This window comes from Micromonospora sp. NPDC023644 (genome assembly GCF_040640115.1).
Classification (GTDB): Bacteria; Actinomycetota; Actinomycetes; order Mycobacteriales; family Micromonosporaceae; genus Micromonospora.
On the sequence record NZ_JBFABA010000003.1, the window covers coordinates 54,775 to 112,445 of the forward strand.

49 protein-coding genes, 2 tRNA genes and 2 pseudogenes (2 of these 53 only partly in view) are annotated in these 57,671 nt (G+C 72.1%); 28 read left to right on the forward strand and 25 right to left on the reverse strand.

Going from position 1 to position 57,671, the window contains the following annotated elements; translation table 11 throughout:
* Both AB0G08_RS03240 and AB0G08_RS03245 read left to right on the forward strand, forming a co-directional pair.
* Positions 1–472, forward strand: partial view of a deoxyribonuclease IV gene (locus AB0G08_RS03240; protein ID WP_358082380.1) — the 3' portion only. The gene continues 320 nt to the left of window position 1, outside the view; only the last 472 of its 792 coding nucleotides appear in the window; its start codon lies off the left edge, out of view; it ends in the stop codon at positions 470–472.
* A complete protein-coding gene (locus tag AB0G08_RS03245; RefSeq protein WP_358082383.1) occupies positions 469–2,811 on the forward strand; it encodes a hypothetical protein in 2,343 nt (780 codons plus the stop codon). Before AB0G08_RS03240 ends, AB0G08_RS03245 begins: the two co-directional genes overlap by 4 nt.
* 49 nt (positions 2,812–2,860) lie before the next feature.
* Here AB0G08_RS03245 and AB0G08_RS03250 read toward each other — a convergent pair whose 3' ends face one another.
* The 3 genes and pseudogenes from AB0G08_RS03250 to AB0G08_RS03260 all read right to left on the reverse strand — a co-directional run bounded on the left by AB0G08_RS03250 (position 2,861) and on the right by AB0G08_RS03260 (position 8,022).
* Positions 2,861–4,366 carry a glycosyltransferase 87 family protein gene (locus AB0G08_RS03250; protein WP_358082386.1) on the reverse strand — a complete coding sequence of 502 codons (1,506 nt, stop codon included), beginning with the start codon at positions 4,364–4,366 and terminating at the stop codon, positions 2,861–2,863.
* A gap of 321 nt (positions 4,367–4,687) precedes the next feature.
* Positions 4,688–7,357, reverse strand: a pseudogene (locus AB0G08_RS03255) (transglycosylase domain-containing protein); the annotation flags it as partial.
* 197 nt (positions 7,358–7,554) lie between these two features.
* Entirely contained in the window at positions 7,555–8,022 is a 468-nt protein-coding gene (locus AB0G08_RS03260) for a DUF5318 domain-containing protein (protein ID WP_358082389.1), read from the reverse strand.
* A gap of 174 nt (positions 8,023–8,196) precedes the next feature.
* On the opposite strand from AB0G08_RS03260, the gene AB0G08_RS03265 reads away from it, so the two are divergent.
* The 3 genes from AB0G08_RS03265 to AB0G08_RS03275 all read left to right on the forward strand — a co-directional run bounded on the left by AB0G08_RS03265 (position 8,197) and on the right by AB0G08_RS03275 (position 10,771).
* Positions 8,197–8,835, forward strand: coding sequence for a PadR family transcriptional regulator (locus AB0G08_RS03265; protein WP_358082392.1), 639 nt, complete (start codon positions 8,197–8,199; stop codon positions 8,833–8,835).
* 23 nt (positions 8,836–8,858) lie between these two features.
* Positions 8,859–9,938, forward strand: a complete 1,080-nt coding sequence (locus AB0G08_RS03270) for an inositol-3-phosphate synthase (RefSeq protein WP_357866909.1) — start codon at positions 8,859–8,861, stop codon at positions 9,936–9,938.
* Positions 9,939–10,234: 296 nt separating this feature from the next.
* On the forward strand, positions 10,235–10,771 hold the full coding sequence (locus tag AB0G08_RS03275) for a hypothetical protein (RefSeq protein ID WP_358082395.1): 537 nt from the start codon (positions 10,235–10,237) through the stop codon (positions 10,769–10,771).
* Between the two features lie 74 nt (positions 10,772–10,845).
* On the opposite strand, the gene AB0G08_RS03280 is transcribed toward AB0G08_RS03275, so the two are convergent.
* On the reverse strand, positions 10,846–11,325 hold the full coding sequence (locus tag AB0G08_RS03280; protein WP_358082398.1) for a methylated-DNA--[protein]-cysteine S-methyltransferase: 480 nt from the start codon (positions 11,323–11,325) through the stop codon (positions 10,846–10,848).
* Between the two features lie 190 nt (positions 11,326–11,515).
* Complete coding sequence (locus tag AB0G08_RS03285; RefSeq protein WP_358082401.1) at positions 11,516–11,920, reverse strand: hypothetical protein; 405 nt, start codon at positions 11,918–11,920, stop codon at positions 11,516–11,518.
* Between the two features lie 147 nt (positions 11,921–12,067).
* On the opposite strand from AB0G08_RS03285, the gene AB0G08_RS03290 reads away from it, so the two are divergent.
* Both AB0G08_RS03290 and AB0G08_RS03295 read left to right on the forward strand, forming a co-directional pair.
* Entirely contained in the window at positions 12,068–12,589 is a 522-nt protein-coding gene (locus AB0G08_RS03290; RefSeq protein WP_358082909.1) for a hypothetical protein, read from the forward strand.
* 31 nt (positions 12,590–12,620) lie between these two features.
* Complete coding sequence (locus tag AB0G08_RS03295; RefSeq protein ID WP_358082404.1) at positions 12,621–14,138, forward strand: SPFH domain-containing protein; 1,518 nt, start codon at positions 12,621–12,623, stop codon at positions 14,136–14,138.
* Positions 14,139–14,331: 193 nt separating this feature from the next.
* Here AB0G08_RS03295 and AB0G08_RS03300 read toward each other — a convergent pair whose 3' ends face one another.
* Positions 14,332–16,347: a S8 family serine peptidase gene (locus AB0G08_RS03300; protein ID WP_358082407.1), complete on the reverse strand. Its 2,016-nt coding sequence runs from the start codon at positions 16,345–16,347 to the stop codon at positions 14,332–14,334.
* Between the two features lie 261 nt (positions 16,348–16,608).
* Positions 16,609–18,063 carry a CCA tRNA nucleotidyltransferase gene (locus AB0G08_RS03305; RefSeq protein ID WP_358082410.1) on the reverse strand — a complete coding sequence of 485 codons (1,455 nt, stop codon included), beginning with the start codon at positions 18,061–18,063 and terminating at the stop codon, positions 16,609–16,611.
* 133 nt (positions 18,064–18,196) lie between these two features.
* Here AB0G08_RS03305 and murJ point away from each other — a divergent pair, with 133 nt between their 5' ends.
* The 7 genes from murJ to AB0G08_RS03340 all read left to right on the forward strand — a co-directional run bounded on the left by murJ (position 18,197) and on the right by AB0G08_RS03340 (position 26,779).
* Positions 18,197–19,948: a murein biosynthesis integral membrane protein MurJ gene (gene murJ, locus AB0G08_RS03310; protein ID WP_358082412.1), complete on the forward strand. Its 1,752-nt coding sequence runs from the start codon at positions 18,197–18,199 to the stop codon at positions 19,946–19,948.
* A 497-nt stretch (positions 19,949–20,445) separates the two neighbouring features.
* The gene (locus AB0G08_RS03315) at positions 20,446–22,050 is read left to right on the forward strand and encodes a protein kinase family protein (RefSeq protein WP_358082414.1); all 1,605 of its coding nucleotides are present in this window, start codon (positions 20,446–20,448) and stop codon (positions 22,048–22,050) included.
* 43 nt (positions 22,051–22,093) lie between these two features.
* Entirely contained in the window at positions 22,094–22,885 is a 792-nt protein-coding gene (gene sigM / locus AB0G08_RS03320) for an RNA polymerase sigma factor SigM (protein WP_358082417.1), read from the forward strand.
* A complete protein-coding gene (locus AB0G08_RS03325; protein ID WP_358082420.1) occupies positions 22,882–23,976 on the forward strand; it encodes a hypothetical protein in 1,095 nt (364 codons plus the stop codon). The genes sigM and AB0G08_RS03325 overlap by 4 nt, the downstream gene beginning before the upstream one ends.
* Positions 23,977–24,154: 178 nt before the next feature.
* Entirely contained in the window at positions 24,155–25,108 is a 954-nt protein-coding gene (trxB, locus tag AB0G08_RS03330) for a thioredoxin-disulfide reductase (protein ID WP_358082422.1), read from the forward strand.
* A 33-nt stretch (positions 25,109–25,141) separates the two neighbouring features.
* On the forward strand, positions 25,142–25,465 hold the full coding sequence (gene trxA / locus AB0G08_RS03335; RefSeq protein WP_088996685.1) for a thioredoxin: 324 nt from the start codon (positions 25,142–25,144) through the stop codon (positions 25,463–25,465).
* A gap of 150 nt (positions 25,466–25,615) precedes the next feature.
* Complete coding sequence (locus tag AB0G08_RS03340) at positions 25,616–26,779, forward strand: N-acetylmuramoyl-L-alanine amidase (protein WP_358082425.1); 1,164 nt, start codon at positions 25,616–25,618, stop codon at positions 26,777–26,779.
* A 104-nt stretch (positions 26,780–26,883) separates the two neighbouring features.
* Here the strand turns inward: AB0G08_RS03340 and AB0G08_RS03345 are convergent, their stop codons facing one another.
* On the reverse strand, positions 26,884–27,549 hold the full coding sequence (locus tag AB0G08_RS03345) for a GNAT family N-acetyltransferase (protein WP_210834776.1): 666 nt from the start codon (positions 27,547–27,549) through the stop codon (positions 26,884–26,886).
* A 292-nt stretch (positions 27,550–27,841) separates the two neighbouring features.
* Between AB0G08_RS03345 and AB0G08_RS03350 the strand changes: the two genes are divergently transcribed.
* Positions 27,842–29,155 carry a PLP-dependent aminotransferase family protein gene (locus tag AB0G08_RS03350; protein WP_358082428.1) on the forward strand — a complete coding sequence of 438 codons (1,314 nt, stop codon included), beginning with the start codon at positions 27,842–27,844 and terminating at the stop codon, positions 29,153–29,155.
* Between the two features lie 7 nt (positions 29,156–29,162).
* Entirely contained in the window at positions 29,163–30,161 is a 999-nt protein-coding gene (locus AB0G08_RS03355) for a D-alanine--D-alanine ligase (protein ID WP_358082431.1), read from the forward strand.
* 141 nt (positions 30,162–30,302) lie between these two features.
* Here AB0G08_RS03355 and AB0G08_RS03360 read toward each other — a convergent pair whose 3' ends face one another.
* From AB0G08_RS03360 to rpmH, 11 genes and pseudogenes are all read right to left on the reverse strand, one after another.
* The gene (locus AB0G08_RS03360; protein WP_358082435.1) at positions 30,303–31,040 is read right to left on the reverse strand and encodes a VOC family protein; all 738 of its coding nucleotides are present in this window, start codon (positions 31,038–31,040) and stop codon (positions 30,303–30,305) included.
* A gap of 140 nt (positions 31,041–31,180) precedes the next feature.
* Positions 31,181–31,576 (reverse strand): hypothetical protein, encoded by a 396-nt coding sequence (locus tag AB0G08_RS03365; protein WP_358082438.1) that lies wholly within the window; start codon positions 31,574–31,576, stop codon positions 31,181–31,183.
* A 246-nt stretch (positions 31,577–31,822) separates the two neighbouring features.
* Positions 31,823–32,416, reverse strand: a pseudogene (locus AB0G08_RS03370) (hypothetical protein); the annotation flags it as partial.
* 1,164 nt (positions 32,417–33,580) lie between these two features.
* Positions 33,581–34,630, reverse strand: a complete 1,050-nt coding sequence (locus AB0G08_RS03375) for a ParB/RepB/Spo0J family partition protein (RefSeq protein ID WP_358082441.1) — start codon at positions 34,628–34,630, stop codon at positions 33,581–33,583.
* Between the two features lie 27 nt (positions 34,631–34,657).
* Positions 34,658–36,022: an AAA family ATPase gene (locus AB0G08_RS03380; RefSeq protein ID WP_358082444.1), complete on the reverse strand. Its 1,365-nt coding sequence runs from the start codon at positions 36,020–36,022 to the stop codon at positions 34,658–34,660.
* A 278-nt stretch (positions 36,023–36,300) separates the two neighbouring features.
* Positions 36,301–37,050 carry a 16S rRNA (guanine(527)-N(7))-methyltransferase RsmG gene (gene rsmG / locus AB0G08_RS03385; RefSeq protein WP_358082448.1) on the reverse strand — a complete coding sequence of 250 codons (750 nt, stop codon included), beginning with the start codon at positions 37,048–37,050 and terminating at the stop codon, positions 36,301–36,303.
* A 211-nt stretch (positions 37,051–37,261) separates the two neighbouring features.
* Positions 37,262–37,852, reverse strand: a complete 591-nt coding sequence (locus tag AB0G08_RS03390) for a R3H domain-containing nucleic acid-binding protein (protein WP_358082451.1) — start codon at positions 37,850–37,852, stop codon at positions 37,262–37,264.
* Positions 37,853–38,067: 215 nt separating this feature from the next.
* Positions 38,068–39,048 carry a membrane protein insertase YidC gene (gene yidC, locus AB0G08_RS03395; protein WP_358082453.1) on the reverse strand — a complete coding sequence of 327 codons (981 nt, stop codon included), beginning with the start codon at positions 39,046–39,048 and terminating at the stop codon, positions 38,068–38,070.
* Between the two features lie 3 nt (positions 39,049–39,051).
* Positions 39,052–39,291: a membrane protein insertion efficiency factor YidD gene (gene yidD, locus AB0G08_RS03400; protein ID WP_358082912.1), complete on the reverse strand. Its 240-nt coding sequence runs from the start codon at positions 39,289–39,291 to the stop codon at positions 39,052–39,054.
* A 44-nt stretch (positions 39,292–39,335) separates the two neighbouring features.
* A complete protein-coding gene (gene rnpA, locus AB0G08_RS03405) occupies positions 39,336–39,752 on the reverse strand; it encodes a ribonuclease P protein component (RefSeq protein WP_358082456.1) in 417 nt (138 codons plus the stop codon).
* A 36-nt stretch (positions 39,753–39,788) separates the two neighbouring features.
* Positions 39,789–39,926 (reverse strand): 50S ribosomal protein L34, encoded by a 138-nt coding sequence (gene rpmH, locus AB0G08_RS03410; RefSeq protein ID WP_089002791.1) that lies wholly within the window; start codon positions 39,924–39,926, stop codon positions 39,789–39,791.
* Positions 39,927–40,560: 634 nt separating this feature from the next.
* On the opposite strand from rpmH, the gene dnaA reads away from it, so the two are divergent.
* The 5 genes from dnaA to AB0G08_RS03435 all read left to right on the forward strand — a co-directional run bounded on the left by dnaA (position 40,561) and on the right by AB0G08_RS03435 (position 47,040).
* Complete coding sequence (dnaA, locus tag AB0G08_RS03415) at positions 40,561–42,399, forward strand: chromosomal replication initiator protein DnaA (RefSeq protein WP_358082459.1); 1,839 nt, start codon at positions 40,561–40,563, stop codon at positions 42,397–42,399.
* 841 nt (positions 42,400–43,240) lie between these two features.
* The gene (dnaN, locus tag AB0G08_RS03420) at positions 43,241–44,374 is read left to right on the forward strand and encodes a DNA polymerase III subunit beta (RefSeq protein ID WP_358082461.1); all 1,134 of its coding nucleotides are present in this window, start codon (positions 43,241–43,243) and stop codon (positions 44,372–44,374) included.
* Positions 44,375–44,415: 41 nt separating this feature from the next.
* The gene (gene gnd / locus AB0G08_RS03425; protein ID WP_357866804.1) at positions 44,416–45,288 is read left to right on the forward strand and encodes a phosphogluconate dehydrogenase (NAD(+)-dependent, decarboxylating); all 873 of its coding nucleotides are present in this window, start codon (positions 44,416–44,418) and stop codon (positions 45,286–45,288) included.
* Between the two features lie 17 nt (positions 45,289–45,305).
* Positions 45,306–46,439: a DNA replication/repair protein RecF gene (recF, locus tag AB0G08_RS03430; protein ID WP_358082464.1), complete on the forward strand. Its 1,134-nt coding sequence runs from the start codon at positions 45,306–45,308 to the stop codon at positions 46,437–46,439.
* On the forward strand, positions 46,429–47,040 hold the full coding sequence (locus AB0G08_RS03435; RefSeq protein ID WP_358082466.1) for a DciA family protein: 612 nt from the start codon (positions 46,429–46,431) through the stop codon (positions 47,038–47,040). The genes recF and AB0G08_RS03435 overlap by 11 nt, the downstream gene beginning before the upstream one ends.
* Before the next feature lie 3 nt (positions 47,041–47,043).
* On the opposite strand, the gene AB0G08_RS03440 is transcribed toward AB0G08_RS03435, so the two are convergent.
* Positions 47,044–47,271, reverse strand: a complete 228-nt coding sequence (locus AB0G08_RS03440; RefSeq protein ID WP_358082468.1) for a hypothetical protein — start codon at positions 47,269–47,271, stop codon at positions 47,044–47,046.
* 94 nt (positions 47,272–47,365) lie between these two features.
* On the opposite strand from AB0G08_RS03440, the gene AB0G08_RS03445 reads away from it, so the two are divergent.
* Positions 47,366–47,845, forward strand: coding sequence for a MarR family transcriptional regulator (locus AB0G08_RS03445; protein ID WP_358082471.1), 480 nt, complete (start codon positions 47,366–47,368; stop codon positions 47,843–47,845).
* Here the strand turns inward: AB0G08_RS03445 and AB0G08_RS03450 are convergent.
* A complete protein-coding gene (locus AB0G08_RS03450; RefSeq protein ID WP_357866789.1) occupies positions 47,830–48,384 on the reverse strand; it encodes a hypothetical protein in 555 nt (184 codons plus the stop codon). The two genes, AB0G08_RS03445 and AB0G08_RS03450, sit on opposite strands and share 16 nt — an antisense overlap.
* 507 nt (positions 48,385–48,891) lie before the next feature.
* Here AB0G08_RS03450 and gyrB point away from each other — a divergent pair.
* The 6 genes from gyrB to AB0G08_RS03480 all read left to right on the forward strand — a co-directional run bounded on the left by gyrB (position 48,892) and on the right by AB0G08_RS03480 (position 54,989).
* Entirely contained in the window at positions 48,892–50,838 is a 1,947-nt protein-coding gene (gene gyrB, locus AB0G08_RS03455; RefSeq protein WP_358082474.1) for a DNA topoisomerase (ATP-hydrolyzing) subunit B, read from the forward strand.
* 130 nt (positions 50,839–50,968) lie between these two features.
* Entirely contained in the window at positions 50,969–53,488 is a 2,520-nt protein-coding gene (gene gyrA / locus AB0G08_RS03460; RefSeq protein WP_358082477.1) for a DNA gyrase subunit A, read from the forward strand.
* 4 nt (positions 53,489–53,492) lie between these two features.
* On the forward strand, positions 53,493–54,404 hold the full coding sequence (locus AB0G08_RS03465) for a DUF3566 domain-containing protein (protein ID WP_358082479.1): 912 nt from the start codon (positions 53,493–53,495) through the stop codon (positions 54,402–54,404).
* Between the two features lie 221 nt (positions 54,405–54,625).
* Positions 54,626–54,699, forward strand: a tRNA-Ile gene (locus AB0G08_RS03470).
* A 44-nt stretch (positions 54,700–54,743) separates the two neighbouring features.
* Complete coding sequence (locus AB0G08_RS03475; RefSeq protein ID WP_231920970.1) at positions 54,744–54,872, forward strand: DLW-39 family protein; 129 nt, start codon at positions 54,744–54,746, stop codon at positions 54,870–54,872.
* A 41-nt stretch (positions 54,873–54,913) separates the two neighbouring features.
* Positions 54,914–54,989: transfer RNA gene (locus AB0G08_RS03480), tRNA-Ala, on the forward strand.
* 63 nt (positions 54,990–55,052) lie between these two features.
* Here the strand turns inward: AB0G08_RS03480 and AB0G08_RS03485 are convergent.
* From AB0G08_RS03485 to AB0G08_RS03500, 4 genes are all read right to left on the reverse strand, one after another.
* Complete coding sequence (locus tag AB0G08_RS03485) at positions 55,053–55,787, reverse strand: VOC family protein (RefSeq protein WP_358082481.1); 735 nt, start codon at positions 55,785–55,787, stop codon at positions 55,053–55,055.
* Between the two features lie 256 nt (positions 55,788–56,043).
* On the reverse strand, positions 56,044–56,682 hold the full coding sequence (locus AB0G08_RS03490) for an SAM-dependent methyltransferase (protein ID WP_358082483.1): 639 nt from the start codon (positions 56,680–56,682) through the stop codon (positions 56,044–56,046).
* Complete coding sequence (locus AB0G08_RS03495; RefSeq protein ID WP_358082486.1) at positions 56,679–57,434, reverse strand: HAD family hydrolase; 756 nt, start codon at positions 57,432–57,434, stop codon at positions 56,679–56,681. The genes AB0G08_RS03490 and AB0G08_RS03495 overlap by 4 nt, the downstream gene beginning before the upstream one ends.
* A gap of 107 nt (positions 57,435–57,541) precedes the next feature.
* Positions 57,542–57,671, reverse strand: partial view of an FAD-dependent oxidoreductase gene (locus AB0G08_RS03500; protein ID WP_358082490.1) — the end only. Its footprint extends 1,067 nt past the window's final position; the window shows 130 of its 1,197 coding nt (coding positions 1,068–1,197); its start codon lies beyond the right edge, outside the window; its stop codon occupies positions 57,542–57,544.

Here is a 57,671-nt window from a genome sequence, read left to right on the forward strand (position 1 = left end):
GGTCGGCTTCGACAACTGGCGCAAGACCTTCGCGTACGCGGCGGACTCCGGCGGCTTCGGCGTGCCGGTCCTGATCGAGAACACCGCCGGCGGTGACAACGCGTGCGCCCGGCGGCTCGACGCGCTCGCCCGGCTCTGGGACGCCGTGGGTGACCACGAGGTGGGTTTCTGCCTCGACACCTGCCACGCCCACGCCGGCGGCGAGGAGTTGCTCGGCCTGGTCGACCGGGTCAAGGCGATCACCGGGCGGATCGACCTGGTGCACGCCAACAACTCCAAGGGCGCGTTCAACTCGGGCCAGGACCGGCACGACAACCTCGACGGCGGCACGATCGACCCGGAGCTGGTGGTGGCGGTGATCCGCGCCGCGGGCGCACCGGTCATCGTAGAGACCCCGGGCGGGGTCGACGGTCAGGTTGCCGACATCGCCTTCCTGCGTGACCGACTGGGCACGGGGAGCCCGACGGCATGACGACCGAGCAGTCCGCCGCCGGCGGCTCCCGGCCCGACGTCGCTGCCGCGCCCACCGGAGGCCCGTCCGACGCGACCGGCGCGGCCACGAAAGCCGACGCGGGCGAGAAGACGGACCGCGCCGGAGAAGCCGACACGACGGGTGCCACGCCCGACGCGGCCGCCAGGACCGGCACAGCGCAACCCGATGCTCCCGCGGCCCAGCCCGATGCCGACGGGCCCCGGGCCAAGGCAGGCGGGGCCGAAGCCAGGGCCGGCGCGGCCGAGACAGCCGACGCGGCCGCGGCCGGGAACGGGAAGGCCGGCACCAAGGCCGGCGGGGCCGACGAGGTCGGAACCAGGACTGGCACGGCCGACACCAAGGTCGGTGCGGCCGGTAAGACCGACGGCAAGGGCGACGCGGCCGGCAAGGACGAGTCCAAGGCCGGCAAGGACGGTGCCGCCGGCACCAAGGTCGGTGCGGCGGACGAGGCCGGCACGGCCGGGACCGGCGCCCAGGGCGCGGGCACCGGCGGCGACAAGCCCGCCGACGGCAAGGACGCGGACGGGGGCGACAAGGGCAAACCGGACCGGTGGGAGGCCTTCGCGTCCGCCCCCGAACCGGTGCCCTCCCGGATCGGGCGCGCCGCACGGGCGGTCGGCCGCCTGCTGATCCACGAGTGGACGCTGGCGGCGCTCGCCTCGCTGGCACTGGCCGTGCTGCTGACCTGGCCCACGCTGCGCTACCCGCGGCACACCCTGCCGCAGGACTACTGGGACCCGAGCCTCCAGGCGTGGCAGATGGCCTGGTCGGGGCACATCCTGCTGACCAACCCGGCGCAGCTGTGGCAGTCGAACACGTTCTTCCCGGAGCCGTGGAGCTTCGCCTTCTCCGACACCCTGCTCGGCTACGCCCCGGCGGGCATGATCGGCACTGGCCCCGAGGCCGCCGTACTCCGCTACAACATCATGTTCGTGCTGGCCCACGCGCTCGCCACGCTCGGGGCGTACGCGCTGGCCCGGCAGCTCGGCGCGGGCCGGATCGGCTCCGCGGTGGCCGGGGCGAGCTTCGCCTACGCGCCCTGGCTGCTGGCCCAGGCCGGGCACCTACACGTGATCTCCAACGGCGGCATCCCGCTGGCGTTGGCCATGCTCGCCCGGGGCCACGGCTGGTCGCTGCGGCACGGGTACCGTCCCGAGCGCCGGCACGACGGCTGGGTCTACGCCGGCTGGTTGGTCGCGGCCTGGCAACTCAGTCTCGGCTTCGGCATCGGGCTGCCGTTCGCGTACTTCCTCGCCGGGACCGTGCTGGTCGCGGCCGTCACCTGGTTCCTGCGGCGGTGGGTGGTCCGGCCGGTCAAGCGGCCGTTCGGCCGCCGGCTGCTGGTCGCGGACCTGGTCGGCGGCCTGCTCTTCGCCGGCGTCGGCGCGCTGCTGGCCATCCCGTTCTTCACCGTGGCCGAGGCGCACCCGAACGCGAAGCGCTCCATCGGCGACATCGGCATCTTCTCGCCGCCGGCGAGCGGTTTCTTCACCGCGCCCGCCGAGTCGCGGGTCTGGGGTGGGCTGCACGAGGGGGCGCGGGCGCTGCTGCCCTGGCACCCGGAGATGACCCTGCTGCCCGGTTTCGTGCTCTACGCGCTCGCCGCCGGCGGGCTCTTCTTCTCGGTGTGGAAGCTGCGCCACCGGCTGCTGCTGCTCGCCGGGGTGGTGGTGACGATGGTGCTCGCCATGGGCACCCGGTTCTTCGACGGCACCTTCACCTACGTGCCGCTGTTCGAGCACCTGCCCGGCTGGAACGGCCTGCGTACGCCGGGTCGGCTGATGCTCTGGACGACGCTGCTGCTCGGGCTGCTCGCGGCGGGCGCGGTGAGCGCGTTCGCCACCCGGGTCCGGGAGATCTCCGCCGAGCGGATCCCCTCCTGGCCGAGCCCGTGGCTGCGGCTGGCCACCCTCCTGCCGCTGGTGCTGGTGATCGGCGAGGGGTTGAACTCCACGCCGCACCCGATCGTGCCGCCCCAGCCGGCCGCGATGCGGACCGTGGACGGGCCGCTGCTGGTGCTGCCGAGCAACCAGAGCCTCGACCAGCCGGTGATGCTCTGGTCCACCACCCGGTTCCAGGACGTGGTGAACGGAGGGAGCGGCTTCACGCCGCGGCAGCTCGACGACGTACGCCGCGTGACGCTCTCCTTCCCCGACCAGGTCAGCGTCGACTACCTGCGCGTCCTCGGGGTCCGCAACGTGCTGCTGATGCGGGACCACATCGCCGGCACGCCGTGGGAGGTCACCGTCGACGCACCGGTCGACGGGCTCGGCATCACCCGCGAGGAGATCGGCGACGTGGTCGTCTACCGCCTCTGACCGGCGTTCGCCCGGCCGTCGGGGGGGCGCCTCCGACGGCCGGAACCGGTCAGACGGCGGCCGGTGTCGGCTTGGCCGGCACCTCGGGCCGGCGTCGCCAGCGGTCGAGCCAGGGCGCGTCCGGCGCGCCGTCGAGCAGCCCGCCGTCCGGGTCGTCGGCGTAGGTCCGCCGGACCGGGTCGAGTTCCGGCCGCAGTACCTCCCGGACGACCAGAACACAGAGCACCACCACGGTGGTCAGGCGCAGCGTCGCCGCCAGCACGAAGACCCCCTCCGGGAAGACCGGCTTGCTGGTCGCCGCGCCGAGCAGCTCGCCGTAGAAGGCCACGAAGTAGCAGACCTCGGCCAGCTGCCAGGCCAGGAAGGCGCCCCACTTCGGGCGGGCGAGCACCACCAGCGGCAGCAGCCAGAGCACGAACTGCTGCGACCACACCTTGCTGAAGATCAGGAAGGCGGCGACCACCAGGAACGCGAGCTGGGCGAGCCGGGGCCGGCGCGGGGCCAGCAGCCCCAGCGCGGCCACCCCGAGGCAGGCCAACCCGAAGAGGGCGTACGACAGGGTGTTCAGCGTGGGGATGTTGACGTTCAGCCACTCGAAGGGCCCGAGGTCGGCGGGGTTGCCGCTGCCGACCTTGCCGTCCAGGTAGCGCCCGATGTACCAGAGGGTGCCCCAGTCGATGGGCCGGGTCGAGTTCAGCTCGAAGAAGCGGTCCCAGTTCTCCCGGTAGGGAATGGCGACCGGCAGGTTCACGAGGACCAGGGACACCAGGGCGGCGCCGAAGGCGGTGAGGGCGGCGCGGAGCCGCCCGGCGCGCAGCGCCAGCACCAGGATGGGGCCGAGGATGAACAGCGGCCACATCTTGGCCGCCCCGGCGAGACCGAGCAGGACGCCGGCAGCCAACGGGCGGCTGCGGGCCCAGGCGAAGAGGCCGAACGCGGCCAGGCCGATGGCGAGCAGGTCCCAGTTGACCGTGGCGGTGAGCATCAGCGCGGGGGCGAGCGCGAAGAGCGCGGCGTCCCAGGGTCGGCGCCGGCGCAGGGCGAGGATGACCGCCACCGTGGCGACCGCCAGCGCGCCGAGCACCAGCGCGTTGAGGTTGTAGAACCACATGCCCTGGTTGAGGCCCGGGTCGTTCTGGCCGAGGGCGTGCACGGGCAGGCCGAGCGCGCCCATGAAGTACCCGGTGAGCACCGGATACTCGACGGGATGGTCCTGGTAGGGGACCGCACCCTCGTTGAGCCGCTCGGCGTAGTAGAGCGCCAGCACGTCGGTGTAGCAGAACCGGGTGTACTGCACGTTGTTCTGCCAGGCGCCGTCCTGGCAGGGCGACTTCTGCACCCAGTGCAACGCCAGGGTCAGGCAGACCAGGGCCAGGACGATGCGGGTCGCCGTCCAGAACCGGCTCTCCCGCCCGGCGGGCCGGTCCAGCGCGACGGCGTGGTCGCCCAGCGGACCGCCGATCGCGCCGGAGACGCCCCGGACGAAGCCGTCGGAGCGGGACGGGTGGTCAGGGGCACCGGCGTCGTCGATGCCTCGCGTCGACTGCGTGCTCATGAGGGTGCATCCTGCCGTACATCTGGCCTCCGCGTCCCCTCTCTCTCACGACACGTCGGTACGCGAAACGCCGCCGGCGGCCGGAGAGGTGCTCCGGCCGCCGGCGGCGTTCGTCGATCAGTCGTCGTCTGGTCGGGGTGTCAGGGTCGGTAGCAGCCCGCCGCCGCCGTTCCCGCCCGGCCTCGGATCGGTCGGGGTGGTGGGCGCGGTGGGGCCGCCCGGAGGATTGCCGCCACCGTTGTTCCCACCGCCGTTGTTCCCGTCGGCCGGGCAGAAGGGGTTCAACGGGTTCGGGCAACCCGGCGGGTTCGCCGGGGGCGTCGGGGCCGGGGGCTCCACGCCGTTGCCGGCCTTGTCGTCACCAATGCCGGTGACGCTCGGCAGATTCGACGCCTCCTTGCCCTTCAGCGCGTCGTCCATGTACCGCTTCCAGAGCTCGGCGGGGAAGCTGTTACCGCCGATGTCGTTCTTGTTCTTGTCCACGATCGTCGGCTTCCTGTGGTCCCGGCTGCCGATCCACACCGCAGTGGCGAGGTTGTCGTCGTAGCCCACCATCCAGGCGTGGGCGTTACGGGGAGTGCCGTTGTGCTCCCAGGTGCCGGTCTTGCCGGCCGCGTCCCGCCCGTTGGCAAGATTGGCGTTGTTGTTCTCCGGGATCTCCTTCAGCACCGCGGTCACCTCCTGGGCGACCTCCTTCTTGATGCGCGGCTGCGGCTTGAGCCTTTCGCCCGTCCCGGGGACCTGCTCCCACTTTCCGGTGGACTTGTTCTGCCTCTCCACCTTGAGAACGAAGTGCGCCTTGTTGTACACGCCGTCGTTGGCGAGGGTGGCGAGCCCGTTGGCGTGGTCGAGCACGGTGATCGGGTACTGGCCGTAGCCGACGACCCGGTCGAACTTGCGCGGCGCGAGGTCCTCCGGCTTCTCCTTGAACAGGTCGAACGGCTGGGGCGGGTCGACCGTCCACATCGTGCTGACGCCCGCCTGCCGCGCCATGCCGACCACCTTGTCGGGACCGATCTTCTCCGTGAGGTGGAAGAACGGCACGTTGTACGACCGGATGGTCGACTCCTCCAGCGTGCAGTTCTTGCCGCAGACCGCTTTGCGGCCTGCGTTCTGCACCTCGTCCTTGAAGCCATCCGGCTTGAACGGGGTGGCGTCCCAGGTCGACTTGACCGAGATGCCGGCGTCGACGGCGGCCGCCAGGGTGTAGACCTTGAACGACGAGCCCGGCGGGTGACCACCGACGAGGTCGCCGTTGGCGTCAACGTTCTTGCCCGCGTAGTCGAAGTCTGCGCCGCTGTCACCGCCGTAGTAGGCGAGCACCCGGCCGGTCTTCGGCTCGACGGAGACCGCCGCCGCCATCAGGTTCCTCGGCTGCCCGTAGAGCACCGACCCCTTCCGATCCGGCGGGGCGGCCTCCTCCAGCGCCGCCTGCATCTTGGCGTTGATGGTGGTCGTGATCCGGTAACCGCCGGAACGCAGCTCGTCGACGCAGGTCGGCTTGCCCGGCGCGCCGGAGTCGGAGCAGATCCCCCACTGCTCCATCTCCTGGCGGACGTAGTTGACGACGTTGCCCCGGGGGCTCTTCACGCCGAACCCGTTGCCGTCCTTCTTCGGCGCCAGCACCTTCGGGTACGCGGTCGGTCGATCCGCGGCGTTCAGCCAGCCCTCCTCGACCATGCCCCCGACCACGTAGTTCCACCGGTCCTTGGCCTGCTCGAGGTTGACGGCGGGGTCGTAGCCCTTGTGGGTGGCGCTGGACTGGGGTTGCTTGATCAGGGCCGCGAGCACCGCCCCCTCGGCGACCGTGAGCTTGCCGACCGGCTTGCCGAAGTACGTCTGCGCGGCCGCCTCGATGCCGTACGCACCGCGCCCGAAGTAGATCACGTTCAGGTAGTGCTGCATGATCTCCGGCTTGGTGTACTTTTCGTTGAGCTTGGAGGCGAAGATCGCCTCCTTCACCTTCCGGGCGTAGCTGTCGTCCTTGAGGTTCTCGATCGCGTTGCGGGCGTACTGCTGGGTGATCGTCGAGGCGCCCTGCTTGTCGCCGCCGCTGACGTTGTTCCAGGCCGCCCGCGCGATGCCCTTGTAGTCCACGCCCGAGTGCTTGTAGAAGTTGCGGTCCTCGGCCGCCGCGACGGCGCGCTGGACGTGCTCGGGGATCTGCTGGATCGTGACGAAGGTGCGGTTCTCGTTGCCGAGCCGGGCCACCTGGGTCTTCTTGTCGCTGGCCAGGATCGTGGTGGAGAGCGGCAGCGGAACCTCGTCCGGGAGGACGACGTTGGTCGAGTAGTAGGTGAAGCCGACCACGCCGAGCCCGGCGAGCATGATGAAGACGGCGAAGCTGGCGATCAGCAGGTTCGCCCGCTTGCGCTTCTTCGACCGTCCTGCGCCAGCAGGACCACCCGCACCGCGGCCGCCGCGGCCGGGGCCCGTCGGCCCGCCGGGACCACCAGGCCCACCCGGACCGCCCGAGACCGGCGAGACACTCGCTCGCGCCGAGGCCCGGCCGCTGACGCCGCCGACGGCCGCCGACCCGACGCTGGCCCGTCCGGCCGGGGCGGCGCCGACGGCGGCGGAACCCACCGAGGCGCGACCGGCCGACCCGCCGGCCGCAGGGGAGACCGGCACCGACGCGCGACCCGCGCCCGCACGGCCCGCGCCAGGTGCCGGCGAGACCGGCACCGAGGCCCGGCCCGGCACCGCCCGACCGACGGGGGCGGAACCCACCGGGGCCGAACCGGCACGCGGCGGGACGGCCGCCGACGCCGAGCCGGAGACGGACCCACCGCGCGGCGGCACGGCCGCCGAACCGCCGACCGAGGCCCGCCCGCCGGCAGCGCGGGGCGCGACCGAGGCGCGACCTGCCGGTCCCGTGCCCTCCTGTGCAGCCGACCAGCCGCCCCCGGCGGCGTCACCGCCGGGATCGCCGTGCTGGCCCGGGATCTGGGCCCGCCCGCGCGGGGAACTGGAATCGCCGTACGAGTTCATTCCTCACACCCTGCCGTCGCGGTGGGGCGCTGCTGCACCGCCACCGGTTTGCCGTGAGATGGGACACCCGTCGAGGGCGGCACGTGCGTGCCGGTCGACTGGTGCCACTTGCGAATCAATCGGGCCAATCAGACCAACGATCCGTTGGTGCCCCCGGGCGTGTGCGCGCTGGCCGGGGTCGGCCGATCGAGCGAAGATCACCGTTGCGCCTCTCGCCTCCGTCGGCCGTCCGCACCGCTGCCCGAGGCGGACGTGCCGCCCATCGCGCCCTGGTCCGGGCCGCCCTCCGGGCTCCCGGCCAGCCCGTCCCGGCCGAGCAGGTACTGCTCGACGAGATGGTTCCAGTCACAGCCGAGGCACACCTCCACCACGAAGACCTGGAACTCACGCACCGTCATCGCCAGCACCGGCAACTCGGCCAGCGTCCGGGCCTGACCCGCGGACTGCCTGAGTTCGTCGCCGTAAATGTAGTGGACGTGGGTCAGGTTCTCGCTCCGGCAGATCGGACACCGCTCGTCGGTCGGCTCGCCGTGGAAGCGGGCCGCGTTCTTCAGGTAGGGCGAGGCGTCGCAGACGTCGTACGTGCCGACCCGTCCGGCGAGGAGCTCACGCAGCACCGCCCGCTTCCGGAGCGAGTAGTCGACCACCTGGCGCTGCGTACGCATGCGGAGAAGGGTACGCGGTCTGGTCGGGCTGGGCGACCACCGTGACGATGCGTGACCGGGGAACCCCGGAGCGGGGGTTTGCCCTGATCACGGCGATCCGCTAGCGTGCGATGTATCGGTCCGATACATCGCGGCGGTTACCGCTCCGCGTAGAGGGTACAGAGAGGATGGCCCGTGCTCGAGCTCGCCATCCTCGGCCTCCTGCAGGAGTCTCCGATGCACGGCTACGAGCTGCGCAAGGAGCTGACCGCCAAGCTCGGCGCGATCAGGGCGGCGATCAGCTACGGCTCGCTCTATCCCACCCTGCGCCGGTTGCAGGCGGCGGGGTGGATCACCGAGGCCGCCGACCCACCCGCCACCGCCGAGGAGGTTCCCGCGTTGACCAGCCGACGAGGTCGGGTGGTCTACGAAATCACCGCGGAGGGCAAGGAACGCTTCGCCCAACTGATCGCACAGACCGGGCCCGAGACGTACGACGACACGGGGTTCGGCGTGCACTTCGCGTTCTTCGCCCGGACCGACCAGGCGACCCGACTCCGCATCCTCGAGGGTCGCCGGCGAAAGATCGAGGAACGCCGCGAGGGGCTTCGTGACGTGCTCGGCCGGGCGGCCGAACGGCTCGACGCCTACACGCTGGAACTGCAGCGCCACGGTCTGGACGCCTGTGAGCGCGAGGTCCGCTGGCTGGAGGAGCTCATCGCCAACGAGCGCTCCGGCCGTGCCCCGACGGTCCCGTCAACCGGGACGGCCGGCGGTCGACGAGAAGACAACAGCCCGCCTGCCCCTGGAGAGTCCAGGAATGAGCGGCCGTGATGAAGAAGAAGGAGGCAGACGCTATGGGCTCCGTCCGCGTCGCCATCGTCGGTGTGGGTAACTGCGCCTCGTCCCTCGTGCAGGGCGTGGAGTACTACCGGAACGCCGACCCGAACGACCGCGTCCCGGGTCTCATGCACGTCACCTTCGGCGACTACCACGTTTCGGACGTGCAGTTCGTCGCGGCGTTCGACGTGGACGCCAAGAAGGTGGGCATGGACCTCGCCGAGGCGATCGTCGCCAGCGAGAACAACACCATCAAGCTCTGCGACGTGCCGCCGACCGGCGTCACGGTGCAGCGCGGTCCGACCTTCGACGGTCTGGGCCAGTACTACCGCGAGATCGTCGAGGAGTCCGACGCCCAGCCGGTCGACGTCGCCCAGGCGCTGCGCGACGCGCAGGTCGACGTCGTGGTCTCGTACCTGCCGGTCGGCTCCGAGCAGGCAGACAAGTTCTACGCCCAGGCCGCGATCGACGCGGGCTGCGCGTTCGTCAACGCGCTGCCGGTCTTCATCGCCTCCGACCCGGAGTGGGCCAAGAAGTTCGAGGACGCGGGCCTGCCGATCGTCGGCGACGACATCAAGAGCCAGGTCGGCGCCACCATCGTGCACCGCGCGCTGGCGAAGCTGTTCGAGGACCGGGGCGTCGAGCTGCTGCGCACGTACCAGCTCAACTTCGGCGGCAACATGGACTTCATGAACATGCTGGAGCGCAACCGCCTGGTCTCGAAGAAGATCTCGAAGACCCAGTCGGTCACCTCGCAGATCCCGCACGAGATGAGCAAGAGCGACGTGCACATCGGCCCGTCGGACCACGTGCCGTGGCTGGACGACCGCAAGTGGGCGTACATCCGCCTGGAGGGCCGCTCCTTCGGCGACACCCCGCTCAACGCCGAGCTCAAGCTCGAGGTGTGGGACTCGCCGAACTCGGCCGGTGTCATCATCGACGCCGTCCGCGCCGCGAAGATCGCGCTGGACCGGAAGATCGGCGGCCCGATCCTGTCGGCCTCGTCGTACTTCATGAAGTCCCCGCCGGTGCAGTACGCCGACCACGACGCGCACGCCGCCGTCGAGGCATTCATCGCCGGCGACGTCGAGCGCTGACGCGCCGACACCAGCACATCGAGGGCCGGGTCCGTGTGGACCCGGCCCTCGCCGCGTCCGGCCCTCGCAGCCGTACGCGCGACGACCATCGACGTCACACGGGGTCGAGCGGTCGGCCACCTGCCGTTAGGCTGACCGACGTGACATCCCTCGCTCGCCGCGGCTCGCGCGGCGCGGCGCGACGGGTCATCGGGGCGGTCGCCAGCGCGGTGTTCCTTCCGGTCCTCGTCGGCTGCGCGGCGCCGGGCACCGATCCGGCCACCACACCGGCAGGCGGCGCGGCTTCGCATGGCGGCGTGGCATCGGCCCGCCCGACCACCTCTGCGGCGCCGGCCGAGGCCGACTGCGTCAGGGCGGGGACTCCGGTCGCGCACCCCGGGGACGACGCCCGGCCCGGTGGCAGTGCCCCGGCCGCCACGTCGCGTCCACCCGGCACCCGACATCCGCTGACCGACGAGCAGCGTCGCGCGGAGGAGTTCCGCCGCCAGCAGGCGGCCAACGACGCCTTCCGGCAGCGCGGCACGCTCGCCGAGGAGGCGGCCAGCGGTGCCCGGGCCTGCGCGGCGGACGTCAGGAGGAGCCTCAACCTGCTGACCGCCGGCGACCGGGACGAGCCCGGGCAGGAGGCCGTCCGGCGGGCGATCGTGGCGACGGGGCTGACCGAGGTCACCGTGCGGCCACCGGGTCGACTCGACCTCGGCCCCGCCGACGGGCTGGTCTTCGCGGGTTGGACCGGCCGGGCATGCGTCTTCGGCAGCGTCCGGGCGGGCGACGTCACGGTGGAGATCGGCGCGCGCATCGCCGACGGCGGTTGTCTGCCCGCCCCCGGCTGACCCGGCGAGGGTGGTGCGGAGGAGTCCGCCTCCGGTTGACGCGGCCGGGGCGCGGACAGGACCGCCTCGCGCCGTCAGGACCAGGCGCGGCGCAGGGCGACCCCGGCCTCCAGCTCCAGCAGCTTCACCTTCCGGTCCAGGCCGCCGCCGAAGCCGACCAGCTTGCCTCCCGCGCCGACGATCCGGTGGCACGGCACGAGCACCGGGATCGGGTTGCGGTTGCAGGCCACCCCGACCGCACGGGCGGCGCCCTGGTCGCCGAGCCGCCGGGCCACCTCGCCGTAGGTGAGCGTCTCCCCGTACGGAATGCGGGTCATCTCCCGCCAGACGCCCCGTTCGAAGTCGGACCCGCCCGGCGCCGCCAGCGGCACCGTGAAGCCGGTCAGCTCGCCGGCGAAGTACGCCCGGAGCTCCGCCAGCGCCCGGCGGGCCGCCTCGTCTCCCGGCTCCTCGACGGCTCCGGAGGCCCGGCCGAAGTGGGCCCGGCACACGTGGGTCCCGTCGGTGGCGACGGAGAACTCGCCGATCGGGGAGTCGAGCACGGTCCAGCGCATCCCCCCATTGTCCCCGGTGCCCCGACGCCGTCCCGCCCGCGCCGCCCGGGCAGCCCGCGGGGCCGGCCGGCGAGCCGCGCCACCGCCGGCGTCGGCGGGCGGCGGTGCTGCCGGCAGCGCCGGCCCCGCGTGCCCGGCAGCGCCGGCACCGCGTGCCCGGAGCGGACGGGTGGGCCGTCGGCGAGAGCCGTCAGAGCAGGGTGAAGCCGAGCAGCAGGGCACCGGCGCTCAGGCTGGCGCCGCCCGCCACGGTCAGCCAGATCAGCTTGTTCGGCTTCGTGTCCTGCGGTCGGGCCACCGAGAGGAAGAAGCCGAGCGGCATCAGGACGGGCGCGGCCACGAGGAGGGCGCGGATGAGCGTGCGGGTGCCGTCGGACGCGTCGGCCTGGTCCACGTAGGGCAGCACGGCCAGCGCGAAGAGGACCAGCACCCCGGCGTGCGCGTGCCCGGCCGTCCAGAGCCCCCGGCGCACCGGGTTGTCCAGGTAGCCGGCCTTGCGCCGGGTGAGGTGCATGAGCAGGGTCAAGCCGCCGTACGCGACCGTGACGACGGTGATCAGCAGGATGCCGGCGGTGGTCAGGGTTGCCGAGGACACGGGCGCCTCCTTCTTGTCGATGTCAAGATTGGCCTTCCGCCCGAATCTTGTCAACAGCTAGATTGCCGGCGGCGGAGAGGTCCCGACGCCCGGCCCACGCCCCGCTGAACGGTCGACCCGCGACCGACGTTGCGGGGCACCGATACCGTGCAGGCCGTGGCCACGGGGACGCTGATCTTCCTCATCATCGGCGGCGCGGGCGTCGCGGTGCTGGCGCTCGCCCTGCTCGGCGGCGAGCTGTTCCACCTCGGCAACCCGGACTTCGACGGTCCGGTGTCGGTGGAGGCGGTCGCCGGGTTCACCGGGGCGCTCGGCTTCGGCGCCGCGATCGTCAACGAGCTGATCGGTGGGCGTACCCCCGCAACGGTCGCGGTGGCCCTGGCCGGGGGCGTCGCCGCGGCCGTGCCCACCGCCTGGGCGGCGACCCGGCTCAGCCGGGCAGCCCGCGACATGCGCACCGATCCCACCCCCACCCGCCACGACCTGGTCGGCGCGCTCGGCCTGGTGGTCACCCCGGTGCCCGCCGACGGCTACGGCGAGGTCCGCGTCCGGGTGGCCGGCCAGCCGGTCAAACTCAACGCCCGCGCCGACCGGCCGATCCCGGTCGGCGCACAGATCTTCGTGGTCGAGGCGCTCAGCGAAACCAGCGTGCACGTCGAGACCTACTGAACCCCCCTCGTCAAGAAAACAGGACGGTCACATGCTCCTTCTCATCGCCATCGGCGGCGCGGTCCTCCTCGTCCTCGTCCTCGTGCTCTTCGTGCTCTCCCGGATCAAGGTCGCCGGGCCGAACGAGGCCTTCATCGTCACCGGCCGCAAGGGCCGCACCACGCAGACCGCCGACGGCGGCCGGTCGACCGACAACTCTGGGCAGAAGGTCGTGCTCGGCGCGTCCGTCTTCGTCCTGCCCGTCGTGCAGAAGCTCCAGTCGCTCGACCTGTCCAGCCGGCGGATCGACGTCGGCATCAAGGGCGCGGTCAGCAAGCAGGGCATCCGCGCCGACCTGCACGGCGTCGCGATCGTCAAGGTCGGCGGCACCGAGGACGCCATCCGCGCCGCCGCGCAGCGCTTCCTGCACCAGCAGGACGAGATCGAGGACTTCACCCGGGAGGTGCTGGCCGGCGCGCTGCGCTCGATCGTCGGCCGGCTCACCGTCGAGGAGGTCATCCGGGACCGGGCGGCGTTCGCCAGCGCGGTCGCCGAGGAGGCCGAGCACTCGATGACCAACCAGGGCCTGGTGCTGGACACCTTCCAGCTCCAGGACATCCTGGCGGAGGGTTCCTACCTGCAGGACCTGGGCCGGCCGGAGGCGGCCCGGGTGCTCAAGGACGCGGCCATCGCCGAGGCGCGGGCCCGGCAGCAGGCCGAGCAGGAACGGCTGCTCGCCGAGGAGGCGATCGCCGAGGCCAACCGGAACCTGTCGCTGAAGCAGGCCGCCATCCAGGCGGAGATCGACGCCGCCAAGGCGAAGTCCGCCGCCGCCGGGCCGCTGGCCCAGGCCGAGCGGGACCAGGCGATCCTCTCCGAGCAGCAGAAGGTCGCCGAGCGCAACGCCGAACTCAAGCAGCGCCAGCTCGACACCGAGGTGCGCAAGCCGGCCGACGCCGCCAGGTACAAGGTGGAGCAGGAGGCCGAGGCGTCCCGCAACGCGGCGGTGCTGAACGCCGACGCCCAACGCCAGGCCGTCATCGCCGCCGCCCAGGCCGCCGCCGAGCAGGCCCGGCTCACCGGTGAGGGCGAGCGGGCCCGCCGGGCCGCGCTGGCCGAGGCCAACGCGATCGAGGGCGCCAAGGAGGGCGAGGCCGAGCAGCGCCGCCGTTCCGCCATCGCCGAGGCGGTCGAGCGGGAGGGTGCGGCCGAGGCCGCGGCCATCCTGGCCAAGGGTCAGGCCGAGGCCGACGCGATGGCCCGCAAGGCCGAGGCCTTCGCGGCGTACGGCGAGGCCGCGGTGCTGGACCTGCTGGTCAAGGTGCTGCCGCAGGTGGTCGAGGCGGCCAGCGCCCCGATCGGCGCGATCGACAAGATGACCGTCATCTCCACCGACGGCGCCTCGTCGCTGACCAGGTCGGTGGCGGGCAACGTGGCCCAGGGGCTCCAGCTCGGCAGCGACCTGACCGGCATCGACCTGGCCGGGCTGCTGTCGAAGCTCGGGGCGGCTCGCAACGGCGACGGGACGCCGCCGGTGGCCGGGACGGCCGTCGAGCGGCACGCCAGCTGACCTGGCCGACGCGACTGCCCGGGGCCGGGCAGAACGACGCCCGCCGAGCCGTGCAGGAGCACGGCTCGGCGGGCGTCGACGTTCGATGGGGCCGAGGATCACCTACCGGTGGTGACCCCCGGCGGACGCCGCAGTGGACCGGGCACCCGCCGCGCCGCCCGGGAGGCCGACGCGGCGGGTGTCACAGGGTCCGTCAGACGACGCCGACGGCGAACTTCTGTGCGGTGCCGAGGCCCAGGGTCGGGCTGGACCAGTCGATGGTCCGGTCCGCGATGAGCGGGTTGGCGCCGGCGGTGATCGCCTGCCCGTCGATGTACGCACGCAGATAGATGGTGCCGTCCGCGTTGTAGTCGACGAAGTCGAACACCTCCCAGGGGCCGACTGCCGTGCCCCTGGCGATCAGCGGCTTCGCGCCCGCGCTCTCCGCGGTCACCAATTTGCCGTTGACCAGGGCCCGCAGCGTGAAGAAGCTGCCCTCCTCGAGGAAGACCAGTTCGTACTTCTCCCACGCGCCGGCCGACGTGCCGCGGGCGATCAACGGCAGCGTGCCGGAGCTCTCCGCGGTCACGAACTTGCCGTTCACCGACGCCTTGAGGCTGATGACCGGGTTCGGTGCCTCGAAGTCGAACTTCGCCGAGGCGCCGATGGCGGTGGCGCTCGCGATCAGCGGCAGCGTACCCGCGTCCGCGACGACGAACTTGCCGTTGACCTTCGCCTTGAGGCTGACGCTGCCGTCGGTGTTGTGGACGATCTGGAACTTCTCCCACTCACCGATGGCAGCAGCGCCCGCGATCAGCGGCTTGCTGCCCGCGCCGTCCGCGGCGACGAACTTGCCGTTGACCCGCGCCCGCAGCCCGACGTACCCGCTTCCGGCGTCGACGATGTCGAACTTCTCCCACGCGCCCACGCTGGTGCCGCGGGCGACCAGCGGCTTCGTGCCGGAGCTCTCCGCGGTGACGAGCTTCTGGTTGATCCGTGCCTTCAGCCCGTACGAGCTGCGGGCCACCGGCGGGGTACCGACCTGGAGGAACCGGTCCAGCGAGCCCTGCGCGTCGTGCACGGGGCCGGAGAGGCCGCCGGTCACGATGCTGTTGCGCACCTGCGACGGGCTCCACGTCGGGTTCGCCGCCAGCTTCAGCGCCGCGGCGCCGGCGACGTGCGGCGACGCCATCGAGGTGCCGTTCAGCGTCTCGGCGCCCGTGGTGGAGCCGATGGTGGCGGAGGTGATGCTGACGCCCGGCGCGAACGTGTCGACGCAGCTGCCGTAGTTGGAGAACCAGGCCCGAGCGTCGATCTTGTCCGTGGCGCCGACCGTGATCGCCGCCGGCACCGACGCCGGGCTCACCTCGCAGGCGTCCTGCATGGAGTTGCCCGAGGCGACCGCGTAGGTGATGCCGCTGGCGATCGAGGCGCTCACCGCGTCGTCGACCGCCTGGACGTTGCCGCCGAACCCGAGGCTCATGTTCGCCACGGCCGGCTTGACGGCGTTCGCGGTCAACCAGTTGATGCCGCTGAGCAGCTCCTCGGTCGTGCCGAAGCCCTCGCAGTCCAGGACCCGCACCGCGACCAGCTTGACGTCCTTCGCGACGCCGTACCTGGTGCCACCCACCGTGCCCGCCACGTGCGTGCCGTGCCCGTTGCAGTCACTGGCGTCCTCGGTGGACGTGCGGTCCAGCATGGCGTTGAAGCCGTAGCTGGCCCGGCCACCGAAGTCCTGGTGCGCGATGTTGATGCCGGTGTCGAGCACGTACGCGGTGACACCCGCAGCCGACGTGCTGGGGTAGGTGTAGGAGCCGTCGAGCTTCGGCGACACCTGGTCGATCCGGTCCAGGCCCCAGGACGGGGGGCTGGTCTGGGTCCCGGTGGCGGAGGCCCGCATGACGGGCTCCACGTAGGCCACCCGCGGGTCCAGCGAGAGCCGCTTCACCTGACCCGCGTTGGCCTCCATCGAGTACCCACGCAGGCCGCTGGTGAAGACCTTGCGTACCTTGCCCCCGTTCTTCTGCGCGAGCGCGGACGCGGCGGCCCGGGTCTCGCTCGGTGTCGCCTTTTCGTCCTTGAGGACGACGATGTAGCGGCCCGGTACGACCCCGCCGGGTTCGGCGCCGCGCACGGGCGCCCGGGTCGGTTCGGCGGGCTCCGCCATCGCCGCGCCGCCGGAACCGGCGACGGCGATGGACGTCGCGGAGGCGAGAAGCAGGCCCGCCAACGCTGAGCGGCGTGCAACGCCACGACGTCTCACAAATGACTCCCCGTTGATTCGGAAGACCGTCCGCTGTGGATGCGGAACCGGTCGTACGGCCAGCCGCTGCCGGACTCGGAGGGCTGGAGGATTCCGCCCCATCATCAGTGATGATCAGTAGATGCCGCGTCAGCCATTCGGTCGATACGCCGGCGTTTCGTCCTCGGCCACGCGAAGTGGCGCGCCCGTCGTCGGGAGACGCCGGCCGGAACCGGCACCGGGTACGCGCTACAGGCCCCTGTCGCGGGCCCAGCGCAGCAGCTCCGCCTCGGCCTCGTCGCGGTCCAGCGGGCCGCGTTCCAGGCGCAGCTCCTTGAGGTGCTTCCACGCCTCCCCGACCACGGGCCCCGGCGGTACGCCCAGCAGCTCCATGATGGCGTTTCCGTCCAGGTCGGGCCGGACCCGCGCCAGGTCCTCCTCGGCGGCGATCCGGGCGATCCGCTCCTCCAGCGCGTCGTAGTCGGCGGCGAGCTGGGCCGCCTTGCGCCGGTTGCGGGTGGTGCAGTCCGACCGGGTCAGCTTGTGCAGGCGCGGCAGCAGGTCACCTGCGTCCGCGACGTAGCGGCGCACCGCCGAGTCGGTCCACTCGCCCCGGCCGTAGCCGTAGAAGCGCAGGTGCAGCGCCACCAGCGCGGTGACCTTGGAGGTGGTCTCCTTCGGATAGCGCAGCGCCTTCATCCGGGCCTTGGTGAGCCGGGCGCCGACCACCTCGTGGTGGTGGAAGCTGACCCGGCCGTCCGTGCCCACCGCCTTCGTCGCCGGTTTCCCGACGTCGTGCATCAGCGCGGCCATCCGCAGGATGAAGTCCGGCCCCTCGGTCTCGTACGACACGGCGTTGCTCACCACGGTGAGGGTGTGCTCGTAGACGTCCTTGTGCTGGGCGTGCTCGTCGATCTCCAGCTTCAGCCCGGTCAGCTCCGGCAGGAAGCGCTCGGCGAGGCCGGTGTCGACCAGCAGTCGCAGCCCGGTGATCGGGTCCGCACCGCAGAGCAGCTTGGTGAACTCGTCGCGGATCCGCTCGGCCGTGATCCGGTCCAGGTCGCCGGCCATCCGGGTCATCGCCGCGTACGCGTCGGGGTGCACCTCGAAGCACAGCTGGGCCGCGAACCGGGCCGCGCGCAGCATCCGCAGCGGGTCGTCGCCGAACGACTCCGCCGGGGTGCCCGGGGTACGGATCACCTTGGCGGCCAGGTCGTCCAGCCCGCCGTGCGGGTCGGTGAACCGGTGCTCGGGCAGGCTGACCGCCATCGCGTTGATGGTGAAGTCGCGCCGCCTCAGGTCCTCGGCGAGGTCGGTGCCGTACTCGACGACAGGATTGCGGCTGACCTGGTCGTAGGACTCGGCACGGAAGGTGGTGATCTCCAGCCGCAGCCCGTCGCGCTGGCAGCCGATGGTGCCGAACTCCCGGCCGGTCTCCCAGATCGACTCGGCCCAGCCGCGCACGATGCGCAGGGTCTCGTCAGGGTGCGCGTCGGTGCAGAAGTCGAGGTCGTCGCCGAGGCGGCCGAGCAGGGCGTCGCGTACGGAACCGCCCACCAGGTGCAGCTCGTGGCCGGCCCGCGCGAACCGGCGGCCCAACTCGTCGGCGACCGGGGAGACCCGGAGCAGTTCGGCGACGGCGTTGCGCTGCGCGGCGGTGAGTTCGCGGCGGTCGGCGGCGTGGGAAGCGGAGGCGTCGGACATGGGAGCGCCAGCCTATCGGTCCCGGTGGGGATGTGGTCCGCCGGGCGCGGGTAACGGGTGGCCGTTGACTATCGTCTGTGACGTGCGGGCCGTGCCCGGCTCCGACGTACCTCTCTGCCTTGGAGGCGACAAGATGAGCGGCGGTCTCTACCGCAGCGCGAACGCCGCCCAGGGCGGCGCCGCGCCCGGCCGGCCGTCGGACGGCGCCACGTTCATCTCCGCCGAGCCGCTCAACCAGCCGGCCATGGAGTCGACCGCGCCGCCGCAGGAGCAGGTGGGCGAGGCCAGCGCCGCGACCAACAGCGCGGTGATGGCGATCGGCAGCCTCGTCAGCCGGGGTACGGGCTTCCTGCGCAACCTGGTGATCGCGGCGGCCCTCGGCGGCGCGCTGGTCGGTGACGCGTACACCACCGCGCAGATCCTGCCCGGGATGGTCTACGAGTTCCTGCTCGGCGGCGTGCTCACCAGCGTGCTGATCCCGGTGCTGGTGCGGCGGCGCAAGTCCGACGCGGACGGCGGCCAGGCGTACGCCCAGCGGCTGCTCACCCTGGCGGTGCTGGCGCTCGGCGTGGCGGCCCTGCTCGCGGTGCTGTTCGCCTCCACGCTGACCTGGCTCTACGGCAGCGGCGAGTCGACCGGCGGCTATTCGGACCTGGTCACGGCGCTGGCCCGCCTGATGCTGCCGATGATCTTCTTCTCCGGATTGAGCGCGCTGATCAGCGCGGTGCTCAACACCCGGGGTCACTTCGCCGCCCCGATGTGGGCGCCGATCCTGAACAACCTGGTGGTGATCGCCACCGCCGGCCTCTACATCGCGATCTTCGGCGCGGACATCATCCGGCCGGAGGACATGACCACCGGGCGGATCCTGCTGATCGGTGGCGGCACCCTGCTCGGCGTGGCGATCCAGGCCGCCGGCCTGCTGCCGGCGCTGCGCAAGGTCGGCTTCCGCTGGAAGCTGCGCTTCGACTTCCGCGAGCTGGGCCTGCGCGAGCTGGGCCGGCTCGGGGCGTGGATGTTCTGCTACGTCGCGGTCAGCCAGATCGGCCTGATCGTGCTGTTCAACCTGCTGAACCGGGCCGGCCGGGAGAACGCCGCCGGTCCGCTGATCTACAACAACGTCTTCCTGCTGCTGATGACGGCGCACGGCATCATCGCCGTGTCGATCATCACCGCGCTGATGCCCCGAATGAGCGCCGCTGCCGCCGACGGCCGGTACGCGGACCTGGCCGCCGACCTGTCCCGGGGCACCCGGACGGTCACCGCGGTGCTCGCGCCGATCGCCGTCTGCTACGCCGTCCTCGCCACCCCGATCGCGTTCACCCTGTTCCGATGGGGCGCCTTCGACGAGGAGAACGCCACCGCGACGTCGGTGGTGCTGCTCGCCGCCGCGCTCGCCCTGGTGCCGTTCGCGGTCAGCCAGCTCTTCACCTTCGCCTTCTACGCCCTGCCGGACACCCGCACCCCGGCGCTGGTCAACATCCCGGTGGTGGCGCTGCGCATCGGGGTGCAGATCGTGCTCTTCGTGGCCTTCTCGCCAGCCTTCGCCGGCGCCGGCATGATGATCGGCAACGCCGTCTCCTACCTGGCCGCCGCCATCGCCTCGGCCTGGCTGCTGCGGCCCCGGGTGGGCCGCATCGGCCTCGGCGAGATCATGCGCACCGGCGGGCGGGTCGCGGTCGCGGCGCTCGGCGCGGCGGTGGTCGGCCTCATCGTGGTCAAGTTGCTGCCCGGCGACGACACGCCGAGTCGCCTGGAGGCCATCGTCCAGCTCGTCGTCGGCGGCGGGGTGATCGGCGGGACGTACCTCGGGCTGGCGATGGTGCTGCGGATCGGCGAGATCACCGAGGTCGTGGGCATGGTCCGCCGCCGGCTGGGCCGCTGACCGAAACCCGTCTTTCGGGTCACCGCCACCTCGGCTTCGCGGCCGGCGAAGTCGCTGGCGGGCGCCCTGCGGGCGGACTGCACTCTCTGTGAACGAGGATCACCAGCCTGGGGATGCGCCTGTGGATAACTCCGCGGTTCACCGCTCAGCCACCGGATCGGCCTGTGGATAACCAGCCGTACGGCTGAGCATGGTGGGCCGGTCGGGGGGAACCCCGGCGACGTCGGCGCGATCGCCGCACCGGCCGGCCCCCTCCCTGTGGGTGCTTGTGGTCAACCTCTAGATTGGCCAGTACATGTGCCAGCAACGTGGCTGACAACGGGAGCAACCGGACAGGCCGGTCGCCTACCGGCAGCTCGGCCCGGGAGCGGCGCGAAGATGACATGTCGGGGAGACCGCCAACCCAGGTAAGGTCGCTCTCGACGGGTACGGCAGGCGCCGACGCTCCGCGTCGACACCGGTCGGCCGGTTCCTTCGAAGGCAGAGCGGGAAGCCACATGCCCAGCAGCGCGGGTCCATCGATCGACACGATCACCGAGGGAGGACGGGTGACCCAGGTCGGCGAGGGTCAGGAGGCAGAGGAGAGCGTTCCTCAGGTCACGACCTTCGGTGCTCCCACGGCCGGTGAGATCCTCGCCGAGCGTTACGAGCTGGTCGAGCACATCAACAACGACAGCGCGGGTCGGCTGGTCTGGCGCGGGGTCGACGTCATCCTGCGCCGTCCCGTCGCGGTCGTGCTGCGCTACCCGGGTGGCGACTCGGCCACCGAGATGCTCCAGGGCGCCGTCGCCGCCAGCCGCGTCATCCACCCCAACCTGGTCGGCGTCTACGACGCGATCGACGAGGCCGAGCGGGCGTACGTGGTGCGGGAGTGGGTCGACGGGCGGTCGCTGCGCGAACTCGTCGCCGACGGCCCGCTGGACCCGGCCCGCGCCACCACCATCGGCAACGCGGTGGCCAGCGCCCTCGCCGCCGTGCACGCCACCGGCATGGTGCACGGCAACGTCCACCCCGGCACGGTGATGATCAGCGACGACGGCCGGGTGGTGCTGGCCGACGCGCGCACCGACGGCGCCGACAGCCAGCAGAGCGACGTCCGGGCGATCGGCGGGGTCCTCTACTTCGCCCTGACCGGGCACTGGCCGCACGCCGAGGCCCCGCTGCGGGGCGCCACCGCCGGCCACGGCCGGGCCGCCATCCCCGACGCCGTCCGCGACGCGGGGGGTGCGCTCGCCGCGCCCCGGCAGGTCCGGGCGGGCGTGCCGGCCTACCTCGACGACCTCACCATGGACCTGCTCGACGCCGAGATCGAGCCGCCCTCGTCGGACGTGCTCGCGGCTGAGCTGGCCCGGCTGGACGTGCCGGCCGACGAGCAGTTCCTGGACAACGGCGGCCCGCTGCGCTTCACCCCCGACACCGGCGAGGAACCGTCGCCGCTGGCCGCCGCCGGCGGACGCAAGGTCGCGATCGGCATCGCCGGCCTGCTGGCGGTCGCCCTGGTCGGCCTGCTGATCGGCATCACCGCCCTGCGCGGCGGCGACGACGGCCCACAGACCAACCCGGTCGCCGCGCCCTCGTCGAACGCGCCCGGTGGCGACGCCACCCCGGCCGCCGTCACGGCCGGGCCGCTGAAGATCAGCGCCGCCCGGATCATCGACCCGGACAGCAAGTCCCGGGACGAGCTCGAAGGAGCCGACAAGGTCTTCGACAACGACGAGGACAAGGGCTGGGAGACCGACACCTACAACCGGTCCAACTTCGGCAACCTGAAGAAGGGCATGGGGGTCTGGATCGACCTCGGCGACCAGCGCACCGTCAAGTCGGTGCAGGTCGTGCTCTCCGCCCGGGGCGCCTCCGCCCAGCTCCTCGCGGGCACGAACGACCAGCCCTCGACCTCGGCGGGGGACGACGCGCTCGTCACCGAATACAAGAAGACCGCGATCGGCCAGCCGTTCGAGGAGCACGAAGGCACCAAGATGACCTTCAACGGCTTCAACGCCGACCAGAAGTACCGCTACCTGCTGTTCTGGATCACCGAGCTGCCGTCGAGCGACGGCGGCTACAAGCTCGGCGTCCAGGAGATCACGGTCCAGGGATCGTGAGTCGGTCACCGCGCTCCGGGCACCGCATCCGCCGGACGTGGTGATGGGCGTGCCCGGGGAACGCACGACCGGTGGACCGGTGGGTCCGCCGGTCGCGTCGTCGGCGCCGCCGGCCGGGGCGGCGGACCTCGACCTCCTGCACGCCCACGTGGCCGGCGACCGGCACGCCTTCGCCGAGCTCTTCCACCGGCACCGGGACCGGCTCTGGGCGGTGGCCCTGCGCACGCTCGGCGACCGCGAGGAGGCCGCCGACGCCCTCCAGGACGCCCTGCTGTCGGCCCACCGGGCCGCCGGCCGGTTCCGGGGCGACTCGGCGGTCACCACCTGGCTGCACCGGATCGTGGTGAACGCGTGCCTGGACCGGATCCGCCGCCGCCAGGCGCACCCCACGGTGCCGCTGCCGGACGGCGTCCGGGACACCGACTCCGGCACCGGGGGCGTCGAGCCGGCGGCCCCCGTCCAGGACCACGACACGGCGCTCGTGGTCCGGCAGGCGCTCGCCGAGCTGCCGCCCGAGCAGCGCGCGGCGCTGATCCTGGTCGACGTGCAGGGCTATCCCGTCGCCGAGGTCGCCCGGATCCTCGGCGTGGCCGAGGGAACGGTCAAGAGCCGGTGCGCCCGGGGCCGGGCCCGCCTGGCGACGCAGCTCGGGCACCTGCGTCCCCGCCCGACCCCGCCGCAGGCGGAGCCGCAGTCCACCCCGCAACGGGCCGAACCGGCCCCGACGGCGGGTCCGAACGTGCCGGCCGTCACCCGAGGGAACCCGCAGTCGCCCGAGGGCGTCCGATCGGGGTCGGGACGGTCCCGGCGGGATGTCCACCAGGAGGACGCGTGACGGCCGGGGGGTTCAGGGAGGTCGACCACGACCTGCTCGCCGACTACCTCGGCGGAGCGCTGGACGGCACCCCGGACGAGGAACTGGTCGCCCGACTGGTCGACGAGGACGCGGCCTGGGCACAGGCGTACGCGCTGCTGGCCCCGGCCGTGGCGGACGTCCGCGCGGACCTGGCCGCCTGGGGCGCGCCCGCGCCCGAGATGCCGGCCGACGTCGCCGACCGGATCGTCGCCGCGCTGGCCCACGCCACCGCGTCCGGCCTCGGCACCACGGGCGCCGAGCCGGGCCACTCCGAGCCGGGCCACTCCGAGCCGGGCCGTTCGGGGGCGGGCGGCCGGGGCGCGGGAGACGGCGCGGCGTCCGCCGAGGAAGAGCCGGCCCAGAGCCAGCCGACGGTCAGGACGGGTGCCGGCGCGGTGCCGACGCAGCCGCTCGGCGGGTCCGGCAGGCGTCCCGCCGGCGTACCCCGGTCGGAGCCGGGCCGCGGCGGGGGCACCGGGCCGGGACGACGGCGGCGCCGCTGGACCCGGCTGGCCGGGCCGGTCGCGCTGGCCGCCGTGTCGATCGCGGCCGTCGGGCTCGGCGTCAACCAGCTCACCAGGGACCAGCAGCTGGGCGGCGCCGCGGACACCGCGATGCCCGGCACCGCGAACCGTGAGGACGCCGGCCCCGCCGCCGCCACGCCGTTCCGCATCGCCGGCGAGCCGTCGGTGCGCAGCGGGACGGACTACACCCCCGAGTCCCTGGCCGCCCTGCCGTCGTCGCCGAAGTCACCGCTGTTCACCGGCGGTCCGCCCGGGGAGCAGCCCGGCGTCCAGGCGGAGGGCGGGCGGCTGCCCGGCTCCGCCACCGGGCTCGACCGGCTCACCGACCCCGCCGCGCTGGGAGCCTGCATCGGCGAGATCAAGGCCGAGCACGGCAACGGTCCGCTGGTGGTCGACGTGGTCGACTACGCCCGGTTCCAGGGCCGCCCGGCGCTGATCGTGCGCTTCACCGACGCCACGGGAGCGCGCTGGGCCTGGGCGAGCGGGCCGGAATGCGGGGTGCCCGGGTCCGGCTCGGACAGCCGCTACCGCACGCGGGTAGGGTGAATTCGCGGCCACCGGGCGTTTGACCGTCCACGTGACCTGACCCACCGGATGACCGGCTCGGGAATCCCCGGTTCGTACGATGACGTTCTGCACATCGAAGTGCCGGCACCGCGAGGGCGTCGGCATCGGATCGGCATCGGTGCGCGCCGATGGCGAACAACACAATCGGGAGACGGCAGTGGACGAGGTCCGCAACCTGATCATCATCGGCTCCGGGCCGGCCGGTTACACGGCGGCGGTCTACGCGGCGCGCGCCAACCTCAAGCCGCTCATCATCGAGGGCGTGCAGTCCGGCGGTGCGCTGATGACGACCACCGAGGTGGAGAACTTCCCCGGTTTCGCCGACGGCATCCTCGGCCCCGAGCTGATGGACAACATGCGCAAGCAGGCCGAGCGGTTCGGCGCGGAGTTCCTCACCGACGACGTGACGCGGGTCGAGCTGAAGGACACCGGCAGCCTGGGCTCCGACGCCGTCAGCACCGTCTGGGTGGGCCAGACGGCATACCGGGCCAGGGCGGTCATCCTCTCCACCGGCTCCGCGTGGCGTCCGCTCGGCGTGCCCGGCGAGCAGGAGTACCTGGGCCACGGCGTCTCGTCCTGCGCGACCTGTGACGGCTTCTTCTTCCGCAACCAGCACATCGTGGTCGTCGGCGGCGGCGACTCGGCGATGGAGGAGGCCAGCTTCCTCACCCGGTTCGCCGACTCGGTCACCATCATCCACCGCCGGGACTCCTTCCGGGCCAGCAAGATCATGGCCGAGCGGGCACTGAGCAACGACAAGATCAAGGTCGAGTGGAACACCGTGGTCGAGGAGATCCTCGGCGACGACGGCAAGGTCTGCGGCGTGCGGGTGCGCAACACGCACACCGGCGAGTCCAAGGTCCTCGACGTCACCGGCGTCTTCGTGGCCATCGGCCACGACCCGCGCAGCGAGCTCTTCCGGGGGCAGGTGGAGATGGACGACGAGGGCTACGTCAAGGTCGAGGCGCCGAGCACCCGGACCAGCGTGCCCGGCGTCTTCGCCGCCGGCGACCTGGTGGACCACACCTACCGGCAGGCGATCACCGCCGCCGGCACGGGCTGTGCCGCCGCGCTGGACGCCGAGCGCTTCATCGCCACGCTGCAGGGCTGAACAACCGAAAACATCTGGAGGAGGAGGGTCATAGTGGGAGCAACGAAGTCGGTCACCGACGCGAGTTTCGCCGCCGACGTGCTGAAGTCCGACAAGCCGGTTCTGGTGGACTTCTGGGCCGAGTGGTGCGGGCCGTGCCGCAAGGTGTCGCCGCTGCTGGAGGAGATCGCCGGCGAGATGGGCGACCAGGTCACCATCGTCAAGCTCAACATCGACGAGAACCCGGAGACCGCCCGCACCTACCGGGTGATGTCGGTCCCGACCCTCACCGTCTTCAAGAACGGCGAGCCGGTGCAGTCGATCGCCGGCGCCAAGCCGAAGGGCGAGCTCGTCAAGCTCATCGAATCGGCGCTCTGAGCAGCACCGACGCACGTCGACCCCGTACCCGGTCCCCCGGGCACGGGGTCGACGCGTTTTTCCCGACGTGCCACACCCGGAGCCCCCGGAGCGCATAACCTCAACCCGGGGCCGCCCGGCCAGCAACCGTCCGTGCAGAGGGGGTCGTGCGTGCGTCCGATCCGACCCGGTGACCGTGGACCCGCGGTGACGGAGATCCGTACGGTGCTGACCGGCCTCGACCTGCTCGTCCCAACGGCACCGGACGCCGACGAGTTCGACACCCACACCGAACGGGCCGTGCGGGCCTTCCAGCAGTCCCGGGGGCTCAGCGTGGACGGCCGGGTCGGTGCGGAGACCTGGCGGGCCCTGGACGCCGCCCGCTGGCGGCTCGGCGCCCGCACGCTCTACCACGCCGTCCCGGAGCCGCTCACGGGTGAGGACGTCCGCTCGCTCCAGGAACGGCTGCTGGAGATGGGGTACGACGTCGGCCGCGCGGACGCCATCTACGGCGTACGGACGTCCCGGGCGGTCGCCCAGTTCCAGCGCGAGGTCGGGCTGACGCCCGACGGCTCGTGCGGTCCGCACACCATGAACGCGCTGCGCCGGCTCGGCCGCAAGGTCGTGGGCGGGCGGCCGCAGTGGCTGCGCGAGTCCGACGCCATCCGGCAGTCCGGCCCGACGCTGGTGGGCCGGACCGTCGTCATCGACCCCGGGCACGGGGGCACCGACCCGGGCGTGATGGTACCGGACGGGTCGCTGCGGTGGAGCGAGGCGGATCTCGTGCACGACCTGGCCAGCCGGTTGGAGGGCAGGCTCGCCGCCTCCGGCGTCCGCGTGCAGCTGACCCGCGGGCCGGCCCCGGAGGACTGCCTGCCGGACGTCGGCCGGGCGGAGCTGGCCAACTCGCTCGGCGCCGACGTGTTCATCTCGCTGCACCTCGACGGGCACGCCAACCCGGAGGCCGAGGGGGTGGCGACCTACCACTACGGCACCGACAACGGGGTGACCTCGGCGACCGGGGAGCGGCTGGCCGGGCTGGTGCAGCGGGAGATCGTGGCCCGCACCGGCCTGCGCGACTGCCGTACGCACGCGAAGGCGTGGGACCTGCTCCGGCTGACCCGGATGCCGGCCGTACGCGTCGAGGTCGGCTACCTCACCTCGCCCGCCGACCGGGCCCGGCTGGTCGACCCCCGGTTCCGCGACAAGGTGGTGGAGGCCATCGTCGCCGCCGTGCAGCGGATGTACTTCCCCGTGGAGCGGGACGTGCCCACCGGCTCGATCGACGTGAGCGAGCTGCGGGCGGTGGTGGCCGCCGGCACGGTGGTGGACTGAACCGCCCGCCTGCTGCCTGCCGCCTCCTGCCCGGAGCGCGTGGCCGCGAGGCCCCTCAGCTTCTGCTGGGTGCCGGGCCGCCGACCGGACGCGCCGGCGCGGGGTCAGCCCGCGGTCGAGCGGGTGGCCGGGGCCGGACGGACCGGGCGGAGCAGCGTCTCGGGGCTCATCGAGCCGAGCAGCTTCTCCAGCGCGTACTCGACGTCGGACTTCCAGCTCAACGCGGTACGCAGCTCCAGCCGCAGGCGGGGGAAGCGCGGGTGCGGGCGGACCGTCTTGAAGCCCACGGAGAGGAAGAAGTCGGCCGGGGCGACGCAGGTGCCGGCGGGGTCGGCCGCGTCGCCGAACTTGGCGTCGCCGAACGCCTCGATCGCCTTGATGCCGCGCTTGGTGAGGTCCCGGGCGACACCCTGGACCAGCATCCGGCCCAGCCCGCCGCCAGCGAAGGCGGGCACCACGTTGGCCGTCATCAGCAGCGCGGCGTCGGCGGAGACCGGGGAGGTGGGGAAGGCCATCGAGCGGGGCACGTAGGCCGGTGGGGCGTACAGGACGAAGCCGGCCGGCATGCCGTCGACGTAGACGAGCTTGCCGCAGGAACCCCACTCCAGCAGCGTCTGCGAGACCCAGGCCTCCTTCTCCAGCCCCGGGTCGCCCGCGGCACAGGCGCGGTCCGCCGAAACCGGATCAAGCTCCCAGTAGACGCACTGCCGGCACGGACGGGGCAGGTCCTCCAGGGTGTCGAGGGTCAAGCTGACCAGACGTCGCGACATTGGTGCATCCCCACATTAGGCTCGGAGGTGAGGCCGGCACGGAACGACAACGCCGCCTTCCTGCCCCCGACGAGCGATCGTACGCCGCAAACGGACGCCGCGGGAGGGGACGCGCGAATGCCTCTCCCTCCGAGGCGCCAACGGGGTCCGCGATGTGGACGCCGGTCACCGTCACGGTGGCGTACTGCCAGGCGGCGACTAGGATCGACACCGGCGTCCCGCGTCGCCATGGTCGCCGGTGTCCCGGGTACGCCGGGGCGGGAGCCACCCGAGCAGCCATCGAGGTGATGTCATGACCGGCACGACGCTCGACGACTACACCGACCGGTACGCCCGCCGCGTGCGGGGCATGACCGCCTCGGAGATCCGCGCGCTCTTCGCGGTGGCCAGTCGGCCGGAGGTGGTCTCGCTCGCCGGCGGTGCCCCCTACATCGCGGCGCTGCCGCTCGACGCGGTCGGCGAGATGCTCGGCCGGCTCGGTGCCGAGCACGGCGCCACGACCCTCCAGTACGGCATCGGCCAGGGCACCCTGGAGCTGCGCGAGCGGATCTGCGAGGTGATGGCGCTCTCCGGCATCGACGCCGCCTGCGGCGCGTCCCCGGACGACGTGGTGGTGACCGTGGGCGGGCAGCAGGCCCTCGACCTGGTGGCCCGACTCTTCCTCGACCCGGGGGACGTGGTGCTCGCCGAGGGCCCGACCTACGTCGGCGCGCTCGGGGTGTTCCAGGCCGCCCAGGCGCAGGTCGTGCACGTGCCGATGGACGACGACGGGCTCATCCCCGAGGCGCTGGAAGCGGTCATCGCCGAGCAGGCGCGCGCCGGCCGGCGGGTCAAGTTCCTCTACACCATCCCCACCTACCAGAACCCGACCGGCGTGACGCTGACCGAGGAGCGGCGGGAGCGGGTGCTCGACATCTGCGAGCGCGCCGGCCTGCTCGTGGTCGAGGACGACCCGTACGGTCAGCTGGGTTTCGAGGGGGACGCGCCGGCGCCGCTGCGCGCGCGGCGCCGGGACGGGGTCTTCTATCTCAGCACCTTCTCCAAGACCTTCGCCCCCGGCCTGCGGGTCGGCTGGATCCTCGCGCCGCACGCCGTCCGCGACAAGCTGGTCATCGCCAGCGAGGCGCAGATCCTCTGCCCGAGCGGCTACGCGCAGGCCGCCGTCTCCACCTACCTCGGCACGATGCCGTGGCGGGAGCAGCTCAAGGTCTACCGCGAGGTCTACCGGGAACGGCGCGACGCGATGCTCGCCGCGCTGGACGACCTGATGCCCGACGGCACGACCTGGACGACGCCGGGCGGCGGCCTCTTCGTCTGGGCGACCCTGCCCGACGGTCTCGACTCCAAGGCGATGATGCCCCGGGCCATCGCCGCCCGGGTGGCGTACGTGCCGGGCACCGGCTTCTACGCCGACGGCACCGGCAGCGGCAACATGCGGCTCAACTTCTCGTTCCCGTCCCCCGAGCGGATCCGCGAGGGCGTACGCCGGCTGGCCGGCGTGATGGAGCAGGACATCGCCATGCGGCGGGTCTTCGGCACGGTCGGCCGCCCCGGGGCGCGGCGGGGGCAGGCCGGCTCGGACACGCCGGGTCCCGACTTGGCATGATTCCGGCATGGTTCCCACCGCTGCCGACCGTTCCGGCGTGACCGAAGACGCCGTCACCTCCGACCTGCGGGTGCTGGTGCTCGCCGGCGGGCTCTCCTACGAACGTGACGTCTCGCTGCGGTCCGGGCGCCGGGTGCTCGACGCGCTGCGTGCGGTCGGGGTGGACGCCGAGCTGCGGGACGCCGACGTGGCACTGCTGCCGGCCCTGACCGCCGATCCGCCGGACGCCGTGGTGATCGCCCTGCACGGCGCCACCGGCGAGGACGGGTCGCTGCGCGGCGTGCTCGACCTCTGCGGCATCCCGTACGTGGGGTGCGACGCCCGGGCGTCGCGGCTCGCCTGGGACAAGCCCTCGGCCAAGGCGGTGCTCCGTGAGGCGGGCATCCCGACCCCGGACTGGGTCGCCCTTCCGCACGACCGGTTCTCCGAGCTGGGCGCCGTGGCGGTGCTGGACCGGATCGTCGAGCGGCTGGGGCTGCCGCTCATGGTGAAGCCCACCCAGGGCGGTTCGGGGCTGGGCGCCGCCGTGGTCCGGGACGCCGCGTCACTGCCCGCCGCGATGGTCGGCTGCTTCGCGTACGACTCGACGGCGCTCGTCGAACGGTACGTGCCCGGCATGGACGTGGCGGTCTCCGTGGTCGACCTGGGTGACGGGCCGCGCGCCCTGCCCGCGGTCGAGATCGTGCCCCGCAACGGCGTGTACGACTACGCGGCCCGCTACACCGCCGGCCGGACGACCTGGCACACGCCCGCGCGGCTGGAGCCGGCGGTGGCCGGCGCGGTGGCCGACGTCGCGCTGGCCGCGCACACCGCGCTGGGCCTGCGCGACCTGAGCCGCGTCGACCTGATCGTGGACTCCGCCGGGCGGCCCCACGTGCTGGAGGTCAACGTCTCACCGGGGATGACCGAAACCTCGCTGCTGCCGCTCGCGGTCCAGGCCGCCGGGCTGGACTTCGGCAGGATGGTCGGAACCCTGGTGGCCCGCGCCGCAGCCCGGCACCCCTGATCGACCGGTCCACCGCCGTGGCCGGCGTGGGCCGCGCGCGGCCGCCCGGAACACCTCCTCGGGGTGGGTCCCGTCGGGCGTCCGAGGCGCGTCGCGGAGTACGGCCCGGTGGCCGTGGTGAGCGGCTGACGAGGGTTCGGGTCAGGCAGGGGTGAGGAGGCAGAACTCGTTGCCTTCCGGGTCGGCGAGGACGGTCCACGCGACCTTGGCTTCGCCCAGGTCGACGGCGGTGGCGCCGAGAGCCCGCAGTCTGGCCGCCTCGGCCTCCATGTCGTCACCCGGGTACGGGCGCACGTCGAGGTGGACGCGGTTCCACCCGGTCTTCGCGTCGGGTGTGCGGAGGAACCGCAGATACGGGCCGACGCCCTTGGCGGAGCGCAGTACCGCCTCGTGGTCGGTCACCTCGTGCAGGGCCCAGTCCATGGCCTCGCCCCAGAAGCGGGCCATGGCTCGCGGATCCGCGCAGTCGACCACCACCGCGGCGATCGGTCCGGTGTCCCGGTAGAGCGGTCGGGGGTCCAGCACGCAGAACTCGTTGCCCTCCGGGTCGGCCAGGACCGTCCACGGGACGTCGCCCTGGCCGACGTCGGCAGGGGTTGCGCCGAGATCCCTCAGGCGCGTGACCACCTCCGCCTGATGGGCCGCCGAGGTGGTGGCGAGGTCGACGTGCACGCGGTTCTTCACCGTCTTGGGTTCCGGGGAGACGACGAGGTCGAGGCAGACGGCGACGGGGTTGGGGTAGACGAAGCCCTCGGGTTCGAGGTTGGTCACGCCGGGTCCCTCGCTGGAGACTCCCCAGCCGAGCACCTCCGCCCAGAAACCGCCCAACGCGGAGTCGTCCCGAGCCTTCATGTTGATCTGCACGAGCCGCGTAGCCATGCCGGCAATGTTAGGGCTTGCCGATTCGGCGGTGGTGCCCGAACTTGATTGGTCGTTCGACGCCGACCGGAGGCTCGACGCATGTCCACCGCGGACGGTCCGCGCTCCGGTGGGTCAGGTGCCGGTGCGGCTGTCAGGGCTCAGACGACGTCGAAGATGTCGAGGACCGTCCGGCGCGGGCTGTGCGGTGGGATGAGCAACGACGACAGTGGGCCGAGGACGAGACCGGCGACTCCCGCCATCGCCCCGATCACGACAGGTGCGCTCTCGTTCCGGTCCACGGCGGCGACCGCCGTGGCCACGCCCCAGGCGGCGAGGTATCCGCATGGCGTGGTCAACAACGCCGGCCAGAGACGGCCGCTGCCCGCAACCACCGTCATGATGAACACCACGCCGATGGCGCCGATGCCGGCGGTAACCGGATACAGGTCGTGCTGGACACCGCCGACGATCGCGGCACAGATCGCCGAAGCGGCCGGCACGATGAGCACGAAGGTCACCAGGACGACCAGGAAGTTCCCGAGGCGAGTCCGCATGGTTTCAGGAGACTAGTGCCAGGGCGCACGGGTGCCGCCGCGGGGGCGGTCACGGTCTCAGGGGGGATCGCCTCGATGGCTCTGGCCCGCGAGTGGCTGCGACGGACTTCGACACAAGCCCTAGGTGCCCGACCGTTCGGACGCCTCGCCGTCCGGCTCCTCGGCCGGCGGGGTCTCCTCGGCGGACTCGATCACGGACACCGCCTCGCCCTCCAGTGGGGCGGCTTCGACCGTGGGCTGCCCGGTGAAGCTGGACGGCGTCTGCCACTGGATGCGCGGCGGCTCGGCCAGCGGGCGGCCGCCGAACTCCGCCAGCCAGGCGGCCACCATGGCGAGGTTCTCTCGCCATTGCGCCTCGGAGATGGGCGGCAGGATGGAGTCCCAGAGGGAGAGGAAGGTCCCCCGCAGCTGGAGCTGGCCGTAGGGCCGGGCGAGGAACCACATGTGCAGGTGCGCCGATCCGTCGCCCCAGCGGTTGACGTGCACCCGCGCGACCCCGTCGAGGGACCGGATGGCCCGTTCCAGCCGTACGGTCATCACCCCAAGCTCGGCGGCCAGCAGATTCGGCAGGTCGCCGAGGTCCAGATGCGAACGGGATTCCAGGATCAACACCATCGGCAACCCGGTGGGGCGGTCCATGGCGCGTACCCGCCATCGCTCGCCCACCCAGATGTAGGCATCGTCGGGGGCGTTGCAGGCGGTGCATTCCCGGTGCCCCTCGCCCTTGCGGAGCGGCTCGACCGGGACCGGGTCATCGAGTTGCTTGACACGAAGGTCGCCCTCAAAGGGAAAGGACGGCCACTGGGTGAAGTCCGGAACTGAGGGAGGGGTGTCGCGCACGACGCTGACACTAACCGTTTCCGGCACCGCTGTCCCTACCCGGACCATCCACGGAACCACGCCGATCCGGCCATCACGCGCCAACACGGAGCCGCTCTGTCCACAGGTATCCACAGGCCCCCACAGGCCGATGAGACGCCCGACACACGGCGTCATCCACAGGCTGTCACCCCGTTCCACGCGGGGTTTCACGTGAAACGGGGCAGCCTGTGGATAACCGCTGTGGATAACTTTGGCGTGGTGGCGCTCCGCTTCGCCGGGTCGTACTCGCCGGTTCCACATGAAACCGGAGGCATGTCGGACGGGTCTCGTCGTCGCTCGTCAGCCACCGCCAATGCCGTCCGCTGCTCGGCGTGCCATCGGAGATCCCGGGGGACGCCGAGGGCCGGCCGGACGCTGGCAAAGGGCGTGGGGACGGAGGAGGACAGACCCGCCTGCGCGTCTTTGCCGGACCCGCTCACACCGCTCACGTCGCGCCGTCCGACGTCGCGCTCCGATGGGCTCCCGCGCCACTGCCGCCCGTCGCCGTGGTTGCCGTCGCCAGGGGCCCGCCGCCGTGGGCGGTCGGTCTCCCCTCCCGTTCCGCGTGGCGCCCCCTCCACGTGCCCGGCGAGCAAGCTGGGCGCGATCGCCTCGCCGCAGCGCCGTTGGCTTGAAGACTCCTTGACTCCGCCGCTCCACGTACGCCTCGGCGCGCGGGTCGTCGTAACCGGGCGACTTCGGCCGCGGCAGGCCGGGCCGCGAGGTTCACTGGGGACCGGCCCCGCCCCTGCCCGGCGCCCGCCGGTCTCCCGTCGCGCGGTGCCGACCCACCCCCGAGCTGATCCCTCATTCGATGGGGCAGACGCTCAGGGCTGGGACTGGCGAGTTCGAGCCAGGCCGGCAAGCGCCACAACGGGTCGGGCACACAGCCGGGGCGCCACCGGGAGCGGACGGGTTTCACGTGAAACGGCCAGGGCGGCTCAAGCACCGTCCCGGCCGCGCCTCAGGTTTCACGTGAAACGCCGGCCGTCGTTCCAGCTCCCGGACGCGCGAGTCGACGTGCGACCGGCGGCTCGATCGGCAGCGCATGGAACGGCCGCGTGCCCCGGGGGTCACGCGGCCGGCGGTGCTGCCGTTCGCTTCGGCGCTGAGCCCGAGCGTGGAGCGAAGCCCTCGACTGGATCAGGCCTCCGGCTCCTCCTCCTGGCCGACGCCGATGAGGCCGACGATCCGCTCCAAGTCGTCGACCGTCGCGAACTCGATGGTGATCTTGCCCTTGCTCCGGCCGATGTCCACCTTCACGCGGGTGTCGAACCGGTCAGAGAGCCGGTCGGCCAGATCGGTGAGGGCGGGAGCGTGGGGCTTCGGGCGACGCTTGGCCGCTTCCTTCTTGCTCGTACCGTCGCTCAGGGCCAGCGCGACGATCTCCTCGGTCGCGCGGACCGAGAGGCCCTCGGCGACGATCCGGAGCGCGAGCTGCTCCTGCGCCTCGGCCTCGTCGAGGCTCAGCAGCGCCCGGGCGTGCCCGGCGGAGAGGACGCCGGCCGCGACCCGCTTCTGCACCGGGGCGGGCAGGTTGAGCAGCCGGATGGTGTTCGAGATTTGCGGCCGGCTCCGCCCGATGCGCCGGGCGAGTTCCTCGTGGGTGGCGCCGAACTCGTCGAGCAGTTGCTGGTACGCGGCGGCCTCTTCCAGCGGGTTCAGGTTCGCCCGGTGGATGTTCTCCAGCAGCGCGTCGCGGAGCATGGCGTCGTCGCGGGTGTCCCGCACGATCGCCGGGATGTTCTCCCGCCCGACGGCCTGCGCGGCCCGCCAGCGCCGCTCGCCCATGACCAGCTCGTACTTTTCCTCGTCGAGCTGCCGTACGACGATCGGCTGGAGGAAGCCGACCTCCTGGATCGAGGTCTTCAGCTCCTCCAGTGCGTCCTCGTCGAACACCTGGCGGGGCTGCTTCGGGTTCGGCACGATCGCGTCGACCGGGATCTCGGCGAACCGGGCACCCGGCACCGGGCTTAGTTCGGGCTGCGGCTCAGGCTGCGCCGTCACGGGCAGACTCGCCGCGGCGGGCAACGCCTCAGCCGCCGACGCACCAGCGGCGACGCCGGCCGACGGCTCGGCCGTCGCTGGCGGCTCGACGGCCTCGCTCGGCTCGATGACAGCGGTCGGCGCCGGTCCGGTCGGGATGAGCGCCCCCAGGCCCCGTCCCAGACCGCCCCGAGGACGGTTCTTCATGCCACGCCTCCCAGCGACTGTTCCGCACTACGCATTCCGGCCCACCGGCTCCTTGACGCCACGCTCGGCGATCTCCTGGGCGGCTTCGAAGTAGCTCGTCGCCCCCCGCGATCCCGGATCGTAGGTCATCACCGACTGACCGTAGCTGGGTGCCTCCGAGACGCGGACGTTGCGGGGGATGACCGCCTGGAGCACCTTGTCGCCGAAGTGGTTCCGCACGTCCTGTTCCACGGCGTCGGCCAGCCGGGTACGCCGGTCGTACATGGTGAGCAGGATGGTGGAGACGTCGAGCTTGGGGTTGAGGTGCTGGCGAACCAGGTTGATGTTGTTGATCAGCTGGTTCAGCCCCTCCAGCGCGTAGTACTCGCACTGGATCGGAATGAGCACCTCCTGCGCCGCCACGAGCGCGTTGACCGTGAGCAGGCCGAGCGAGGGCGGGCAGTCGATGAAGACGTAGTCGAAGTGACCGGGGTAGGCGGCGATCGCCCGGGCCAGCCGGGACTCGCGGGCGACCACCGACACCAGCTCGATCTCCGCGCCGGCGAGGTCGATCGTCGCCGGTACGCACCAGAGGTTGGGGATGCCCTCCACGCCCTGGGCGACCTCCTCCAGCGGCACGCTGTTGATGAGGCAGTCGTAGACGTCCGGCACGCCGGTGTGGTGCGGGACGTTCAGCCCGGTGGAGGCGTTGCCCTGCGGGTCCAGGTCGACCACCAACACCCGGTTGCCGTGCAGGGCGAGCGCCACCGCAAGGTTCACCGTGGTCGTGGTCTTCCCCACGCCGCCCTTCTGGTTCGCGACGCACATGACCCTGGTCCGTTCCGGTCGAGGCATCGTCACCTCGCCACTCGGATTAAGGATCTGCACGGCGCGCATCGCCTCCATAGCCAACGGTGGGTCATCCTCTTCGCGCGTCGGGGTTTCACGTGAAACGTACGCGGCCTCGGCGGCAGTGGCTCCGGGGGAGCCGGCCGGGGGCGCGGACGTGTCGGTGACGGGAACGGGTTCGGGGGTCGCGTCCGGCACGGAGTCCGGGGTGGGCTGCTGCGGCACGGCGGACTCGAACCGGGCCGAGGCCGAGGCGTTGCGCCGGATGGGAATCACCCGGCCGCCGGCCGAATTGCCGGCACGCGGCACGTCGGGTGTGGCGCGGGTCGTCGCAGGCTCCGGCACGATCGGCTCGACGCCGCCCGGCACAGTCGGCTCGACGCCGCCCGGCACAGGCGGCTCGACGGCGCCCGGTCGGACGGCCGTGTCGCCGTCCGGCGGCCGGATCGAGTGGCCGCGGGACGGCCCGTCGGGCGACCAGCTCGGGTAGTCGGTTTCACGTGAAACGGGGCCGCCCGCTGACCCGGTCACGCGTGGATCGTCGTACCTTCCGTCGTCATGCACCTGTCATCCCTGCCCGCTTCGGATGGTCGGTCCGCACCCCGTCAAACTGGCCGTACGCGATCGCGCCGCGGAGCATACGGTCCGGCGGGAGCGGCGGGACCGGTGAACGTCCGTCGCCGTCCGCTCCACACTATCGACGCGCAGCCAGCCTACGGCTCACGGGCGCAGCCGGTCCACGTCGGGTTCTCATCCTTCCGTCCACCCGTACCGGTTCAACGACGCAACCGCCGGCCGGGAAGCCGGTACGCGGACATCCGGCGCTGGTGTCCGGGAGGGACTCAACGTCGCCGCGACCGGCCGCCGCGCGACCTCTTCGGGGCCTTCGGCCGGGTCGGACCGACCATGCGCTCCCGCACGATCTCCACCACCGTCGTCGGCGGATCGATCACTCCCTCGCCGCAGCGGTGCACCTCGGCCTCGCCGCCGCCGAGCCGGGCCACGGTCTCCGCGTGCTCCGCAACCTCGTCGGCGGCGGACGCGCCCTTGAGGGCGATCAGCCGACCACCGCGAACGACCAGCGGCAGGCACCACGTCGAGAGCCGGTCCAGCGGCGCGACGGCGCGGGCGGTGACCACGTCTCCGCTCAGCGGGCCGATGCCCGTCGACCCCGTCGCCGCCTCGTCGGCCCGCCCCCGGAAGACCCGGACCATCTTCGCCAGCCCGAGGTGCTGCACCGCCTCGATGAGGAAGGAGGTGCGCCGGGAGAGCGGTTCAATCAGGGTCACCGTCAGGTCGGGTCGCGCGATGGCCAGCACCAGGCCGGGCAGCCCTGCCCCGGAACCGACGTCGAGCACCGTCGCGCCCTCCGGAATCCGCTCGGCCACCGCCGCGCAGTTGAGCAGGTGGCGGTCCCAGATCCGGGGGGCCTCGCGCGGACCGATCAGGCCGCGGACCACGCCGTCGGTGGCGAGCAGTTCGGCGTACGCGGCGGCCAGGTCGATCCGGTCGCCGAAGAGGGTGCGCGCCGCACCGGCCAGCTCCGGCGGCAGGACGGCGTCGGTCGGGGACGGCGCGCGCTCGGAGGCCACGGCCGGGGACGGCGCGTCCTCCGAAGCCTCAGCCGGGGACGGCACGCCCTCGGAGGCGTCCGCCGAAGACGGTGCGGCCTCAGGAGCCACGGCCGAAGGCGATGCGGCGTCGGGGTTCAGGGTCGGCTCGGGCCGGACAGGCGACGGCCCGGGCGGCGTGCCACCCGGGCCGTCCACGGCGCCGGCCGTGGTGTCGTCGTGGGTCACCCGGTCAGTCCGCCGGCCGGACGATGATGCGACGGTTCGGCTCGACGCCCTCGGACTCGCTCTCCACACCGCTCATGGCGTTGACCACGTCGTGCACGCACTTGCGCTCGAACGCGGACATCGGCTCCAGGCGCACGGGCTCGCCGTGCTCCTTGACCTTCTCGACGGCGTTCTTGGCGACGGCGGCGAGTTCCTTGCGTCGGGTCGCCCGGTAGCCGCCGACGTCGAGCAGCAGCCGGCTCGGGGTGCCGGTCTGCCGGAAGACGGCCAGCCGGGCGAGCTCCTGGAGCGCCTCCAGCGTGGCGCCGCGCTGGCCGACCAGGTTCTGCAACCGGCCGCCGACCACCTCGACGACGGGACGACCGCCGGAGACCAGCTCGTCGATGTCGCCGTCGTAGTCGAGGATGTCGAGCAGGCCCTCGACGTAGTCGGCCGCGATCTCGCTCTGCCGGAACAGCTCGCTCTCGCCGACGGCCTTCTTCTCCCGGGTGCCCGACTCCTCGTCGGTCTCCTCGGTCTCGCCGTTCACCGCGGTCGGCTCGGTCCCCTCCTCGTCCAGGGACTGGTCCGCGCGGGGGGTGCTGGTGTCGGTCACGGTCTCATCTCCGTACTCGCTCGGCCGGACCGTCGGGTCCGCTGGTTTCCCGGGGCCGGCGGGAGGTCGCCGGTGCCCACGGGCACGTCTGTCGTACGGGCAGTCTCGCCCGTGGGCCGCGCCGCGCGCGGCGGTTCCGCCCGGCGCCGGCCGTACGGCGGCTGCGCGGTGCGGAACGGGCCGCCGCCGGTCTCCCGACGGCGGCCCGGATGTCCTCAACCCTGCCGCTTGGCGGGGCCCTTCTTGGGGTTGACCGGCTTGGCGCCCGGCTTGGGGCCGGCGACCTTCGGCGCAACCGGCTTGGCCGGGGCCGGGGGGGCCGACTTGCCGCGACCCAGCAGGCCGCCCGTCTTCGCCGGCTGCACCGGGTTGCGGGCCGAGGTGCCCGGCTTGCTGGTGGCGGTCTGCGGCGGCGGGAACTTCCGCAGCACCCACTGCTGCTGGCCGAGGGTGAAGAGGTTGTTCGTGACCCAGTAGATGATCACACCGATCGGGAAGATCGCGCCGGAGACGAGCAGCGACAGCGGGATGCCGTAGAGCATCAGCTTCTGGATCATCCGCTGCTGCGGGTCCTCGGCCCAGCCGGTCTTGAGGATCATCTGGCGGCTGGTGAGGTAGGTGGTGCCCATCATTACCAGGACCAGGATGCCGGCGATGACCTTCACGGTGGTGCCGTTGGCACCGAGCCGGGCCAGCTCATCGGCGGTGGAGCCGAACTTCCCGGCGATGGGGGCGGTGAAGAGCTTCGCGGCCGAGGCGCTCTCGAACTGGCCGAGCGTCCAGCCGTAGAGGGTCTTGCCCTCGTTGGCCGGGTCGAGGCGGCGGAGCACGTGGAAGAGGCCCAGGAAGACGGGAATCTGGAGGAACATCGGAAGGCAGCCCATGAGCGGGTTGGCCTTTTCCTTCCGGTAGAGCTCCATCATCTCCTTCTGGAGCGTCTCCCGGTCACCCTTGTGCTTCTCCTGCAGCGCCTTAACCTGCGGCTGGAGCGCCTGCATCGCGCGCTGCGACTTGATCTGCTTGACGAAGACCGGGAAGAGGATCACCCGGACGGTGACCACCAGGAAGACGATGGCGAGGATCCAGGCCCAGTTGGTGCCGATCACCGCCGCGTCCGGCACCCCGATGGCGTCCCAGGCCCCATGCCAGGCCAGCAGGATCCACGAAATCGCGTAGTAGATCCAGTCGAGACTCAATTCTCAGGCTCCAGTCACATCGGCACGGCGGCGGCCGCCCGGCTCCGGCACCGGGTCGTGTCCACCTGGGTGGAAGGGGTGGCAGCGCAACAACCGCCGGGCCGTCAGGCCAGCTCCCCGGATCGCGCCGTGCATCGCCACCGCCTCCAGGGCGTAGGCACTGCACGACGGGTAGAACCGGCAGCGGGCCGGCAGAGCCGGACTTATCCACCGACGGTACGCGATGACCGGCCCGCTCAGCACCCGGGCACCGATCGTCGTCGGCCGGGGCTCGGTCGGTCCGCTGGTCACCGGGACCGCCGGCCGCGGGGCGCCTTCGCGGCGGCGATCGCCGCGTCCAGATCGGCGCCGAGTCGCGGGTACGACGCGTCGGCTGCGGCGGGCAGCGCGCGTACGACCAGGGTGCTTCCTGTGGGCAGACCGGCCAGCCGCTCGCGGACCAGGTGCCGCAGGCGACGCCGGACCCGGTTGCGGACCACGGCGTTCCCGACGGCCTTGGACACGACGAAGCCGGCGCGGGCTGGTGCGGAGGGTTGCTCCGTACCGTTGCTCCGCGCCGGCTCCGGCGAGGTTGCTGTCGCGGGATCGGGGGTTGTCGGCAGGCTCAGATGGACGACGAGCGCGCCACGGCCGGCGCGTCGACCACCCCGGACCGCTGCGGCGAAGTCAGTGCTGCGCCGCAGTCGCTGTGCGGCCGCCAGCACGACTGCCCACGTCCCCCGGACCTGACCCGGCCGGCCTCAGGCCGACAGGCGGGCGCGGCCCTTGGAGCGACGGGTCGAAAGGATGGCGCGGCCGGCACGGGTGCGCATGCGCAGCCGGAAGCCGTGGGTCTTCGCGCGCCGGCGGTTGTTCGGCTGGTAGGTGCGCTTGCTCACGTCAGGCTCTCCGTTTTCGTACGCCCCGGGCGAGGGGTCGCCGGGATCGTGTGGTGGTCCAGGCCACCTCGGCGGTGGCCCCCGATCGGTGCTGCCCGGCGGCGCGGAACCTCGGCGATGCGGGGAAGCAACCGCGGACAGCAAGCACCTATCACCCTAGCAGAGGGCGAGAGAGCAGCCGTTCCAGCCTACGCAGGGCGGCAACCACCGTCAAACACTCCCAGCAGGGCGGACACCGGGCCCCTCCGGCGACCGAAGCGGCGGTTTTCGCTGATGTCGGCAAGGGCCGCCGCGCGTCGGCGGTTGATGGCGCGCCGACAACGCTGTTACCGTGCCCGATTGCGGTCAGCGTCGAAAGGTCCGGTCGTCGCCGGCGGGCAAGACCGGACAAGGCAGTGAATCGTTCGGCACGGTGAACCCGCTTCAGCGCCCGTTCAGGCAGGGGGCAGGTCCGACCCGCATCCGGCGGGCGGCCACAATCGGTGCGTACACAGGCTGTGGATAACTTGTGGACGAGGACCGGTCGGTCGTCCGGTGGGTGTCGTTCCACCCGCGCGAACGCGGCGGGCCCGGGACGGCCGACCGGAGAAGACGGCGGCGTCGGCGGAGCAGAGGCGAGGGGGGTGGCACGACGGTGACCGGTACGACCGACCTTGCCGCGGTGTGGACAGCGACGACCGACGAGCTCGCCGACGAGATCATCTCCGCGCAGCAGCGCGCGTACCTGCGGCTGACCCGGCTGCGGGCCATCGTCGAGGACACCGCCCTGCTCTCCGTCCCGGACGCCTTCACCCGGGACGTGATCGAGTCCCGCCTGCGCCCGGCGATCACGGACGCGCTCACCCGCCGGCTGGGCCGGCCGATCCAGGTCGCGGTGACCGTGCGCGTGCCCGAGGACGGCTCCGGCCGCCCGGCGGGGACCGTCTACCGCAGCGTTCCCGAGCCCGGGCCGGCCGACCACGACGGCGGGCCGCTCGGCTACGACGCGGGCTACGACGGGATGGCCGGGCAGCGCGACGGCAGGGCCCTCGACGCCGGGCAGCCGCCGCTCATCCCCGAGCAGGCGCACCCCCAGCGGCGGCCCGACGCGGCGTCCCCGGCCCCGGGCGACGACGGCCACCACCGGCCGGGCGAGCGGGGCGGGCAGGAGGCCCTGTTCAGCACCGCCTTCGCCGAGCCGCCGCGCCCCGACCGGTCGGCTCCGCTGCGGCACCCGGCGGAGCGCCGGGGCTACGACGAGCAGGCCGCCCGCCTGGACCCGCCGACCGCCGACACCCGGGGGTACGAGCCGCGCTACCGCGAGGACGCCGTCTCCCCCCGCGACCAGCACGTGATCCGGGCCCTGCCCCGCGACACCGGCACCGACAACGGGCCCGGACGCGGTGGCGCGGATCACCGGCCCGGTGGCCGGGACGACCGCCGCATGCCCGGCGCCGACAGCGGCGGCAACCGGCTCAACCCGAAGTACATGTTCGAGACGTTCGTCATCGGCTCGTCCAACCGCTTCGCGCACGCGGCGAGCGTCGCGGTCGCCGAGTCGCCGGCGAAGGCGTACAACCCGCTGTTCATCTACGGCAGCTCGGGGCTGGGCAAGACGCACCTGCTGCACGCCATCGGGCACTACGCCACGACGCTGGGCAACGCGCGCTCGGTCCGGTACGTCTCGACCGAGGAGTTCACCAACGACTTCATCAACTCGCTCCGGGACGACAAGACCAGTGCGTTCCAGCGGCGCTACCGCGACGTCGACATCCTGCTGATCGACGACATCCAGTTCCTGGAGAACCGCGAGCGCACGCAGGAGGAGTTCTTCCACACGTTCAACACGCTGCACAACGCCAACAAGCAGATCGTGATCACCTCCGACCGGTCGCCGAAGCAGCTCGCGACGCTGGAGGACCGGCTGCGTACCCGCTTCGAGTGGGGGCTGCTCGCCGACATCCAGCCGCCGGACCTGGAGACCCGGATCGCGATCCTGCAGAAGAAGGCGGCGCAGGAACGCCTCTACGCCCCGCCGGACGTGCTGGAGTTCATCGCCTCGCGGGTGTCGAACTCGATCCGGGAGCTGGAGGGCGCGCTGATCCGGGTGACGGCGTTCGCCAGCCTGACCCGCTCCACGGTCGAGCTGTCGTTGGCGGAGGAGGTGCTGCGGGACTTCATCCCGGACGGCACCGGGCCGGAGATCACCGCCGACCAGATCATGGTCTCCACCGCCGACTACTTCGGGGTGAGCCTGGAGGACCTGCGCGGCCACTCCCGCTCCCGCGTGCTGGTGAACGCCCGCCAGGTGGCCATGTACCTGTGCCGGGAGCTGACCGACCTGTCGCTGCCCCGCATCGGGCAGGCCTTCGGTGGCCGGGACCACACCACGGTGATGCACGCCGACCGCAAGATCCGCCAGCAGATGGCCGAGCGCCGGTCGCTCTACAACCAGATCGCGGAGCTGACCAACCGGATCAAGCAGAACACCTGAGCGGCGGCCTCAGGTCGGCGCGGCGACGGCCGCGCCGAACCGGAGTCGTCGTCGCGTACGCCCGCCCGCTCGCTCGGGGCGGAGAGGGCGAGGGACGCGCCCGGCCGGACCAGTCGGCCGGGCGTTTTTCGTTCTCCACAGCCGGTCCGGCTTGACCCTCGACATGGTGGAGACCACAGGATCCGAGCCGTGTCCGTCCACCGCCCGGATCGTTGTCCACAGCTCGTTGTCCACCGGCTGTGGAAAACTACCGTCCGTCCACGCCCCGGTTACCCACAGGTTGTGGACAAACCCTGGGGACGAGCCTGTGGATGCCTGGGGACAACCCGCTGGTTGTCCACCGACGACGGTCGGCCTGTGGGGAACCTGTTGAAGGTTCTGGGGATGACGCCCTCCGCACGGCTTCCGCCTGTCCACAGGACTGGGGAGAAAGTCGGTGGATTACCGGTGGATAACCGGTGGACAACGGTGGACAACCTGGGGGCGCCGGCCGCCTGTGGACCGGGACACGAGTTGTACCCCGGGTTCTCCACAGGTAAACCACCGGTGGATAACGTGTCTGAGCTGCGCAGACGCGGGTTCTCCACAGTTTGCACAGGTGCGATGAAGATGACGAGTTATCTCTTCTAAGAGAACAAAAACCAATCATCACCGTTGGACTTCCTGTGGATCGGGCCGAGCACCGCCGTCGGCGGTCGCTCGGGCACCTGGATCCACGGGGTCGGGCGCACAGCCGATGCCCACGCGCCCTAAGGTGCGATGGGTACCCGCACGGACAGGCGGGTCGGTAGGCAGCGGTCGGCATGAGAGAGTTGTCGCTGACGTCGACGCGGAGGCATTGATGAAGTTCCGAGTGGAGCGCGACGCGCTCGCCGAGGCCGTGGCCTGGACCGCGAAGAGCCTGCCCAACCGGCCGTCCGTACCGGTGCTCGCCGGCGTGATGCTGCGCGTCACCGACGGCAACCTGCAGGTCTCGGGCTTCGACTACGAGGTCTCCAGCCAGGTCACCGTCGAGGTGCAGGGGGACGCCGACGGCGCCGCCCTGGTCTCCGGCCGGCTGCTGGCCGAGATCACCAAGGCGCTGCCCGCCAAGCCGGTGGACATCGCCGCCGTCGGCGCCCACCTCGAACTGGTCTGCGGCAGCGCCCGGTTCACCCTGCCCACGATGCCGGTCGAGGACTACCCGTCCCTGCCGGAGATGCCCGAGAGCACCGGCACCGTCGACGCGGCCGCCTTCGCCGCCGCGGTCGCCCAGGTCGCCGTCGCCGCGGGCCGCGACGAGACGCTGCCGATGATGACCGGCGTACGCCTTGAGCTCTCCGGCGGCACGCTGGCCATGCTCGCCACCGACCGCTACCGGCTGGCCCTGCGCGAGATGGAGTGGAACCCGGACGACCCCGAGGTGAGCATCAACGCCCTCGTGCCGGCCCGGACCCTGCACGACACCGCCAAGGCCCTCGGCCCGATCGGTGGCCAGGTCACCATGGCGCTCTCCCAGGGCGCGGCCGGCGAGGGGATGATCGGTTTTGCCGGCGGCACCCGGCGCACCACCAGCCGGCTGCTCGACGGGGCGAACTACCCGCCGGTGCGCTCGCTCTTCCCGGCCACCCACAACGCCGACGCGCGGGTGCCCGTCAGCACCCTGATCGAGGTCGTCAAGCGGGTCGCCCTGGTCGCCGAGCGGACCACCCCGGTACTGCTCAGCTTCAGCGCCGACGGCCTGGTGGTCGAGGCCGGCGGCACCGAGGAGGCGCGGGCCAGCGAGGCGATGGAGGCCACCTTCACCGGTGACCCGCTGACCATCGGCTTCAACCCCCAGTACCTGATCGACGGCCTGACCAACCTGGGGGCCCAGTTCGCCGTGCTCTCGTTCGTCGACGCCTTCAAGCCCGCGGTGATTTCGCCCGCCGGTGAGGATGGCGAGGTCATCCCCGGGTACCGATACCTCATCATGCCGATCCGCGTCTCCCGCTGATCGCACCCCGAGAAGACCCCGACGCACGGAGGTAGGAACACATGCAGCTCGGCCTGGTAGGGCTCGGCCGGATGGGCGGCAACATGCGCGAGCGGTTGCGCGCCGCCGGGCACGAGGTGGTCGGCTTCGACCACAACGCGGAGCTGACCGATGTCGCGACCCTGGCGGAGCTGGCGGAGAAGCTGGAGTCGCCCCGCGCGATCTGGGTCATGGTCCCCGCCGGCGTCACCGACGCGACCATCGACGAGCTCGCCGACGTCCTCGGCGAGGGCGACATCATCATCGACGGTGGCAACTCCCGCTTCAGCGACGACGCGCCCCGCGCCGAGCGGCTGAACGAGCGCGGCATCGGCTACCTCGACGTCGGCGTCTCCGGCGGCGTCTGGGGCCGGCAGAACGGCTACGCGCTGATGGTCGGCGGCGCCCAGGAGCACGTCGACCGGCTCATGCCGATCTTCGAGTCGCTGAAGCCGGAGGGCGAGTTCGGCTTCGTGCACGCCGGGCCGGTCGGCGCCGGGCACTACGCCAAGATGGTGCACAACGGCATCGAGTACGGCCTGATGCACGCCTACGCCGAGGGCTACGAGCTGCTGGCCAAGTCCGAGCTGGTCACCAACGTGCCGGGGGTGTTCAAGTCCTGGCGCGAGGGCACCGTGGTCCGCTCCTGGCTGCTCGACCTGCTGGACCGGGCCCTCGACGAGGACCCGGAGCTGGCCGAGCTGAGCGGCTACACGGAGGACACGGGCGAGGGCCGGTGGACGGTCGACGAGGCGGTCCGGCTGGCCGTGCCGCTGAACGTGATCACCGCCTCGCTCTTCGCCCGCTTCGCCTCCCGCCAGGACGACTCGCCGGCCATGAAGGCCGTCGCCGCGCTGCGTCAGCAGTTCGGCGGCCACGCCGTCCGCAAGCGCTGACCGGCATCCACGCACCTGTGTACGTCCGCCGGCTCGAACTGGTCGACTTCCGCTCGTACGAGCGGGTCGGCGTGGACCTGGAGCCGGGGGCGAACGTCCTGACCGGCGCCAACGGCGTCGGCAAGACGAACCTGGTCGAGGCGCTGGGCTACGTGGCGACCCTGGATTCGCACCGGGTCGCCACGGACGCCCCCCTCGTCCGGATGGGCGCCTCCTCGGCGGTAATCCGCTGCGCGGTCGTGCACGAGGGCCGCGAGCTGCTGGTGGAGCTGGAGATCGTGCCGGGCAAGGCCAACCGGGCCCGGCTGGGGCGGTCGCCGGCCCGCCGGGCGCGGGACGTGCTCGGCGCGCTCCGGCTCGTGCTGTTCGCTCCGGAGGACCTGGAGCTCGTCCGGGGCGACCCGGCCGAGCGCCGCCGCTACCTCGACGACCTGCTGGTCAGCCGCCAGCCCCGGTACGCCGGGGTGCGGGCCGACTACGAGCGGGTGGTCAAGCAGCGCAACGCGTTGCTGCGCACCGCGTACCTGGCCCGCAAGACGGGCGGCTCGCGGGGCGGGGACCTGTCGACCCTTGCGGTCTGGGACACGCACCTGGCCCGACACGGCGCCGAGCTGCTCGCCGGCCGGCTGGAACTGGTCGCCGCACTGGGCCCGCACGTGACGAAGGCGTACGACGCGGTGGCGGCGGGACGGGGGACCGCCGGGATCGCGTACCGGCCGTCGGTGGAGCTGGCGGAGCCCACCACCGACCGGGAGGCGCTGACGGAGGCGCTGACCGCCGCGCTCGTCGAGTCCCGCGGCGCCGAGGTCGAGCGGGGCACCACCCTGGTCGGCCCGCACCGCGACGAGCTGGCGCTGACGCTGGGCCCGCTGCCCGCCAAGGGGTACGCCAGCCACGGCGAGTCCTGGTCGTACGCCCTGGCGCTGCGGCTGGCCGGCTACGACCTGCTCCGCTCCGACGGCATCGAGCCGGTGCTGGTGCTCGACGACGTCTTCGCCGAGCTGGACGCCGGGCGGCGGGAGCGGCTGGCGGAGCTGGTGGGCGGGGCGAGTCAGCTGCTGGTGACCTGTGCGGTCGACGAGGACGTGCCGGTGTCCCTGCGCGGCACCCGGTACGCCGTGGGCGAGGGGACGGTGCGACGTGTCGGATGAGCAGCTTCCGCCGGCCCGTCTCGGCCCGGGCCGAGACGGCGGACCGACCGGTGGGGACGCCGGCGGCGCGGCGGGCGGCGACGCGGCCGGGGCGAACGGCCCGGAACTGGCGCGGGCGGTGCTGGACGCGGCGAGGGCCCGCCGGGAGTCGGCGGCCCGCACGCGTCGGCGTACCCCGGGAGGGGGCGGCGACGGCGAGGGCGGCCAGCGGCGTCTGCGCGGATACTCCGGCCCGGGGCCGGACCCGCGCGATCCGCAGCCGCTCGGTGCGGTGCTCAACCGGCTCGTCAAGGCGCGTGGCTGGCAGCAGCCGGCGGCCGAGGCGACGGTGTTCGGCGCCTGGGAGCGGGTGGTCGGCCCGGAGGTGGCCCAGCACAGCCGCCCGGTGAAGCTGGAGGACGGCGAGCTGACCGTGGAGGCCCGCTCGACCGCGTGGGCCACCCAGCTGCGGCTGCTGGCCGGCTCGCTGCTCAAGCAGATCGCCAGCGAGGTCGGCCACAACGTGGTGCGCAAGCTGCACATCCACGGCCCCGCGGCGCCGTCCTGGTCGAAGGGCCCGCGCCGGGTCCGTGGCCGCGGCCCCCGCGACACCTACGGCTGACGGTCAGCGACCCTCGCGGCGGGCCTCCCGCTCGGCGCGCTTGCGTTCCCGCTGCTCGCGGCTCCACTGCTTGCGTCGCTCCAGGTCCTGCTTCCACGCCTCCCGGGCGTGGCTCGAGCCGCCCTGCACCGCGCCCTGCACCTCCGGCGGGCCCGCGAGGCGCCGGAACGCCCAGGCCATCAGGCGTCCGCCCTCGCCGGGGGCCTTCGGGGTGGGCTTCTCCTCGGTCATCGCCTGACCTCCGGTGCGCGGTGGATGATTGGCGTACAAACCATTGGTACACCAATCATTGGTACGCTCGCAACGACGACGAGGAGGTCCGCCCGTGACCGACCAGCTCGACGGGGATCCCCTGGCGCTGGAGCAGCAGGTGTGCTTCGCGCTCTCCGTCGCCGCGCGCGGCGTGGTAGCCGTCTACCGGCCCCTGCTGGAGCCGATGGGGCTGACCCATCCGCAGTACCTGGTGATGCTCGCGCTCTGGCAGCACGCGCCGCTGTCCGTACGCGACCTCAGCCGCCTGCTCCAGCTCGATCCGGGCACCCTGTCGCCCCTGCTCAAGCGGCTGGAGGCGACCGGCTATGTGCGGCGCGAGCGCGATCCCGCCGACGAGCGGAGCCTCGCGGTGACGCTGACCGCCGCCGGCGAGGCGCTGCGGGAGCGCGCCGAGCAGATCCCGCCCGCGATCGTCGAACGGCTCGGCATGCCGGTGGAGGAGCTGCGCCACCTGCACGCCGTGCTGACCCGGGTCATCGACGCCGCCAACCGCACGGGCGGTTCCGCCGCGGCGGGTCAGGCGTCGGCGTAGACGGCGAAACCGCGGTCGGCGCAGCGCCGGTAGAAGGCGGCCAGCACGGCCAGCTCGGCGCAGGTGAAGTTCCACTGCGGCGGCTCGCCGCTCTCGTCGCGCAGCGCGTCCAGGCGGCTGTCGAGCCAGCGCAGCTGCTGCTCGGCCAGCCGCCCGTCGGCGAGCAGCGAGCGCAGCACCTGGCTCACCGAGTCGAAGGTGACGGCCTCGCCGTGCGGGCGGTGGCCCGTCACGAACCGCTCGATGCCGCCGGCGATCCAGGCGCAGCCGTCGGGATCGATCACCGGATCCTCGTCCTCGGCCGCCGCGTCCGTGGCGTAGAGCACACCCTCCAGGCCGAGCAGCAGGTCCACCAGCTCGGTGTACGCGGTCGCCCGCACGGTGCCGGTCTTGGCGATCAGCTCGGCGAGCGCCGCGGTGGGCGCGGAGATGCGGGGCATGTCGACGATGTCGCCGAAGTCGACGAACTCGGCCGGCGCGACCGGGTCGTAGAAGCGGCCGGTCCGCGGCCAATGCACCGCGACGTTGTCCAGCCCCATCTGGCGTCACCTCTTCGAGAGCACGGGTAGTTCGTATCGGCTCGATCGTCCGGTTCCGGCCGGAAAAGATCAAGGCCGGGCCGACGGCGTGGCGGCGGCGGCGTTCCCACCCGTCCGACCGGCACCGATCGTCAGGCGGCGGCGCCCCCGATCGCCCCCTGGCGTGTAGGGGGAGTCGCGGGCGGCGCGGTTCGGCCGGCTACGTCGGTCTCAGCCGCCTCGCAGGGGTGCCGAGTGGTGGTTCTGTCGCCCGCGCACAGTAAGATTGACCCTGAGACGAAGACCCGGTGCGGAGCGACGAGACACGGGCCCGGAGCGGGGCCCGCGATCATCGTCCACGTCGGGTCGAGCCGATCGCGATCCGCGGGCAACCGCGGCGACCGGCGCGTTCGACCCGCACCCCGGAATTGTCCCCGGTGCCGGTCTGCGCGTCGACGTCGCGTCCTGTCCGCCGAACCCGCGCCCGACGCGCCACCAGGCGCGCACGGCGCGAGAAAGTGGCCGAGGGTGGCAGCGCAGGACAAGCAGGAGTACGGCGCCGGGTCGATCACCGTTCTCGAGGGGCTGGAGGCGGTCCGGAAGCGCCCCGGTATGTACATCGGGTCGACCGGTGAGCGCGGTCTGCACCACCTGGTGTGGGAGGTCGTCGACAACGCGGTGGACGAGGCGCTGGCCGGCCACTGCGACACCATCGACGTGGTGCTGCTCGCCGACGGCGGGGTCCGGGTCACCGACAACGGCCGGGGATTCCCGGTCGACCTGCACCCGAAGCTGAAGAAGCCGGGTGTCGAGGTCGCGCTGACCGTGCTGCACGCGGGCGGCAAGTTCGACGGCAAGGCGTACGCCGTCTCCGGCGGTCTGCACGGCGTCGGCGTCTCCGTGGTGAACGCCCTCTCCACGAAGATGGCCGTGGAGATCCACAAGTCCGGCTTCGTCTGGCGGCAGCAGTACCACAACTCCAAGCCGACCCCGCTGGAGAAGGGCGAGACGACCGACCGCACCGGCTCCGCGGTCGCCTTCTGGCCCGACGCCGACGTGTTCGAGACGGTCGACTTCGACTTCCAGACCATCTACCGGCGCCTGCAGGAGATGGCCTTCCTCAACCGGGGCCTCACCATCCACCTGCTCGACGAGCGGGTCCCGGAGGGCGAGGAGGGCAAGCCGCGCGAGGTCACCTTCTGCTACCAGGGCGGTATCGCCGACTTCGTCCGCCACCTCAACGCCTCGAAGAACCCGATCCACAAGACCGTGGTCGAGTTCGGCGCCGAGGAGGACGGCATGTCGGTCGAGATCGCCATGCAGTGGAACGAGTCGTACGGCGAGTCGGTCTACACCTTCGCCAACACGATCAACACCCACGAGGGCGGCACCCACGAGGAGGGCTTCCGGTCCGCGCTGACCAGCGTCGTCAACCGGTACGGCACCGACAAGAAGCTGCTCAAGGGCGACGAGAAGCTCTCCGGCGAGGACATCCGCGAAGGCCTGGCCGCCATCATCTCGGTCAAGCTGGCCAACCCGCAGTTCGAGGGCCAGACCAAGACCAAGCTGGGCAACACCCCGGTGAAGAGCTTCGTGCAGCGGGTCTGCAACGAGTGGCTGGTCGACTGGTTCGACCGCAACCCGGCCGAGGCGAAGATCATCATCCAGAAGGCGTCCCAGGCCGCCCGGGCCCGGATCGCCGCGCAGCAGGCGCGCAAGCTGGCCCGGCGCAAGTCCCTGCTGGAGTCCGGCTCGATGCCGGGCAAGCTGGCCGACTGCCAGTCCACCGACCCGCGCGAGTCCGAGGTCTTCATCGTCGAGGGCGACTCGGCCGGCGGCTCGGCCAAGCAGGGGCGCGACCCGCGTACCCAGGCGATCCTGCCGATCCGGGGCAAGATCCTCAACGTGGAGAAGGCCCGGATCGACCGGGTGCTCAAGAACAACGAGGTCCAGGCGCTGATCACCGCCTTGGGCACCGGCATCCACGACGACTTCGACATGGAGAAGCTGCGCTACCACAAGGTGGTGCTGATGGCCGACGCCGACGTCGACGGCCAGCACATCCAGACGCTGCTGCTCACGCTGCTGTTCCGCTTCATGCGCCCGCTGGTCGAGATGGGGCACGTCTACCTGGCCGCCCCGCCGCTCTACAAGATCAAGTGGAACAAGCGGGGCGATGACGCACAGTACGCGTACTCGGACCGCGAGCGGGACGGCCTGATCGCGCTGCGCCAGCAGAAGAAGCCGAACGCGAAGCCGGACGACATCCAGCGCTTCAAGGGCCTCGGCGAGATGAACTACCCCGAACTGTGGGAGACCACGATGAACCCGGCGACGCGTACGCTGCGTCAGGTCACGCTCGACGACGCGGCCACCGCCGACGAGTTGTTCAGCGTGCTGATGGGTGAGGACGTCGAGGCGCGCCGCTCGTTCATCCAGCGCAACGCCAAGGACGTCCGTTTCCTGGACATCTGACGGATCTCGGCGGGCCAGCCGGTCATCCACCGGCCAGCCCGCCGATCCACAGAGTTATCCACAGCGCGGCCGGTATCCACAGCCGTTATCCACAGCACGAAAACGACTCTGAGTCTGATAAGGGTTAACAGTGACCGATATCCCCGAGTCCACACCGAACGAGCCCGAGGTTCCCGAGACCATCGCCGCCGTCGTCGCGCACGACCGCATCGAACCGGTCGGGCTCGAGGTGGAGATGCAGCGCTCCTACCTCGACTACGCGATGAGCGTCATCGTCGGGCGGGCGCTGCCGGACGTCCGGGACGGGCTCAAGCCGGTCCACCGCAAGATCCTCTACGCCATGTTCGACTCCGGCTACCGACCGGACCGGGGCTACGTGAAGTGCTCCCGCGTGGTCGGCGACGTGATGGGCCAGTTCCACCCACACGGCGACTCGGCGATCTACGACGCGCTGGTCCGGATGGCGCAGCCCTGGTCGCTGCGCTACCCGCTGGTCGACGGCAACGGCAACTTCGGCTCGCCGGGCAACGACCCGGCCGCCGCCATGCGCTACACCGAGTGCAAGCTCGACCCGCTGGCCATGGAGATGCTGCGGGACATCGACGAGGACACCGTCGACCTCCAGGACAACTACGACGGCCGGGCCAAGGAGCCCACCATCCTGCCGTCGCGGATCCCGAACCTCCTCGTCAACGGCTCCGAGGGCATCGCGGTCGGCATGGCCACCAAGATCCCGCCGCACAACCTGCGCGAGATCGGCGCGGCCGTGCAGTGGTGCCTGGAGCACCCGGAGGAGGACGAGGCCACCACCCTCGACGCGCTACTGGAGATCGTCAAGGGGCCCGACTTCCCCACCCACGGCCTGATCGTGGGCACGCAGGCGATCCAGGACGCGTACCGCACCGGGCGCGGGTCGATCCGGATGCGGGCCGTGGTGGAGGTCGAGGAGGACAAGCGGGGCCGCCCCTGCCTGGTCGTCAGCGAGCTGCCCTACCAGGTGAACCCGGACAACCTGGCCGAGCGGATCGCCGAGCTGATCAAGGAGGGCAAGCTCGCCGGCATCGCCGACATCCGCGACGAGTCCTCCGGGCGTACCGGCATGCGGATCGTGCTCGTGCTCAAGCGCGACGCGGTCGCCAAGGTGGTGCTGAACAACCTCTACAAGCACACCCAGCTCCAGGAGACCTTCGGCGCCAACATGCTGGCGCTGGTCGACGGGGTGCCGCGCACGCTCAACCTGGCCCAGTTCATCCGCTACTACGTCGAGCACCAGATCGACGTGATCCGCCGGCGGACGGCGTTCCGGCTGCGCAAGGCGGAGGAGCGGGCGCACATCCTGCGCGGTCTCTCCAAGGCGCTGGACGCCCTCGACGAGGTGATCGCCCTGATCCGGCGTTCGCCCACCGTCGAGGACGCCCGGCAGGGCCTGATCCGGCTGCTGGAGATCGACGAGATCCAGGCGACCGCGATCCTCGACATGCAGCTGCGCCGGCTCGCCGCGCTGGAGCGGCAGCGGATCCTCGACGACCTGGCCAAGCTGGAGCTGGAGATCGCCGACCTCAAGGACATCCTCGCCAAGCCCGAGCGGCAGCGCAGGATCGTCTCGGAGGAGCTGGGCGAGATCGTCGCCAAGTGGGGCGACGAACGGCGCACCAAGATCGTGCCGTTCGAGGGCGAGGTCTCCATGGAGGACCTCATCGCCCGCGAGGACGTGGTCGTCACGATCACCCGCACGGGCTACGCGAAGCGGACCAAGGTGGACCTCTACCGGTCCCAGCGGCGCGGCGGCAAGGGTGTCAGCGGGGCGACGCTCCGGCAGGACGACATCGTCAGCCACTTCTTCGTATGCTCGACCCACGACTGGATGCTCTTCTTCACCAACAAGGGGCGCGTCTATCGGGCGAAGGCATACGAGCTTCCGGAGGCCAGTAGGGTGGCCAAGGGCCAGCACGTGGCCAACCTGCTCGCGTTCCAGCCCGACGAGCAGATCGCGCAGATCATCGAGATTCCGGACTACCAGGTGGCCCCCTACCTGGTACTTGCCACGAAGAACGGCCTGGTGAAGAAGACTCGGCTCGAGGAGTTCGACTCCCCCCGGTCCGGCGGCATCATCGCGATCAACCTGCGCGACGAGGACGAGCTGGTCGGGGCGGCGCTCGTCGCGCCGGAGGAGGATCTGCTGCTGGTCTCGAAGAACGCGCAGGCGATCCGGTTCAACGCCAGCGACGAGGCGCTGCGCCCGATGGGGCGGGCCACCTCGGGCGTGATCGGCATGCGCTTCAGCGAGGACGACGTCCTGCTGGCCATGGAGGTCGTCCGCGAAGGACTGGACGTCCTGGTGGCCACGAACGGGGGATACGCGAAACGCACCCCGATCGAGGAATACCCCGTGCAGGGCCGGGGAGGTAAGGGCGTGCTGACTGCGAAGATCACCGAGCGGCGCGGTGGTCTGGTCGGCGCGGTGGTGATCGACCCGGACGACGAGCTGTTCGCGATCACCAGCAACGGTGGTGTCATCCGGACTCCGGTGAAGCCTGTACGCCGCACGCGTGACCGGAACACAATGGGGGTCAAGCTGATGGACCTTCCGGATGGCGTGACTATCGTGGCGATTGCTCGCAATGCCGACGAGCCTGACGAACAGGACTAGTTGAATGACGGAGACACAGGCGAAGTCGGGGAACACGGGGACCTCGGCCACCCCGGTCGACGAGGAGGCCGCGAAGAGCGGCACACCAGCGACCGGCCGCGCGGCCGTGGGTCGGGCCACCGTCCCCGCCGACGCGCCTGCCCCGAAATTCACCCGGGCTCCCGGAATGACACCGCCTCCGGACAAGCCCTCCGAGGACGGGGACGCCGCGGACAGGACCGAGACGGTGGGGGTCGACAAGCCGGCCCCCGTCGCCAAGCCGGCCGCCGCCACACCGACGACCACGCAGCCGCTGAAGGTCGGTGCCGGCCAGTCGACCGGCACCACCGGGACACAGCCGCGGGTCACGGGCGCCACCGGCACCCAGCCCCGCGTCACGGGCACCGCGAAGCCGCAGCCGGACGGGGCCCGGCCGACCGGGGCAGGCCGCCCGGCCAGCGGGGGCGGCCTGCCGCCGGGGGTCAGCGGCGCCGCGGCCGTCGGGGCGGCACGCGTGGGTGATGCGGTACGCGCCGCGCGTACGTCGGTCAGCTCGGCCGCGTCGCGCGGACCGCGCCGGGCCCGGCTGAACCTCAAGCGGATCGACCCCTGGTCCGTCATGAAGTTCGCATTCGCGGTCTCGGTGGTGCTCTTCATCGTCGTGGTGGTGGCCACCTCGGTGCTCTACCTGGCCCTCGACGCGATGGGCGTGTTCACCAGCGTCAACGACAGCCTGACCGACCTGGTCAGCGCGGGCGGCGGCCAGAGCACCAGCGGCTTCCAGATCACCGCCAAGGGCGTGATTCTCAGCTCGGCGCTGATCGGCCTGGTCAACGTCGTGCTGTTCACGGCGCTCGCCACGCTCGGGGCGTTCGTCTACAACGTCTGTGCGGACCTGGTCGGCGGCATCGAGCTGACCCTCGCCGAGCGCGACTGAACCACCTCGGAAGCCGGGGCACCGCCGAACGCGGGGCCCCGGCTTCCGTGCATCCCGGGGACGTCGCGGGGCGCCTCGGCGGGCCGTACGGGCGGCGTAATCGGCTGGGTCGGACGCGGAGCCTCCGGTAGGTTCAGAGGCGACGGCAACGCCCGGACGTCGTGCCGGCCCCCGATTTGGGGCCGGACGGACGGATGGGTTAACCTTGCTCGTCGCCACGCGGGGCTATAGCTCAGTCGGTTAGAGCGCAGAGCTGATAACTCTGAGGTCGCTGGTTCGATTCCAGCTAGCCCCACCGCACATCGTCCGACGGGCAGTCGAGCACGAGGGGTAGGCCCCATGTTCAAGAAGCTTCTGATCCTGGCCGGCATCGTCGGTGTGGCAGCCGTGGTGGCCAGGAAGGTCAAGGCTTCCAACGACGAGCGCGCCCTCTGGCACGAGGCGACCACCGCGCCCGACCTGCGCTGATCCCGCTGGCACTGCCGGCACCGGCGGCATCGTCCGCCCCGGGGGCCCTAGCTCAACTGGCAGAGCACTGCCTTTGCAAGGCAGGGGTTAGGGGTTCGAGTCCCCTGGGCTCCACCAGCACTTTCCTCGGTTGATCTCGGCCCCGAATGCAAGGCCGCCGCCCACCGGCCCCTAGTCGGGTTACCGGGGCGTCAACACACAGAACTCGTTGCCATCGGGGTCGGCCAGCACCACCCAGTTGACCTCGCCCTGGCCGATGTCGATTCGGGTCGCCCCGAGGGAGAGCAGCCGCTCGACCTCCGCCTGCTGGTCACCGTGGACCGGTGGAGCGAGGTCGAAGTGCAGTCGCTGCTTGCCCGTCTTCGGCATCAGCGGTGGACCACCCCACGTGATCTTCGGACCGCCGTGGGGTGAACGGATCGCGGTCTCCTGGTCCTGATCCCAGACCAGCGGCCATCCCAGCGCCTCGCTCCAGAAGTAGCCGACCTCCCGCGAACCGTCGCAGGCCAGTGCGCCGACGAATCCGCAGTCGGCGAGGAAGTTGTTGCCCGGCTCGATGACGCAGAACTCGTTGCCGTCGGGGTCGGCGAGCACCATGTGACCTTCCTCGGGGCGTTGGCCGACGTCGATGTGCCGGGCGCCAAGCTCCAGGGCCCTGGCCACCGTCTGCCGCTGGTCCTCCAGGGACGTGCTCGTCAGATCGAAGTGCATCCGGTTCTGGCCGACCTTCCGGCGTCGGGTCGGGAGGAAGCGGAGCCGGAACCCGGTGTCGTCGCTGGGCAGGAGCGTGACACCGTCGTGTGGTTCGTCGGCCAGGTCCCAACCCAGGACCCCGGACCAGAACCGGGCGAGGCTCAGCGGCTCGCTCGCATCGAAGCTGAGTGCGAACAGTTGGCAGGTCATCCCTCTGCTCATCTCCGATCCGACCGCTGTCGACACGGGACGCCGTGCCAGCCGGTCGACCGGGAGCCTACGGGTGAGCCCGCGTCACCCGCAGCCAGGTTTTTCGCCGGCAGCCGCAAGGTGCGGGCTCGTCCCACCGCGTTGTCGGGACCCTGGGGCGTTGGCCTCGTGCGCCTCGCTGCCATGGTCGTCCGGCACACGAGCAGCCTGCCAGGGAAGCTGTGGCGTCGCGGCCGAGGCGACCTGACCCAGCCAGCAGCGTCCCCGGTCAGCGCAGGAACGTGAAGAGCGTTCCCGTGGCGTCCAGGGGCCGCGGCGTGCCCGCGAACCGGTGGACGCCGACGGAGAACCGCACGTCGTCCGGAGCGTGGAACGCCTCCTCCACGAAGCCGGCGTCGCGAAGCCACCTCCGCACGGCTGGCGTCAGGTCCGGTGTGCGCCGCGCCCGGGTCCAGATCACGGTGGCACCCGCTGCGCAGAACTGAGGAAGGGCGGCGACCGTCCGCTCCACGTCGGCGTCCGAGATGTTGCCGAAGACACCGACCATGAGCACCAGGTCGGCCGGAACCGCCCCGGCATAGGAGGAGAACCGGCCCGCGTCCGCCTGTCTGATCACGAGGTGGGAGAGCCCGGCCCGGTCGGCGGCGGCCCGTGCGGCGGCCACGTTGCCGGCGTCGTACTCGAGCAGGGTCGCGTGCAGCCGTCGGGCGTCAGGCCGCGTGGCCAGGACGCCGATGAGGTCGTGGCCCTGCCCCGCGCAGGCGCTGACCACCGTCAGCCGCTCGTCGGAGCGCTCGTCGAGCCACGAGGCGATGTGCCGCCGCACCAGCCGCAGTCGCCGCGACAGCGGGGAGTTCGCGTCGGCGTAGGGCTCGTGCCACGCCTGCCAGTCGGCCCGGACGGTCACGGGCGGAAGTGCTCACACAGCAGCGCGAGGAGCCCGTGGCCGTCCTCGATCCGCGCGTCCGGCTTGACTTCCGGGAGCGCCGCCTCCCGGTCGGTGCGGGGCGAGCGCATCAGGATCGCGGCGCCCGTGCCGGCGCGCCGGGCGCAGACGACGTCGCGATTCACGGTGTCGCCGACGAACCAGCAGTCGCCGATCGGCACCGCGATGGCGCGGGCCGCCAGCAGTGCCAGTTCCGGGTTCGGCTTGCGGGGCCCGGCCTCGTCGCTGTAGAACTCGGCCCCGAAGAGTCCGGAGAGCCCAGCGGTGGCGAGGAAGTCCCGGTGGGCGGCGCCGCAGAGCGTGTTGCTGACGACCGCCATCGGCAGACCGGCCTCGGCGGCGTGGCGCAGGGCCTCGGGGATGCCGGGCCGCACCGCCCACTCCGCCCGCCAGGTCCAGGCGTACGCCAGTGGGGTCGCCTCCCGCTCGACGGCGGCGCGGGCCTCCCGCGGCCAGGACCGGGTCACGAAGTCGGCCCACACCTGGCCGTGCGGCAGCTCGACCGGGTCGCCCGTCCTGCCCACGTCGTCGCGCCACAGGGCGTACGCCCGCGCGCCCTCACCCAGGTCCCGGGCGATCCGCTCGTCCGGCACCGCGCCGTCGACGAGCTCGGCCAGCCGCCGCACCAGCCCCGGAGCGGCCGGCGGTGGGGGTGGCGCGTCGGCCAGGACGCCGCCGAAGTCCAGCAGGAGAGCCCGAGGGGTACGAAGCATGCCGCCATCCTCGCGCACCGGGACGGGGAACGAGGGGGACTGCGGTCGGAGTGGACGTGACCGCAGGATCCCCCTCGCCGTGGTCGGGCTGCCCTGGACAGGTCGCGCTACGCCAGCGCGTCGACGGTCGAGCCCGCCGTCGTCCGGCTCCGCGTGACGCGGCGGCGCCGGGTGGGCAGCCCGAGCGTCGGGTTGGCGACGCCCCAGGCGGCACCCTTGCAGACCAGCTCCTTGTAG

Excerpts from the sequence above, each read along its gene's own strand:
- AB0G08_RS03475 (WP_231920970.1), top strand. The coding sequence starts at position 54,744 with ATGTTCAAGAAGCTTCTGATCCTGGCCGGCATCGTCGGTGTGGCAGCC.
- AB0G08_RS03495 (WP_358082486.1), bottom strand. The coding sequence starts at position 57,434 with ATGCTTCGTACCCCTCGGGCTCTCCTGCTGGACTTCGGCGGCGTCCTG.
- AB0G08_RS03345 (WP_210834776.1), bottom strand. The coding sequence starts at position 27,549 with ATGTCGCGACGTCTGGTCAGCTTGACCCTCGACACCCTGGAGGACCTG.
- gnd (WP_357866804.1), top strand. The coding sequence starts at position 44,416 with ATGCAGCTCGGCCTGGTAGGGCTCGGCCGGATGGGCGGCAACATGCGC.
- AB0G08_RS03295 (WP_358082404.1), top strand. The coding sequence starts at position 12,621 with ATGCTCCTTCTCATCGCCATCGGCGGCGCGGTCCTCCTCGTCCTCGTC.
- AB0G08_RS03465 (WP_358082479.1), top strand. The coding sequence starts at position 53,493 with ATGACGGAGACACAGGCGAAGTCGGGGAACACGGGGACCTCGGCCACC.
- AB0G08_RS03365 (WP_358082438.1), bottom strand. The coding sequence starts at position 31,576 with ATGCGGACTCGCCTCGGGAACTTCCTGGTCGTCCTGGTGACCTTCGTG.
- AB0G08_RS03260 (WP_358082389.1), bottom strand. The coding sequence starts at position 8,022 with ATGCGTACGCAGCGCCAGGTGGTCGACTACTCGCTCCGGAAGCGGGCG.
- sigM (WP_358082417.1), top strand. The coding sequence starts at position 22,094 with ATGGGCGTGCCCGGGGAACGCACGACCGGTGGACCGGTGGGTCCGCCG.
- AB0G08_RS03280 (WP_358082398.1), bottom strand. The coding sequence starts at position 11,325 with ATGCGCTGGACCGTGCTCGACTCCCCGATCGGCGAGTTCTCCGTCGCC.
- AB0G08_RS03360 (WP_358082435.1), bottom strand. The coding sequence starts at position 31,040 with ATGGCTACGCGGCTCGTGCAGATCAACATGAAGGCTCGGGACGACTCC.
- AB0G08_RS03450 (WP_357866789.1), bottom strand. The coding sequence starts at position 48,384 with ATGGGGCTGGACAACGTCGCGGTGCATTGGCCGCGGACCGGCCGCTTC.
- AB0G08_RS03250 (WP_358082386.1), bottom strand. The coding sequence starts at position 4,366 with ATGAGCACGCAGTCGACGCGAGGCATCGACGACGCCGGTGCCCCTGAC.
- AB0G08_RS03245 (WP_358082383.1), top strand. The coding sequence starts at position 469 with ATGACGACCGAGCAGTCCGCCGCCGGCGGCTCCCGGCCCGACGTCGCT.
- AB0G08_RS03270 (WP_357866909.1), top strand. The coding sequence starts at position 8,859 with ATGGGCTCCGTCCGCGTCGCCATCGTCGGTGTGGGTAACTGCGCCTCG.
- AB0G08_RS03315 (WP_358082414.1), top strand. The coding sequence starts at position 20,446 with ATGCCCAGCAGCGCGGGTCCATCGATCGACACGATCACCGAGGGAGGA.
- AB0G08_RS03305 (WP_358082410.1), bottom strand. The coding sequence starts at position 18,063 with ATGTCCGACGCCTCCGCTTCCCACGCCGCCGACCGCCGCGAACTCACC.
- AB0G08_RS03355 (WP_358082431.1), top strand. The coding sequence starts at position 29,163 with ATGGTTCCCACCGCTGCCGACCGTTCCGGCGTGACCGAAGACGCCGTC.
- murJ (WP_358082412.1), top strand. The coding sequence starts at position 18,197 with ATGAGCGGCGGTCTCTACCGCAGCGCGAACGCCGCCCAGGGCGGCGCC.
- AB0G08_RS03440 (WP_358082468.1), bottom strand. The coding sequence starts at position 47,271 with ATGACCGAGGAGAAGCCCACCCCGAAGGCCCCCGGCGAGGGCGGACGC.
- AB0G08_RS03485 (WP_358082481.1), bottom strand. The coding sequence starts at position 55,787 with ATGAGCAGAGGGATGACCTGCCAACTGTTCGCACTCAGCTTCGATGCG.
- AB0G08_RS03375 (WP_358082441.1), bottom strand. The coding sequence starts at position 34,630 with ATGAAGAACCGTCCTCGGGGCGGTCTGGGACGGGGCCTGGGGGCGCTC.
- AB0G08_RS03350 (WP_358082428.1), top strand. The coding sequence starts at position 27,842 with ATGACCGGCACGACGCTCGACGACTACACCGACCGGTACGCCCGCCGC.
- dnaN (WP_358082461.1), top strand. The coding sequence starts at position 43,241 with ATGAAGTTCCGAGTGGAGCGCGACGCGCTCGCCGAGGCCGTGGCCTGG.